At 50.9% G+C, this 57,671-nt stretch carries 54 protein-coding genes, 1 pseudogene and 1 riboswitch (2 of these 56 only partly in view); of the genes and pseudogenes, 4 read left to right on the top strand and 51 right to left on the bottom strand.

Annotated elements, in window-relative coordinates; translation table 11 throughout:
* From yaaA to LIZ87_RS03480, 23 genes and pseudogenes are all read right to left on the bottom strand, one after another.
* A protein-coding gene (yaaA, locus tag LIZ87_RS03590) for a peroxide stress protein YaaA (protein ID WP_178314258.1) crosses the window boundary here: on the bottom strand, positions 1–543 show its 5' portion. It extends 228 nt beyond the left edge of the window; 543 of the gene's 771 nt are visible here — the first part of the coding sequence; its start codon is at positions 541–543; the stop codon falls past the left edge of the window.
* Between the two features lie 8 nt (positions 544–551).
* A complete protein-coding gene (gene lepB / locus LIZ87_RS03585; protein WP_227145310.1) occupies positions 552–1,139 on the bottom strand; it encodes a signal peptidase I in 588 nt (195 codons plus the stop codon).
* Positions 1,140–1,170: 31 nt separating this feature from the next.
* The gene (locus LIZ87_RS03580) at positions 1,171–2,412 is read right to left on the bottom strand and encodes a glutamate-5-semialdehyde dehydrogenase (RefSeq protein ID WP_178313643.1); all 1,242 of its coding nucleotides are present in this window, start codon (positions 2,410–2,412) and stop codon (positions 1,171–1,173) included.
* Between the two features lie 13 nt (positions 2,413–2,425).
* On the bottom strand, positions 2,426–2,647 hold the full coding sequence (locus LIZ87_RS03575) for a DUF896 domain-containing protein (protein ID WP_178313645.1): 222 nt from the start codon (positions 2,645–2,647) through the stop codon (positions 2,426–2,428).
* A 43-nt stretch (positions 2,648–2,690) separates the two neighbouring features.
* On the bottom strand, positions 2,691–3,554 hold the full coding sequence (gene proB, locus LIZ87_RS03570; RefSeq protein ID WP_178313647.1) for a glutamate 5-kinase: 864 nt from the start codon (positions 3,552–3,554) through the stop codon (positions 2,691–2,693).
* 122 nt (positions 3,555–3,676) lie between these two features.
* The gene (locus LIZ87_RS03565) at positions 3,677–5,311 is read right to left on the bottom strand and encodes an NAD(P)/FAD-dependent oxidoreductase (RefSeq protein WP_178313649.1); all 1,635 of its coding nucleotides are present in this window, start codon (positions 5,309–5,311) and stop codon (positions 3,677–3,679) included.
* Positions 5,312–5,345: 34 nt separating this feature from the next.
* A pseudogene (locus tag LIZ87_RS03560) lies at positions 5,346–6,678 on the bottom strand (NAD(P)/FAD-dependent oxidoreductase); the annotation flags it as partial.
* A 165-nt stretch (positions 6,679–6,843) separates the two neighbouring features.
* Entirely contained in the window at positions 6,844–7,242 is a 399-nt protein-coding gene (locus LIZ87_RS03555; protein WP_227145306.1) for a hypothetical protein, read from the bottom strand.
* A 113-nt stretch (positions 7,243–7,355) separates the two neighbouring features.
* Entirely contained in the window at positions 7,356–9,056 is a 1,701-nt protein-coding gene (locus LIZ87_RS03550; RefSeq protein WP_264467871.1) for a putative polysaccharide biosynthesis protein, read from the bottom strand.
* A 6-nt stretch (positions 9,057–9,062) separates the two neighbouring features.
* Positions 9,063–10,256 carry a DUF3048 domain-containing protein gene (locus LIZ87_RS03545; RefSeq protein WP_227145304.1) on the bottom strand — a complete coding sequence of 398 codons (1,194 nt, stop codon included), beginning with the start codon at positions 10,254–10,256 and terminating at the stop codon, positions 9,063–9,065.
* Complete coding sequence (gene ybeY, locus LIZ87_RS03540) at positions 10,253–10,750, bottom strand: rRNA maturation RNase YbeY (protein ID WP_178317297.1); 498 nt, start codon at positions 10,748–10,750, stop codon at positions 10,253–10,255. The genes LIZ87_RS03545 and ybeY overlap by 4 nt, the downstream gene beginning before the upstream one ends.
* A gap of 16 nt (positions 10,751–10,766) precedes the next feature.
* Positions 10,767–11,813 (bottom strand): PhoH family protein, encoded by a 1,047-nt coding sequence (locus tag LIZ87_RS03535; RefSeq protein WP_178317296.1) that lies wholly within the window; start codon positions 11,811–11,813, stop codon positions 10,767–10,769.
* Positions 11,814–11,822: 9 nt separating this feature from the next.
* Positions 11,823–13,058, bottom strand: a complete 1,236-nt coding sequence (locus tag LIZ87_RS03530) for a sporulation protein YqfD (RefSeq protein ID WP_227145302.1) — start codon at positions 13,056–13,058, stop codon at positions 11,823–11,825.
* 61 nt (positions 13,059–13,119) lie between these two features.
* The gene (locus LIZ87_RS03525) at positions 13,120–13,389 is read right to left on the bottom strand and encodes a YabP/YqfC family sporulation protein (protein WP_178317298.1); all 270 of its coding nucleotides are present in this window, start codon (positions 13,387–13,389) and stop codon (positions 13,120–13,122) included.
* Positions 13,390–13,422: 33 nt separating this feature from the next.
* Entirely contained in the window at positions 13,423–14,253 is an 831-nt protein-coding gene (locus LIZ87_RS03520; RefSeq protein ID WP_227145300.1) for a carbon-nitrogen hydrolase family protein, read from the bottom strand.
* 145 nt (positions 14,254–14,398) lie between these two features.
* Positions 14,399–15,127, bottom strand: a complete 729-nt coding sequence (locus LIZ87_RS03515; RefSeq protein ID WP_227145298.1) for a YebC/PmpR family DNA-binding transcriptional regulator — start codon at positions 15,125–15,127, stop codon at positions 14,399–14,401.
* Positions 15,128–15,254: 127 nt separating this feature from the next.
* On the bottom strand, positions 15,255–16,637 hold the full coding sequence (locus LIZ87_RS03510; protein ID WP_227145296.1) for an MATE family efflux transporter: 1,383 nt from the start codon (positions 16,635–16,637) through the stop codon (positions 15,255–15,257).
* Complete coding sequence (locus tag LIZ87_RS03505; RefSeq protein ID WP_178314209.1) at positions 16,597–18,045, bottom strand: hemolysin family protein; 1,449 nt, start codon at positions 18,043–18,045, stop codon at positions 16,597–16,599. The genes LIZ87_RS03510 and LIZ87_RS03505 overlap by 41 nt, the downstream gene beginning before the upstream one ends.
* A gap of 350 nt (positions 18,046–18,395) precedes the next feature.
* Complete coding sequence (locus LIZ87_RS03500; protein ID WP_178315939.1) at positions 18,396–18,743, bottom strand: type II toxin-antitoxin system PemK/MazF family toxin; 348 nt, start codon at positions 18,741–18,743, stop codon at positions 18,396–18,398.
* Between the two features lie 133 nt (positions 18,744–18,876).
* Positions 18,877–20,067: an alanine racemase gene (gene alr, locus LIZ87_RS03495; protein WP_227145294.1), complete on the bottom strand. Its 1,191-nt coding sequence runs from the start codon at positions 20,065–20,067 to the stop codon at positions 18,877–18,879.
* Positions 20,068–20,159: 92 nt separating this feature from the next.
* A complete protein-coding gene (locus LIZ87_RS03490) occupies positions 20,160–21,755 on the bottom strand; it encodes an NAD(P)H-hydrate dehydratase (RefSeq protein ID WP_227145293.1) in 1,596 nt (531 codons plus the stop codon).
* Complete coding sequence (acpS, locus tag LIZ87_RS03485) at positions 21,752–22,132, bottom strand: holo-ACP synthase (RefSeq protein WP_178316807.1); 381 nt, start codon at positions 22,130–22,132, stop codon at positions 21,752–21,754. The genes LIZ87_RS03490 and acpS overlap by 4 nt, the downstream gene beginning before the upstream one ends.
* 21 nt (positions 22,133–22,153) lie before the next feature.
* Entirely contained in the window at positions 22,154–22,816 is a 663-nt protein-coding gene (locus tag LIZ87_RS03480) for a redox-sensing transcriptional repressor Rex (protein WP_178316806.1), read from the bottom strand.
* A gap of 174 nt (positions 22,817–22,990) precedes the next feature.
* Between LIZ87_RS03480 and LIZ87_RS03475 the strand changes: the two genes are divergently transcribed.
* The gene (locus tag LIZ87_RS03475) at positions 22,991–24,955 is read left to right on the top strand and encodes an ABC-F family ATP-binding cassette domain-containing protein (RefSeq protein ID WP_178316805.1); all 1,965 of its coding nucleotides are present in this window, start codon (positions 22,991–22,993) and stop codon (positions 24,953–24,955) included.
* Between the two features lie 121 nt (positions 24,956–25,076).
* On the top strand, positions 25,077–25,337 hold the full coding sequence (locus LIZ87_RS03470; RefSeq protein WP_227145291.1) for a hypothetical protein: 261 nt from the start codon (positions 25,077–25,079) through the stop codon (positions 25,335–25,337).
* 96 nt (positions 25,338–25,433) lie between these two features.
* Here LIZ87_RS03470 and LIZ87_RS03465 read toward each other — a convergent pair whose 3' ends face one another.
* From LIZ87_RS03465 to LIZ87_RS03420, 10 genes are all read right to left on the bottom strand, one after another.
* Positions 25,434–26,033: an NAD(P)H-dependent oxidoreductase gene (locus LIZ87_RS03465; protein WP_227145289.1), complete on the bottom strand. Its 600-nt coding sequence runs from the start codon at positions 26,031–26,033 to the stop codon at positions 25,434–25,436.
* A gap of 222 nt (positions 26,034–26,255) precedes the next feature.
* The gene (locus LIZ87_RS03460; protein WP_227145287.1) at positions 26,256–27,533 is read right to left on the bottom strand and encodes an adenylosuccinate synthase; all 1,278 of its coding nucleotides are present in this window, start codon (positions 27,531–27,533) and stop codon (positions 26,256–26,258) included.
* 276 nt (positions 27,534–27,809) lie between these two features.
* Entirely contained in the window at positions 27,810–29,186 is a 1,377-nt protein-coding gene (locus LIZ87_RS03455; protein WP_227145285.1) for an MATE family efflux transporter, read from the bottom strand.
* Positions 29,187–29,209: 23 nt separating this feature from the next.
* Positions 29,210–30,127 (bottom strand): LysR family transcriptional regulator, encoded by a 918-nt coding sequence (locus tag LIZ87_RS03450; RefSeq protein WP_227145283.1) that lies wholly within the window; start codon positions 30,125–30,127, stop codon positions 29,210–29,212.
* A gap of 133 nt (positions 30,128–30,260) precedes the next feature.
* Entirely contained in the window at positions 30,261–31,130 is an 870-nt protein-coding gene (locus tag LIZ87_RS03445) for a hypothetical protein (protein ID WP_227145281.1), read from the bottom strand.
* 48 nt (positions 31,131–31,178) lie between these two features.
* A complete protein-coding gene (locus LIZ87_RS03440) occupies positions 31,179–31,754 on the bottom strand; it encodes a hypothetical protein (protein WP_227145280.1) in 576 nt (191 codons plus the stop codon).
* Positions 31,755–31,789: 35 nt separating this feature from the next.
* Positions 31,790–32,587, bottom strand: a complete 798-nt coding sequence (locus tag LIZ87_RS03435) for a hypothetical protein (RefSeq protein WP_227145278.1) — start codon at positions 32,585–32,587, stop codon at positions 31,790–31,792.
* Positions 32,588–32,734: 147 nt separating this feature from the next.
* Complete coding sequence (locus LIZ87_RS03430; protein WP_227145276.1) at positions 32,735–33,298, bottom strand: hypothetical protein; 564 nt, start codon at positions 33,296–33,298, stop codon at positions 32,735–32,737.
* Between the two features lie 275 nt (positions 33,299–33,573).
* Positions 33,574–34,563: an N-acetylmuramoyl-L-alanine amidase family protein gene (locus tag LIZ87_RS03425; RefSeq protein WP_227145274.1), complete on the bottom strand. Its 990-nt coding sequence runs from the start codon at positions 34,561–34,563 to the stop codon at positions 33,574–33,576.
* Between the two features lie 536 nt (positions 34,564–35,099).
* Positions 35,100–36,578: a hypothetical protein gene (locus tag LIZ87_RS03420; protein WP_227145272.1), complete on the bottom strand. Its 1,479-nt coding sequence runs from the start codon at positions 36,576–36,578 to the stop codon at positions 35,100–35,102.
* A gap of 139 nt (positions 36,579–36,717) precedes the next feature.
* Between LIZ87_RS03420 and LIZ87_RS03415 the strand changes: the two genes are divergently transcribed.
* The gene (locus LIZ87_RS03415; RefSeq protein WP_227145270.1) at positions 36,718–36,942 is read left to right on the top strand and encodes a helix-turn-helix domain-containing protein; all 225 of its coding nucleotides are present in this window, start codon (positions 36,718–36,720) and stop codon (positions 36,940–36,942) included.
* Between the two features lie 114 nt (positions 36,943–37,056).
* Here LIZ87_RS03415 and purB read toward each other — a convergent pair whose 3' ends face one another.
* The 11 genes from purB to LIZ87_RS03355 all read right to left on the bottom strand — a co-directional run bounded on the left by purB (position 37,057) and on the right by LIZ87_RS03355 (position 48,232).
* The gene (gene purB / locus LIZ87_RS03410) at positions 37,057–38,493 is read right to left on the bottom strand and encodes an adenylosuccinate lyase (RefSeq protein ID WP_227145268.1); all 1,437 of its coding nucleotides are present in this window, start codon (positions 38,491–38,493) and stop codon (positions 37,057–37,059) included.
* A 131-nt stretch (positions 38,494–38,624) separates the two neighbouring features.
* Entirely contained in the window at positions 38,625–40,067 is a 1,443-nt protein-coding gene (purF, locus tag LIZ87_RS03405; protein ID WP_178316215.1) for an amidophosphoribosyltransferase, read from the bottom strand.
* A gap of 187 nt (positions 40,068–40,254) precedes the next feature.
* The gene (purC, locus tag LIZ87_RS03400; RefSeq protein ID WP_178316214.1) at positions 40,255–40,962 is read right to left on the bottom strand and encodes a phosphoribosylaminoimidazolesuccinocarboxamide synthase; all 708 of its coding nucleotides are present in this window, start codon (positions 40,960–40,962) and stop codon (positions 40,255–40,257) included.
* A gap of 157 nt (positions 40,963–41,119) precedes the next feature.
* Entirely contained in the window at positions 41,120–41,503 is a 384-nt protein-coding gene (locus LIZ87_RS03395) for a hypothetical protein (RefSeq protein WP_227145266.1), read from the bottom strand.
* A gap of 176 nt (positions 41,504–41,679) precedes the next feature.
* Positions 41,680–42,048, bottom strand: coding sequence for a hypothetical protein (locus tag LIZ87_RS03390; protein WP_227145264.1), 369 nt, complete (start codon positions 42,046–42,048; stop codon positions 41,680–41,682).
* Between the two features lie 76 nt (positions 42,049–42,124).
* Entirely contained in the window at positions 42,125–42,883 is a 759-nt protein-coding gene (dapB, locus tag LIZ87_RS03385; RefSeq protein ID WP_178315299.1) for a 4-hydroxy-tetrahydrodipicolinate reductase, read from the bottom strand.
* Positions 42,884–42,917: 34 nt separating this feature from the next.
* A complete protein-coding gene (gene dapA, locus LIZ87_RS03380) occupies positions 42,918–43,802 on the bottom strand; it encodes a 4-hydroxy-tetrahydrodipicolinate synthase (protein ID WP_178315301.1) in 885 nt (294 codons plus the stop codon).
* 156 nt (positions 43,803–43,958) lie between these two features.
* A riboswitch (Lysine riboswitch) is annotated at positions 43,959–44,136 on the bottom strand.
* A gap of 43 nt (positions 44,137–44,179) precedes the next feature.
* On the bottom strand, positions 44,180–44,674 hold the full coding sequence (locus LIZ87_RS03370) for a cob(I)yrinic acid a,c-diamide adenosyltransferase (protein ID WP_178315305.1): 495 nt from the start codon (positions 44,672–44,674) through the stop codon (positions 44,180–44,182).
* 126 nt (positions 44,675–44,800) lie between these two features.
* Entirely contained in the window at positions 44,801–45,427 is a 627-nt protein-coding gene (locus LIZ87_RS03365; protein ID WP_178315307.1) for a single-stranded DNA-binding protein, read from the bottom strand.
* Between the two features lie 211 nt (positions 45,428–45,638).
* The gene (gene typA / locus LIZ87_RS03360) at positions 45,639–47,468 is read right to left on the bottom strand and encodes a translational GTPase TypA (RefSeq protein WP_178315309.1); all 1,830 of its coding nucleotides are present in this window, start codon (positions 47,466–47,468) and stop codon (positions 45,639–45,641) included.
* A gap of 113 nt (positions 47,469–47,581) precedes the next feature.
* Entirely contained in the window at positions 47,582–48,232 is a 651-nt protein-coding gene (locus LIZ87_RS03355) for a YigZ family protein (protein WP_227145263.1), read from the bottom strand.
* Between the two features lie 189 nt (positions 48,233–48,421).
* Here LIZ87_RS03355 and LIZ87_RS03350 point away from each other — a divergent pair, with 189 nt between their 5' ends.
* The gene (locus LIZ87_RS03350; protein ID WP_227145261.1) at positions 48,422–51,103 is read left to right on the top strand and encodes a transglycosylase domain-containing protein; all 2,682 of its coding nucleotides are present in this window, start codon (positions 48,422–48,424) and stop codon (positions 51,101–51,103) included.
* Positions 51,104–51,232: 129 nt separating this feature from the next.
* On the opposite strand, the gene spoVAE is transcribed toward LIZ87_RS03350, so the two are convergent.
* The 7 genes from spoVAE to feoB all read right to left on the bottom strand — a co-directional run.
* Complete coding sequence (gene spoVAE, locus LIZ87_RS03345) at positions 51,233–51,586, bottom strand: stage V sporulation protein AE (protein WP_178313568.1); 354 nt, start codon at positions 51,584–51,586, stop codon at positions 51,233–51,235.
* A 26-nt stretch (positions 51,587–51,612) separates the two neighbouring features.
* The gene (locus LIZ87_RS03340; RefSeq protein ID WP_227145259.1) at positions 51,613–52,635 is read right to left on the bottom strand and encodes a stage V sporulation protein AD; all 1,023 of its coding nucleotides are present in this window, start codon (positions 52,633–52,635) and stop codon (positions 51,613–51,615) included.
* A gap of 252 nt (positions 52,636–52,887) precedes the next feature.
* Positions 52,888–54,978, bottom strand: a complete 2,091-nt coding sequence (locus LIZ87_RS03335; RefSeq protein ID WP_227145257.1) for a heavy metal translocating P-type ATPase — start codon at positions 54,976–54,978, stop codon at positions 52,888–52,890.
* Between the two features lie 74 nt (positions 54,979–55,052).
* Positions 55,053–55,358, bottom strand: coding sequence for a DUF6110 family protein (locus LIZ87_RS03330; protein WP_178314567.1), 306 nt, complete (start codon positions 55,356–55,358; stop codon positions 55,053–55,055).
* Positions 55,359–55,562: 204 nt separating this feature from the next.
* Entirely contained in the window at positions 55,563–55,946 is a 384-nt protein-coding gene (locus tag LIZ87_RS03325) for a heavy-metal-associated domain-containing protein (RefSeq protein ID WP_178314569.1), read from the bottom strand.
* Between the two features lie 20 nt (positions 55,947–55,966).
* Positions 55,967–56,257: a Fur family transcriptional regulator gene (locus LIZ87_RS03320; RefSeq protein ID WP_178314571.1), complete on the bottom strand. Its 291-nt coding sequence runs from the start codon at positions 56,255–56,257 to the stop codon at positions 55,967–55,969.
* A 235-nt stretch (positions 56,258–56,492) separates the two neighbouring features.
* Positions 56,493–57,671 carry the 3' end of a ferrous iron transport protein B gene (feoB, locus tag LIZ87_RS03315; RefSeq protein ID WP_178314573.1) on the bottom strand. Its footprint extends 1,290 nt past the window's final position, so the window shows 1,179 of its 2,469 coding nt (coding positions 1,291–2,469); its start codon lies off the right edge, out of view; the stop codon is at positions 56,493–56,495.

Here is a 57,671-nt window from a genome sequence, read left to right as displayed (position 1 = left end):
ATCCGGTGTCAGGTAGGGCTCCACTGCCTTGCTGTACTCCTTTGATGCCAGGTTGACGATGACAGGATCCTCCTCCTCTCCCTCCAGCAGCTTTTCAAATAGGGTGCTGCCCCAGAAGTCATAGAGGCCTTTGACGCCTCCCGGCAGTGCCACCTTTGCCTGCATTTCCAGACGGTAGGGCACAATGCCGTCTAAGGGCCTTAACACGCCGTAGAATCCGGAAAGGATCCGCAGATGCTTCTGGACATACTCCCACTCACTTTTTTCAAATACCCCCGGAGCCATATACTGGTACTGGATCCCCTCATAGGATAAGAGAGCCGGGGTAAGGCGCTTTTTCAAGTCCATGTATGCAAAGCGCTCAAAATTCAGCCTGGCAATGGCCTCATTGCAGGCCCAAAGCTCCTTCGCCTCCTCGAACGAAAGAGACCTTATGTATTCCTTTAATTCTTCTGCCTTTGAAAGGAAACAGGGAAGACCTGCTGTGTCCAGTTCGTCTTCCCTGATATTCATCTTCTTGGCAGGTGATATGATGATCTTCATATTTCCACCTATTTTATCATTTCTATCCGCGGAAAATAGCAGAACAATACCTTTGCTATGATCTTATCCTTTTCCACGAATTTGTTCTTCCAGAACCTGGCGTCCATGGAATTGTTGCGGTTGTCACCCATCATGAAATAGCACCCTTCCGGCACCGTGTAGGGACCGTAAGAGCCTTCCATGGGCTCCGGCAGATAGGGCTCATCCAGAGGGGTCTCTGAACCATCGATGTAGACCTTGCCATCCACCACATTCACCGTCTCGCCCGGCATACCGATGATGCGTTTTACGTAGTAGGTCTTTCCTGTCAGGTCGTCAGGAAAATGGAAGATGACAACATCCCCTCTCTCAGGATCACTGTTGATATAGGACAGCCTGGAGCCTATGACACGGCTCTTTGCCATGATGGTAGTCTCCATGGAGCCTGTCGGTACACGGCTGTTGGCAATGATAAAGTTGTTTAAAACCATGGCAATGGCAACTGCCGCCACGATGATCTGGATCCAGCTGATGATCTCCTTCTTCAGGCTGAAGGGCTCCTCCTCCTGGCTCTTTTTTTTGCGGCTTCTCTTTCTGCCCTCTTCTTCTACTGGCATTTATGTCTCCTCTTTTCTGCTTCTATTTCATTTACCGTATCTGGCCGTCTCCAAATATGATATATTTGGTGGTAGTCAGCTCTTTTAACCCCATAGGTCCTCTGGCGTGGAGCTTCTGGGTGCTGATACCGATCTCAGCGCCAAAGCCAAATTCCTCTCCGTCTGTAAAGCGGGTGGAGGCATTGACATACACAGCCGCAGCATCCACCTCGTTTAAAAATTGCTGGGCATGGAAATAATCAGAGGTGATAATGGCCTCGGAATGACCTGTATTATAGGTATTGATATGGCTGATCGCCTCATCCACAGAATCTACCAGCTTTAAGGACAGGATATAATCCAGGTACTCCTTCCCCCAATCCTCCTCTGTGGCCGGTCTAAAGGAGGGCTCGATGGCCCTGGCGGCCTCATCGCTCCTGATCTCCACCTGCTTTTCACTCAGGCGCTTCTTTAGGAGGGGCAGGAAGCTGTCTGCGATCTTTCTGTGAACAAGAAGGGACTCACAGGCATTGCACACGCCGATGCGCTGTGTCTTGGCATTAAAAATAATGTCTAAGGCCATGTGGAAATCCGCAGACTCATCCACGAAGATATGGCAGTTTCCGGTGCCTGTCTCGATCACAGGAACTGTGCTGTTCTCCACAACCGTTTTGATCAGCCCTGCGCCTCCTCTGGGGATCAAAACGTCCACGTACTGGTTCAGACGCATGAGCTCCTTTGTGGTCTCACGGCTGGTATCCTCGATCAGCTGCACCGCATTCTCCGGGAGCCCGGCACGCGAAAGTCCTGTGCGAAGCCACTGTACGATCGCTTTGTTGGATTCTATGGCATCGCTGCCGCCCTTTAGGATCACGGCATTTCCTGATTTAAAGCAAAGGCCGAAGGCATCTGCCGTCACATTTGGACGGGCCTCATAGATCATGCCGATAACACCTAAGGGTACCCGCTTCTGTCCGATCTGGAGCCCGTTAGGACGCAGCTTCATGGAAAGGACCTCTCCCACCGGGTCATCTAAGGATGCCACCTGGAGCAGGCCGTCCGCCATGGACTGGAGCCTGCCAGGAGTCAGCTTTAAGCGGTCTAAAAGGCCCTGGCTCATGCCCTCCAGGCGTGCCTTTTCATAATCAGCCTCATTGGCTGAAAGGATCTCCTCTTCGCCCTCCAAAAGGGCCCTGGCGGCCTCCTCAAGGCCAATGTTTTTCTCTCTGGAGCCCAGTGTTCCCAGAATACGGGATACCTGCTTTGCCTGGCTTCCTATTTCCTGTAATGTCATCCCTCTTCCTCCCCTAAACGTCCTTGACTCCGCCATATTTCTTTCCCAGATCCGTGACAGAACCGTCCTCTTCCTTTATAGATATCCGGTTCAGATTGCCCCGCAGGCTTCCCCGGATCGCTTCTATGTATTCCCTGCGGAGTCTGGCCTGCTCTTCTTTCTCTTCCTCTGTCAGTCCTACGGACTGGGATTTATGGTACAGCTCATTAATGCGGTCAATTCTTGATGTGTCCATCTCGGCCTTTCCTCTCTTCTGTGGCTGTGTTCCAGCACACGAACTAATATTCATTATTCAAATAGTGCATCAGATCAAAATCCAGATTGGCGTGAGCCAGGAACAGGGTTCCCTTTTCCTGCCCTGTCATAATGTCCAGAATGACCTCCATCTTATCTCCGTTGGCGATCACCATATCCGCCCCGCTGTCTGTGGCGATCCTGGCCGCTGCCAGCTTGGCAGACATGCCGCCCGTACCCACATCGCTGCTGGAGGTGTCCTTGCCCATGCGCAGAAATTCCGGGGTGATCTCCGGTACAAGACTGATAAAACGGGCATCCGGGTTGCTGCGCGGATCGTCTGAATACAAACCGTCGATGTCGGATAACAGGATCAGCAGGTCCGCACCGATCAGGGCGGCTACAATGGCCGAAAGCCTGTCATTGTCTCCGAAGCTGTCCACGTAGGGGATCTCCGATGTGGACACGGTATCATTTTCATTTACAATGGGTATGGTTCCCAGATTTAACAGCTCATCAAAGGTGTTCTGGGCATTGTATCTGGAGGAATCATTGACCATGGTATCCTTTGTGAGAAGGATCTGGGCTGCTGTCTGATTATATTCAGCAAAAAGCCTCTGATATACCATCATGAGCCTTGCCTGCCCCACGGCGGCAAAGGCCTGCTTTTGTGCCAGGGTATCCGGCTTCCTGTGGTGTCCCAGGGCCTGCCTTCCGGCGGCAATGGCGCCTGAGGATACCAAGACCACGTCCCGGCCTTCTCCTCTCAAGTCGCTGATCACACGTATCAGCTTTTCTATCTTCATAAGGTTCAGCTCGCCTGTCTCAGGATGGGTCAGGGAGGAGGAGCCTATCTTTATGACGATCCTCTTTTTATCCTTTAATGTACTGCGTACCTGGCACTCCATGTCATGCTCCTTGATGTTTATTCGCAACAGTACCTATTGCTTAAACTGCTGCGTTTGTCCACTACTCGCTTTATCTTACACCAATTTGCAGGCCTCGTCAATTTCAAAGTCCTTACATCTTTTTAAAATGCGTGACGTTCCTCCGAAGCAAAGGGCTGATACCTGCTTATCAGCTCCTCGGCAGCTTTGATGCCGTCCATGGCTGCGGAAGTAATACCGCCTGCATAGCCGGCTCCTTCTCCGCAGGGAAACAGACCCTTGATCTCACTTTCCATGTGGCTGTCCCTGGGGATGCGCACCGGCGAGGAGGTCCTGCTTTCTACTCCCGCAAAAACCGCATCCGGGCGGTCAAAGCCCTCTATGATAGAGCCAAAGCCCTCCATGGCCTCCAGCAGGGACTGGGACAAAGCTTCCGGCAGCACTCTGCGGAGGTTTGCAAAGGCATACTGGCCCCGAAAGGCCGGAGTCACGCCTCCAAAGGCTTCCGACACCCTGTTTTCCTTAAAATCACCGTAGAGCTGAACGGGAATGCGCCCATTTCCGGCTTGATAGGCCTTTTCCTCCAGATCACGCTGAAAGGCCACGCCTGCCAGGGGGCCTGTGCCATAGGATGCAAAATCCTCCGGCGTCACGGTAACGATCAGGGCGCTGTTGGCATTTTCCCCCGCCCGGTCGTGGTAGCTCATGCCGTTTACCGCCAGGCGGCCCGGCTCAGAGGAGGCATTTACCACATAGCCTCCGGGGCACATGCAGAAGGAATAGACGCCGCGGCCTGACGAGGTCTGCCTCGTGAGCTTGTAGCTGGCTGGCCCCAGCTCCTTTACCTCCTCTTTGCCGTACTGGCTCCTATTGATCAGGCTCTGGGGATGCTGGATACGCAGGCCTACTGCAAAGGGCTTTGGCTCCATAGGTATGCCTCTGGCCCAGAGCTGCCCAAAGGTATCTCTGGCACTGTGGCCAATGGCAAATACAGCGGCCTCTGTCCGGATGACCTCCCTGTCATTGACAGTAAGGGAGGTAAGCCTGCCCTCCTCTATGGTGACATCCGTCACCTGGCTTAAGAAGCGTACCTGGCCTCCCAGGCTTTCAATCTCACGGCGCATGGCCTTCACGATGCAGCTTAAGACATCGGTGCCAATGTGGGGCTTATTGACATAGCAGATGGATGGGTCAGCCCCAAATTCCGTGAAAATACGGAGCACCTCGTGGTTTCTGCCGGAGGCATCCTTTACCAGGGTATTCAGCTTTCCGTCGGAAAAGGTGCCTGCTCCTCCTTCGCCAAACTGGACATTGGAGGACGGACAGAGCTCCCCTTCCTTCCAGAACCTGTCCACCCGCGCAGTCCTGGCATCCACATCCTCCCCGCGCTCTAACAGCAGCGGGCGGTAGCCCTTTCTCGCCAGGATCAGGCCGCAGAAAAGTCCTGCCGGGCCCGTGCCTACGATCACCGGGGGATGGGACAGAACACCCGGACCCGGCTTTGGAAGCCGGTAGGGGACCTCCCTGTGGACAGAAATGTTCCTGTCCTTCAGCCTGCGCACCAGCTTTTCCTCTCTCTGGCCGCCTGACTCCCTTAACTCAATATCTACGACATAGCTGTAGAAAATATCCGGCTTTTTCCTGGCATCAATGGACTGCTTTCTGATGCGGACCTGTGACAATGCCTCCGGCTTTAAGCCGGCCTTTTTTGCCGCCTGGCTCTGCAGCTCCTCCATGGTGTGGCCCAGGGGCATTTTCAGCTGGTTGATACGTATCATCTATGGTTCCTCTTTTCTTTGGGGATACTCCGTTTTTTGTGTTCCTCTGTGCGGGAGGGCCGGGCTGCAAAGCTCCGGCTGGCCGATGCACCGGAGCCGTGGCTGACTCGTACAGCCTGACGCTCTCCCGGTCCGCTGCTGCCTGCGCCCGCGGCGCTCCGCCCTGCCAGCACTCCGCTGGACCAGGCAAACTGCAGGTTATAGCCGCCGCATATGCCGTCCACATCCAGGATCTCTCCTGCCAGATACAGATCCTTCCTGATCTTTGATTCCATGGTGGACGGGTCGACCTGTCTTGTGTCCACGCCTCCGCAGCACACCTGGGCATTGGCAAAGGGATTGACGGACATGACGATAGCCTCATACTCCTTTAACTGCCCAAGGAGCTTTGCGATCTGCTTTCCCGACAATTCCCCTGCTTTTTTCTCAGGGCTGATCCCGGCAAGCTTTAACAGCACTGCTCCCAGCTTTTTATTCAGCATTCCGGTAAAAAGCTCCTCCGCCGGCTTATATCCCACCACATCCGCTCTCTTCCGTAACAGGTAAAAAGCATCCTTTGCCTCCCATTCCGGCATAAAATCGATATAGGCCCTTACCTTCTTTCCCTCATCCAGCGCCCTTGCCGCAAACCGGCTCACCTGGAATACAGGAATCCCGGACAGCCCATAATCGGTCAGCTGCAGCTCCCCTCTGTCCTCCGCCGTCTTTTTCCCGTCTATTGTCAAACAGATGCGGGCATCGGTGCGGATACCTGCCAGCTGCTTATACATACTCCCCTGGCAGCGGAGCTGCACCAACGCCGGAAGAGGCTTGATAAGGGTATGGCCCAGGCTCTTTGCCAGCTCATAGCCGCTCCCGTCAGAGCCGGTGGCGGGCGCTGCCTTAGAACCTGCTGCCAGGATCAGAGCATCCGTGTCCACCCTTCCCTGATCTGTCAAAATAGCAAAGCCGCCATGATCGCCTTCCCTGATCTCCTTCACATGGCATGAAAGAAGCACCTCCACCCCCAGATGACTGGTCTCGCTGCGCAGCACGTCCAGCACCGAGGAGGCCTGGTCGGAATTGGGATAGATATATCCGTTTCTGTTCTTTGGCACAATACCTAAAATCCCAAAAAATTCCAGTGTTTCCTCCACCGGAAAGCCCTCTATGACCTTCATCGGAAAGCTTTTCTGGCTGCTCCTGAAGCAGTCAGACTCCATCCGCAGATTCGTCAGGTTGCAGCGGCCATTTCCCGTGGAAAGGATCTTCTTTCCTACTCTGTCCATATGCTCTATGATCGTAACCTGAGCCCCGGCCCTGGCCGCTTCAATGGCTGCCGCCAGGCCGGAAGCGCCGCCGCCTATGATCCCTACCCGTCTTTTCATCAATATAAGCCCCGCTTTTCTTTTTCTATTCTTCTCATGCTTTATCACAACACATTTTAAACGGTTTTACTCTTTATTTCAACTACTTCCTGTATCCGGCAAAAAATACAGGCAGAAACACTGCCTTTGCAGCATTCCTGCCTTTTTCATAATGATATTTCTCATTCAGCTGGTATAAGACTCCAGATAATGATACACATCCATCATAGATGGAAACCAGATCCCCTCTAAGAGCCTTTCCCGCTCTGATTCCGGGAAATCAGTCTCCGGGATGTGGGTATAGAGGCAGATGGTGCTGCGGTCGCTGCAGAATACCAGAAGGAAGCCCGCCTCTGACACCAGATAATACTCCTCCGCCGGGGAGCTGGTCTCCAGGACCGGCTTTATCTGCTCCTGGTTCATAGCAGTCTTTTCGTCCATGTCGTTGACGGTCTCTGTCTCGATCACCGTGTTTGGGACAGCCCTCTCCTGCCTCACGGAATATCTAGTAAGACCATAGCCTGCGATCAGGCAGACTACGGATGTAACAGCAAATAAAAGAAAGCAGTACATCACACGCTTCATAGAGCTTTACCTCCTTTTAGCGTTAGTATCTGCTTTCTCTCTCTGTTTTAATCACATTTTTTCAATTTTCCTGCAGCTGCGGCAAAAACCGGCAAACGCCGCTCTTTCCGCCATTACAAAAGACGGACCTTTTTCAATATCCTCACAAGCTTTGTCCCCATGGGCATTCCCTTGAGTTCCTTCTCGTTCACCGCCCCTGTCTTCACCAAAAGCACGCCGTACACCACAATGGCAGCCGCCACCGCAGGCAGCACCACCAGAGCCATGCCCAACCTGCCTCTCATAAGGGAGGAAGGAAGGATAAGCTCCACGCCCCTGTACACCCCGTAAGCCGCCGCTCCCATGAGCAGGGCACAGACCGTTGGCAGAAGAAAGGACTTTTTATACTCCTGGTCGTATCCTGCAACCACCTCGATGGTCCTTGCATTTAACAGGCACATCACCAGGGCAAATATGATGTTGGCAAATACCACACTGTATATCCCCATCTTAAGGACCTTAAGGAACAGCTCCAGGACAGCCACATGGATGACAAGGGCTGCCACTGCATGGCGGATGGGCGCGTCCATCCTGTTGAGCCCTTGGAGAATGGCATTGGTGACCGTAGACAGGGAGTAAAAGACCACAGCCAGAGAGCCCACCATGGAAAGGCGGATCAACAGGCTGTTGTCCTCGCTGATAAACAGAAGGTTACACACTGGCTCTGCCAGCACCGTGATCCCAACCGCTGCCGGAATGGCGATCAAAAGAGAAAACCGGATGGAGGTGGCGATACGCTCTAAAGTCTGCTCCCTGTTGCCGCTGGAGACTGCTCTCGTGAGGGATGGGATCAGCGAGGAGGAAAGGGAGTTTGACACAGCCACCGGTATATTGAACAGGAGCTGGTACTGCCCTAAAGCTCCCCAGAAAATAGCAATGGCAGCTGCGCTGTAGCCCAGCTTGTCCATCCCCTGGCCGAAGAGATAATTATCGATCACGTTGGAACAGTTGTAAATGCCGCTGCTCACCACGATGGGGACCACTGTGACCGTCAGGATGTAAAAGAGACGTCCATAGCTTTCCACCCGGCCGCGATCCTCTCTTCTGTCCCCTGAGGAGCCCACTGCACTCCTGCCCTTTGTGGCAGTCAGGATCATAAAGAAGATCAGAGCGGTCAATGCCCCTGCTCCCGTGCCGATGGTTCCTCCGGCAGCGCCCAGAGCATAGGAATAATCCTCTGCCCCCTGGGCTGCATTCATGGAAACTCCCACATTGAAAAGAAGTCCTGCTGCGACCACGCTCACCACTGCATTTACGATCTGCTCCAGTATCTGTGATACAGCCGTGGGCACCATGGTGCCTGTGCCCTGGAAATAGCCTCTTAAGACTCCCAGATAAGCCATGATCCAGATAGTGGGAGCCAGCGTCTTCAGAGCATACCGGGAAAAGGGCGTCTTTATCATCTCTGCAAATGCATCTGCCCCGAACCAGAGCACGGCCGCCGCTATGCCTCCTGCAATGGTCGCATAGATAAGCCCTGTCTTTAAAATGCGCCTGCAGTTTTTGTACTCCCCTCTCGCCAGGCGGGAGGAGATCATCTTTGATACTGCCACAGGCATGCTGTAAGAGGAAAGGATCAGAAGAATGTTGTAGACATTGTAGGCCGAAGTATAATAGCCGTTTCCCTGTTTGCCAATGATATCGTTTAGAGGCATCCGGTACAGCATGCCGATGATGCGCACCAGGATACCTGCCATTGCCAGAATACTGCCCTGTATCACGAAGTTGGCCGCCTTTTGCTGTCCGGTGTTCGATTTCTTTCTGCCCTGTTTCATTTCTCTTTACTGTGCTCCGTCTTTTCCCAAAATCTGGGATTTATCAAAATCCCTTGTAGATATAATGCATACCCAGGTCTGGCCCTGATTGAACACTACTTCCCTGTGGTCCAAATCATAATAATGGGTAACGCCAAATTCCCCGTCCTTTTCCCAGCTGATGGGAATCGCTTTTCCCCCGGTCATAAAGTAGCCGCACTCAGAGGTATGTACATTGATCGCCAGATATTCCGTGGTGGCATAATAGCCGGACTGGCAATACTGGAAGATCACATTTTTTGCCGTAATGGGGCCCTCGCTGCCCTCGTGGACGCCGCCGTACTGGTAACGGTGATAGAGTCCGTCTGACTCATCATACCGGAAGGTGGCCTGGTTCATGGCATAGCCCGGCTTTAAGACGGCTGCATCCATGACTCCCGGCCTGTCGTCTAAGGACACCTCCATGCCGTCCCTGGCAAAGAGGTAATGGCCCTTATAGGAGGGATCGTACTCCTGGGAATAGCCCAGAATCCCGATGGATTTCTGTAGGCGCTCCCCGCTTGTGTAGGCATTGTGCGGGGATTTCTTGTCCTTGCTCCTGTAGTAGGCCGTTCCTCCGATGGCATCCAGACCGTTGATGTTGTCCACATTGTCCAGATAGGGCTTTGCAAAGGTGCTCTGGCCGTAGTGAGCGTAGATGGCGTCAAATTCCCTGGCAAAATACGTATAGTAGGTCCGGCAGCTGCGCACGGAGCCGATCCTGTCCAGATCATCATAATCCTCCAGGATCGCCATATAGCGGTTCATGCCGCCCTCCACCGGAGCCTCGTAGACAACGCCGGCCCTGTTGATGCCGTATTGGGGCCTGGCCTCCTTGTCATTGCTCATCATGACAGCTACAGGCCGGCGATTTCCCTTTGATACGTCCACCATCTGGCCAGTCAGATAGCTGCGGATACGTCCGTCCTCTTCCTCCCGCTCTTCGGGCAGATAGTAGTCCGTATCCCCGATATCAGGCTCTTCCTGTTTCTCCTCATCTGAGTATATTGTAATATCCGCAGCAGGCGTAGGCGCTTCTGTGGCTGCCTCTGTCCCTTTGGTGGGAGCCGGGGCCACTGCTGCCTCTTTGGAGCAGCCTGTCAGAGACAGCGCTGCTGCCATGGAAAGAGCCGCTGCCCCCCAGAGTCCAAACCATTGCCGCCATCCTCGCCTGCTTCTCATCTCTTGTACCCCCTCATGTCAAGTATCTCTCTCTGACGCCTTTCCATTTCCAGGCGCTCCTCCTCCTCCATGTGGTCATAGCCGCACAGATGGAGCATGCTGTGAGCGGTCAGGAAGGCCAGCTCTCTTGTCTGGGAATGACCGTATTTTTCTGCCTGCTCCTCCACCTTGTCCACGGAGATCACAATGTCTCCCAACATCAGCTCCCCCGTCTCCGGATTAAAATAATCCTCCACAGCCTCCTCCACGTGGTCAAAGTCCGCAGGGCTTTCATAGTCCACCAGCGGGAAGGAGAGCACGTCTGTGGGTGCATCGATTCGGCGCTGCTCCCGGTTGATCTCCTGTATGGATGCATTATCTGTCAAAATGACGTTTACTTCTGCCTCGTAGGGGCATTTTTCATAATCCAGTGCCGCTGTCACAATGTCATTTATGATCTCCTCATAGGGAAGATCCAGCCTTTTTTCTGCCTCGTATTCCACTGTAATCGTCATACACAGTTCCTCTCTCTCAAAAACGTACCTTCGCCCTCCGAAGCTTCGGTGCCTTCCCAGCTCCCTTAAACTCCTTCTCCCTGGGAGCACCGCCCTTTTTCGGTCCTGCCTTCTTCTCATAATCGTCATAGGCCTGGACGATCTTCTGCACCAGGGGATGGCGCACCACGTCAGAGCTTGTCAGATAGCAGAAGCCGATATCATCGATCTTCTTCAGCACCTTTAGGGCCGTATCAAGGCCGGACACAGCGCCGGATGGCAGGTCCTTCTGGGTCTGGTCGCCGGTGATGATCACCTTTGAGCCAAAGCCGATCCTGGTAAGAAACATCTTCATCTGAGCCGGGGTGGTATTCTGGGCCTCATCCAGGATGATATAGGCGTTATCCAGGGTACGGCCTCTCATATAGGCAAGGGGAGCCACCTCGATAAGCCCCTTCTCTGAATTGTGCAGGTAGCTCTCCGCCCCCATGATCTGGTAAAGGGCATCGTAGAGAGGGCGGAGGTAAGGGTCGATCTTACTCTGGAGATCTCCCGGCAGAAAGCCCAGCTTTTCTCCCGCCTCAATGGCAGGGCGGGTCAGTATGATCCTTCCCACCTCGCCGTTTTTAAAGGCCTGGATCGCCATGGCCATGGCAAGGTAGGTCTTTCCTGTACCGGCCGGGCCGATACCGAACACGATCATTTTCTTCCGGATGGAATCCACATACTGCTTCTGCCCCAGGGTCTTTGGCTTTACCGGCTTTCCTGTGACAGTCCTGCAGATGATGTCCTTGTCGATCTCCAGTATCTGTCCGTCATTTTCCGTAAATGACAGGGACAGGGCGTAGTCCACATTCTGCTCCGTAATGGCATTGCCCCGCTTTGAAAGCTCGATCAGATTGCTGAATACGCTCTTTGCCTGGCCGATCGTCTTCTCCGGCCCGATGATCTTGATCTCTCCGTCCCTGGCGATCATGGTGACGTGGAGCGTGCGCTCTATTTTCTTTAAGTAAGCATCAAACTGTCCGCAGACATTCCGCTCATGCTCTGCCGGAATGTCGATCATTGTCTCAATTACACTCATTAGGCTATGTTACGTCTCCTCTGAATCTATAGTCATCCCCGGCTCCTCCTCCGTAATGGGCTGATGCTCCACAATGGATTCCTCTGTCACCAGGGTTCCGGATATCACGCTTCCGGCTGCACTTGTATCTATTCTATCATCATTTTCAAGAATGTGTACCCCTTTTTCCTCTAAATTTTCTGCGAATTGGGAATAGATGGATCCTGCCAATGCTTCCAGCTCTGATCTTGTGTAGTTCCTTTCATAGGATACCATCTCATGCCCCTCGATATTCCCCAGATAAAAGGGAAGATAAAAATTGGAAAACAGCTTGAGCTGCTTCTCCTCCATGGAATAATCCCATTCCAGCTTTGAGGCAGTGGGCATGAGAAGGGTAAAGGACCATTTTCCTGCTTTTATGTACCATCCCCTCCGCCTTTCCCCTGTGGGAATGCGCACCTGATGCACCAGAGGAAACCGTTTTTCGTACTGTGTCATTGTCCTGGCCCGGATGTCAGCATCTGCGGGGACATAGTAGGCACTCAGCTCCTCCCCGCTGTCACCGATAATGGGAATGCGCCCTTTTACCAGCACCTGGCCCGCCTCCACCTCGTCACCTGGCGCCACCTGGGCAATGCCCTGGCGCACTACCATGGAGGTGATAATACCTGATTTTGACGCCACAATGTCTCTGGGGGTATCATCCTTATCAGGGATCACAGAGAGGACCTCATTTTCTTTGATGTGGATCAGAAGCCTTGTTCCCGATACCCGTGCAGAGACCCAGGTAATCTCCGGAAAGCTCGTGCGGATGGCTGCCTCCAGATCCTCACAGTTGATCCTGGATTTTAACATCCCATAGTAGGTGTCCTGGGTTTCCAGCCATTTCACCAGTGTATCGTACGTGTACCGGTAATTTCCTTCAAACTGGATATCCCAGATAAATAACGTCATGATCCATAGGATCCCAAAGAATCCGCCTATTCCGGCTGCATAATACCAGCGCTTTCTGTGCCTGTACATAAAAAAAGGAAGGCCAAAGCGGCCTAGGATGCGCAGCCTCACCCTGGCCTTTCGCACCAAGGGCCTTACACGGCGGTAGGACTCAATTGTCATATAACATTCGTAATCCCCCTCAGGGCCGCAGACAAGCCCCCACAGCTCCAGACCGCGGGCATTGCAGAGATTTAAAAAACGCTCCGGGGAATAGCCCTGGAGCCGTATCTTCACGTATCCCTTCCAGTTATGTAAAAGCCATGTGATCAAAGAGGTTCCCTCCTTATGCCAGCTTCCTCGGCACTTCCGGCCAGCTCATCTGCACGGGCTGTCACGTTTCAAAGTCTACCGATGCAATTGTCCCTGTTATCTTCATTTCCTCCGCCGTGTAGTATTCGATGCACAGGCCGGAGCCATGGATCAGGATGCGGCAGTTTTGTGCCTGGAGCTTCACCAGGGTATCTGTGTACATCAGGATGCTCCTGTAGTTCTCAATGCACACCTCCCGCCGCCCTACAAAGCTCACAAGCACATCTCCCAGGATCACATCTCTGGGAAGCCCCAGTGCTGATACTGCTGCTGCCTTTGATACCCATGCCATATCCATACGCTCCTGCTACACTGGTTCCTTTTATTATATGCCGGATAGCCCGATATGATACAAATCCTTTCTTCTGTTTTTTATGAGGGGAAGCTGCTCCCTGACAGCCTTGATCGCATCCAGGTCGATCTCCTGCACCAGGATGCCCGGCTTCTCATCCAGCCTGCCAAGGATCCTCCCCCATGGATCTGTTACGATGGAATTTCCATAGGAGACATAGGGGCCGTTTACATCCCTGGCAGGAGCGCAGCCTGCCATGAACAGCTGGTTATCCACTGCCCTTCCTCTGAAATGAAGCTCCCAATGGGCCGGCCCCGTAGTCATATTGAAGGCCGCGGGGATTATGATAGCCTCCGCCCCCTGCAGCGCCATGATCCGGGACAGCTCCGGAAAGCGGATGTCAAAGCACAGGCAGACTCCCACCTTCCCAAAAGCCGTATCCACGACTGTCACATCATTTCCCGGAGAAAATACCCTGCTCTCAAAAAACTGCTGTCCCCCCGGCACATCGATATCAAACAGGTGCACCTTTCTGTGCCTTCCGATCTGCAGGCCCTCCGGGTCAAAAATGAAGCTGGTATTATAAATCTTTCCCCCCTCTTCCTCCGGCATGGAGCCTCCCACCAGATATACGCTGTTATCCGCAGCCATCTCCTTTAAAGCCTGCCAGATCTGTCCTCCTTTCGGCTCCTTCCTTCGCACAAATTCAGAATTTTGATACAGGCAGCAGAACATCTCCGGCAGCACCACCAGTTCTGCTCCCTGCTCTGCAGCTTTTTTTACCCCTTTTCTGGCTGTCTCAAGATTCCTTTCTACCCCCGGGACAACCTCCATCTGTACTAAGGCCAATCTCAATTTTCTCATCATAACCTCCTTACTCCCACCTGTTCCAAAGCAATTTCCAAAGCAATTTCCAAAGCAATTTCAAGCAACCTCCATCCAATAACAAAAAGCTCCTCTCTGACCAATCAATGACGTTCAAAAAGGAGCTTTTCACAATTAATTTATATTATTCATCCCAGTTGTGGTAGACAGCCTGGACGTCATCGTCCTCATCCAGCAGATCCAGGATCCTGGTCAGCTTCTTGATATCCTCCTCATCGGAAAGCTCTACCCAGGTCTGTGGGATCATGGTAACATCGGCCTGCAGCATGGGGATCTTCTGAGCTTCTAAGGCCTCACGGACAGCGGAAAAATCCTCCGGAGCAGTGATCACCTCAAAGCTGTCCTCCTCCTCAGAGAAGTCCTCTGCGCCTGCATCTAAGGCAACCATCATGAGCTCGTCAGCGTCCATCTCGCACTCTTCCTTGTCAATGATGATCTGGCCCTTCTTGTCAAACATGTAGGATACGCTTCCCGGTGTGCCTACATTGCCGCTTCCCTTTGTGAAGGCGCTCCTCACATTTGCTGCTGTACGGTTCTTGTTGTCTGTCAGAGTATCTACGATAATCGCTACGCCGCTGGGGCCGTACCCTTCGTATGTAAGGGTCTCATAGTTCACGGAGGCTGCGTCTCCTGCTGCCTTCTTGATGCCGCGGTCAATGGTATCGTTAGGCATGTTGTTTGCCTTTGCCTTTGCAATTACATCACGGAGCTTGCTGTTGTTGGCCGGATCCGGGCCGCCCTCCTTTACTGCAACTGCGATCTCACGTCCGATGACAGTAAATATCTTTCCCTTTGCAGCGTCATTTTTCTCCTTCTTATGCTTAATGTTGGCAAATTTTGAATGTCCTGACATTGGTAAAACATCCTTTCTTCTTTCTTTTTTCTTTTTTCTCACTCTATCCCCTGTACCTGCAGCTCCAGGAAGGGATACATATCTTTTTTATCTTAACACGATTTTTTTAGACTGACAAGTGGGGAAATCATGTGATCTCCACAGCCAGGTTCCGCAGCCACTTCTTCTGCCGGTAGCGGATATACCCCAGAACCGCCTTATAAACCTCCTCCAGCATTACCAGGGCATATACGGTGTAGATCGGAAGCTTCCACACAAGAGCCCCTAAAAATGCCAGCGGCACGCCAATAAACCACACGCCGCTCGTATCCAAAAACAGGCACATCTTCGTGTCCCCGCCGCTCCGAAGAACGCCTACCACATTGATGTAATTAAACATCTTGAAGGGCATATAGGCGGCAAACAGAAGGATGCACAGGTTCACATCATGGGCGACCTCAGGCGTGATGTTGTACAGGCCGATGATGGGTATGCGTATCCCTACCACCACTGCTGCCGAAGCCAGCATCACAAAAAATTCCAGGATAAAGAAATGGGTGGCATAGGTCTCCGCCCGCTTCAGCTTCCCTCCTCCCAGCTCATTGCCCAGGATGACTGCCGTGGCAGCGCTCAAGCCCTGGAACAGCACCACCACGATATCCTGGATCGTGGTGGCAATGGTGATAGCGGCCACCGCATTGTCCCCCATACGGCCGTAGGCCAGGGAATACATGGTGGTTCCCAGCCCCCACATGAACTCATTGGCGATCACAGGGGCAGAGGTATCAAAAAACTTCCTGATAAACTGCCCGCTCCAGCCAAAGAGACCGGAAAAGCCGCAGGCCAAAGGCAGCCGCTTCCCATATACATATGCCAGCACAAGGCAGATTTCCAATATCCTGGCCGTAAGGGTGGCCAGAGCTGCCCCGGCCACGCCCAGGGCGGGAGCTCCGAACTTTCCGAAGATGAGCACATAGTTCAGGCAGATATTTACAATGATCGCAATACAGCTTGTCACCACAGGGAACACCACACGGTTCACTGCCCGCAGCATTGCCACATACACATTGGTAAGGGCGATAAAGGGGTAGGTAAGGGCTGCAATGCGCAGATAGCCGGCCCCCAGGGAAATGCTGGCCTCACTTGTGGTAAATATGCGCATTACCATCTGGGGACGGACAATGGAAGGCACCACAAAAAACAAGGCCCCGCCCAGGGCTAACAAAATGGACAGGCCCAATACCTTCCTGATATTTTTCACATCGCTGTTTCCCCAGAACTGGGCTGCCAGCACGCCGCTTCCGCTGACAATGCCGAACACCAGCAGGGAAAACACAAAAAATACTTTATTTGCCAGTCCCACGGCTGCAATGGCCGTAGCCCCAAGGCTTCCGATCATCAGGGTGTCCACCAGGTTCACCACTGTGTTCAGCATACCCTGCAGGGCCACGGGACAGGCGATCATCAGGGCTTTCTTTAAAAAACGTCTGTCATGAAACATCTCCCTGGTGCTCTTTGCTAACTGCATCATTCTTCTCTTCCACCAATTCTTTCTTTTCCTCCGGCTGCTCCCTGGGGAGCTTCTGGACCAAAACGCTCTCGATCATTTTATTTCCGGCTTTCATGACCTTGAAGCGGTAACCGCCAAAGTCCACCTCCGGCTGCTCGTCCTCCTGGGGGATGCGGTCCAGGCGTGATACCAGATAACCATTCAGGGTATCATAGGCATCCAGGTCCTCCTGGTCAAATTCCATCTCCAGGGTATCCATCACATCGTCCAGAGGGGTAAGGCCGCTCATGACATAGGAGCCATCAGGTCCCGGAGTGATAAATTCCTCCTCCTCATCGTACTCATCCATGATATTTCCGACGATCTCCTCCAGAATGTCCTCCATTGTCAAAAGGCCTGCTGTCTGTCCATACTCATCCACTACGATCTCCATGTGGATCTTCTTTGACTGCATTTCCTTAAAAAGGGTGTCAATGTTCCTGGTCTCAGGTATAAAGTTTGCCTCACGCAAAAGTCCTGGGATATCCTTTATGAGCCAATCCTCCTTGTCCTCCTTTGAGGCGCAGGAAATGGCATCTCTCAAGTGGAGGATACCGATAATGTCATCAATATCTTCTCCGTAGACAGGATAGCGGGTGTTCACCCCTTCACTCAAAATAAAGTCCACTGCCTCCTTTAGGGGCATAGAGCCGTCCAGGGCCGTGATGTTGGTGCGGTGGGTCATGATATCGGAGGCATCCTTATCCCCCAGCTCAAAGATGTTGGTGATCATTTCTGTCTCATCCGCCTCTAACACGCCCTGCTCATGACCTTCATTTACCATGGACATGATATCTTCTTCTGTTACATTGTCATCCTCGTCGGAAAGCTCCGTCCCAAAGGCCTTCAGAATCAGCCCGGATATCAGGGTGATGACCTTTGTGAGGGGCAGGAAGACACCAGTGACAAGCAGCACTGCCGGGAGCATATGGTAGCCCCATTTTTCCGGATTCTTCTTTGCCAGCCGTTTGGGGATAACGATTCCAAAGCTGATGATCAGAAGAAGGAGCACCAGGGTGACGAATACGACCCCCAGAGTCTGCCCCCACCAGGGACCAGTCAGGAAGCCGTTCCCGGAAGCCTTGCCAATCGATTCTTCACCCGGCTTTAACACAGCCTTCAAAAACTGCCTTACCTGCACCGGAAGTATAACAGCGCCTGTGATCATGCCGATCAGATGAGTGGTGATCTGGATCGTATGTATAAACCTGCCTGGCCGGTTTACAAATTCAAGAAGGCGGGCCGCCTTTTTGTTGCCCTCCTCCGCCTCATCCTCCAGCTTTCCTTCATTTACATTCTGAATGGCAGAGCCAAAACCGTAGAAGGCCCCCTCCAGCAGAATGAAACCAATGAGAATCAAAATACTGACAGGCGAATAACCATCGTCCATAATAAAAAAAAGACTCCTTTCTTAACCTGAAACATGAAAAGCAGAGAAATGCCCTGCTAAACCTACATGCGTCCAGCGGGCGGACGCACTACCGCACCGCGAAAGTCTGGCGGACGCATTTGGCATACTTGAATACATGCCGCCTATACGGCGGCAGGACTTTCACAGTAATAAATGGCATAACTCTGCTTATCATAGCATTTTTCTTAGATTTCGTCAATGAGGCCCAATCCTTTCTCCCAGAATTTATCCCAGAAAAACCTCCTGAAGCCCCTCATTTTCCTTCTCCATCCTTTGTATGGCTGCGCAGCAAGCACGCAGACCTGTCTGACCTCATACGCTGCAGCTACTTATGTATGCAGCTCCAGGCTTATCATCAGCGCCTCGTCCACCTTCTGCTGCAGCTCCCCGTCAATATGGCATATTTTCTCCCTGAGCCTCTGCTTGTCAATGGTCCGCAGCTGCTCCAGCAGGATGACGGAATCCTTTACCATGGAATACCGCCTGGCACAGAGCTCCACATGGGTAGGAAGCTTTGCCTTGTTCATCCTGGAGGTAATGGCTGCGCAGATCACCGTGGGGCTGTGCTTATTTCCCACATCGTTCTGTATCACCAGCACAGGACGGACGCCTCCCTGCTCGGAACCCACCACCGGCCGCAAATCTGCATAATAAATATCTCCACGTCTGATAATCACACTGCTCACACTCCGTCATTTTTGTCACCTTTCCATCTAGTATTGACCTGTTTTCCCCCAGGTATACACAGGTGGACCCCTGCATGATTATCATATGACGGAGGACTTTCTTTGGAGCCTGCCAGAACTGCTGCTACATATAGCCAAAGCCCTCATATACATCGTGGAAATAATCCTTTGTGCCAACGATCTGCCCGCCTCTTACATAGACTCTGGGAACCCTCTTTCCCAGATTGCAGACCATCTCATAGTGGAAGCCGCCGCCTAAGGCTGCCAGCTCCTCCACTGTGATCTCATCGTCCCCGTCCCTGCCGATCAGGGTGACCTCGTCATCCTCACAGGCCTCCGGGATATCCGTGACATCCACCATAAACTGGTCCATGCACACACGTCCCAGGATCCGGGCCCGCTTTCCGCGGATCAGGACAGAGGCCTTGCCGGAAAGGCTGCGCAGATAGCCGTCCCCGTAACCCACAGGGATGGTAGCCACTCTCATGGGCTTCTCTGTCACATAGGTACCCCCATAGCTGATGGGACATCCCGGCTCCATATCCTTTATGTAGGTGATGACGCTCTTTAATGCCATAGCGGGACGGAGCTTTACGGCCTCCCTGTCCACCTCGTCGGAAGGATAGAGCCCGTAGATGGAAATGCCCGCACGCACCATATCAAGGCTGTTGGAGCCCAGGGACTCGATGATCCCTGCACTGTTGGAGCAGTGGCGGATGGGGATCGCCACTCCACGCTCCTCCAAGTAGCCCAGAAAGCGCAGGTATGCCTGATACTGGGCCTCATAGGCAGCCTTATCCGCCTCATCCGCCCTGGCGAAATGGGTGAACATTCCCTCAATGCGCAGTCCGGGAAGCCTGCTCATCCTCTCTGCCATATCAGCAGAAGCCTTGTCCGGCTTCATGCCGATGCGCCCCATGCCGGTATCCACTGCCAGATGGATGAAGGCTGTTTTCCCGTTCTTTACCGCAAGGTCGGAAAGTGCTTTCGCCTTCTCATATTGGAATATGGCCGGGCGGATGTCATAGCGCAGAAGCTCCCCGTACCTGGACTCGTGGGTGACACCCAGGATCAATATCATCTTCTTGATCCCGTGACGGCGCAGTATGATGGCTTCATCGATCGTAGCCACCGCATAGCCCTCTACATAAGGATCAATGGCCCTGGCAACAGGAACAGCGCCGTGGCCGTATCCGTCTGTCTTTACCACCCCGATCATGGCCGTGGAAGGCGGCAGATTCTCCTTCATCTCTTTCATATTTGACACAACCGCATCCAGATCAATGGCTGCATATACCCTGCTGTAGGGTCTCATGACAATGTCCTCCCTTTGTTTTCCATTTTCAATTACCCTCAGTGGTCGAGGGCACACACGCCTTGTCCACTGAGGGTATCGTAAGCCTATGACTACAGCACCTGCTCCACTGCATTGGCAAGCTCTGTGGCAAGAAGGCTGTGGCCTCCCGATACACTGGCTGCTTCTCCTGCCAGTCCATGGACATACACGCCCAGACATGCGGCATCCTCTACCTCCAGCCCCATAGCCATGAGTCCGGCGATGATGCCTGTAAGCACATCGCCGGAGCCTGCCTTTGCCATGGCGCTGCAGCCGCTTGTGTTAATATAGAGCTCCCCATCCTTTCCAGCCACCACAGAAGCAGCGTCCTTTAAAACGCAGGTGATCCCGTAGCGGGAGGCATAGCTTAAGGCCGCTCCGGGAAGATCCTCCTGGATCTCCTTTACAGACTGTCCTGTCAGACGTGCCATCTCTCCCAGATGGGGTGTGATAACAATATTTTCTGTATAGTATGCCGTCAGATACGGGTGAGCAGCTACCAGATTAAGCCCGTCCGCATCAAGGATGACCGGAACAAAGGCGCTTGTCAGGATATCCTCCACCAGATACTCTGCATAATCCTCTGTTCCAAGCCCCGGCCCCAGCACCACCACATCGGCCCAGTTCATCTGCTCCTCTATCATTTCCCGGAAGGCCTCGCGTCCCTCCAGGATTTGCTCCGGCCTGTACACAGCCAAAATAGCCTCCGGAAGAAGGGTCTTTAACGCCTGCCGGTTCTCCTCCACGGTCAGTATCTTCACAAGACCTGCCCCCGTCCTGTAGGCAGCCAGGGCGCTTAAGTAAGCGGCTCCGCACATATCCTTCGAGCCCGCTGCTATGAGGACACGGCCAAAGGTCCCTTTGTTGGAGTAGGCCCGCCTTCCGGGGATCCGTTCCAGATCTTTCTTTTCATAGGCAGCAGCCCAGCCCAGGGGAAGATTTCCCGGACGGTCTTCGGAAAGGTCTTCTGAAAAGGCGCTCAAAGGCTCTCCGCCTTCAGAAGGATTCCCCTGGCCGGGAGCGTCCTCCAATGCCGCCGGTGGAAAGCCCACGGGATCGATGATGACGCGGCCTGCATACTCCCGTCCCGGATAAAGGGCCGTTCCCAGTTTTTCCCATCCAAAGGTGACTGTCACATCGGCCCTCAGGGCAATCCCCATCACGGCCCCTGTATCGGAATGGATACCGGAGGGCACATCCACAGCAACCGTATAAGGCCTCTTAGGAAGTCTCTCCAGCATTTCCATGCACAGCCTGTACTCTCCCTCGATCATCCTGCTTAAGCCAACGCCAAAAAGGGCATCCACCAGTATATCACAGCTTCTGCCCTCCATCTCCTGCCAGACTGACACAGCCACGCCCAGCCTTTCTGCGATCGCAAGCTGGCTCTTAAATTCCTCTGTGCCCCGCGTCCGGTCTCCTGCCAGCACGACCCTGGCATCATACCCCTTCAGATGCAGCATTCTGGCAGCCGCCACGCCGTCCGCACCATTGTTGCCAATACCGCAGACAGCCCAGATCACACTGCCTTCCTCTGCCTCTTTTTCTGCCTCCAGCGCTGCCGCCAGGGCCGCCCTCTCCATAAGCACCATGGAAGGGATCCCTATGTCCTTTATGGTGTAGGCGTCAATCTCCTTCATCCGCCTTCCCGTTACAAGCTTTCTCATGGCATACCTCCTCTTTCGCCGCCCTCGCCCACGGCAAAGGCCATGGCATATTCGCCTGTGTTGGAAATGGACACCTCTATGCGCTCCATCCCCATCTCCTGAAACCTGACAAGGGCTCCCCCGTAGAGGCGCACATAGGGCTTTCCCAATTCATCCCGCAGCACCTCCACATCAATGGGCATAAAGGTTCGGAAACCTGTGCCAAGGACCTTTGCCACTGCTTCCTTTACAGCAAAAGAGCCGGCTAGCTTAGAGGCTGACCCCTTTGCCTGCCGGCTTTCCATCTCAGTAAATGTGCGCACCACAAAATAATCCTTTTCACAGGCTTTGCGGATGCGGTCTATTTCAACTAAATCAGTCCCTACTCCCAGTATCATGCGTTCTATGCTTCCTGCAACTTATTTTGACTGCTTGTTGTCCTGCTCCCATTGGTCCTGCATACTACATACACGGTATGAAAGGCGCATAAGGCTCTCTGACAGATGGACATTCTCCACCACCACATCGTCTGGTACCACCAGATCGGTGTGGGCAAAATTCCAGATCGCCTTCACACCTGCATGTACCAGGCGGTCTGCGATCTCAGGAGCTTTTGTCTTCGGTATAGTAAGTGCTGCGATCTGGATCTCATGCTCTCTGATAAAGGTTTCCAGATCATCCACAGAACGGATCTCAATACCACGTATCACAAGGCCAATGAGCTTTGGATTGATATCGAACATCCCCTTGATAACAAATCCTCTGCGCTCAAAATTCGTATAATTGGCAATGGCCTGCCCCAGATTACCTGCGCCTATGATGATCAGGTTGTGCTGCCGGTCAATACCCAGGATCTTCGCGATCTCGGAATAAAGATATTTCACATTGTAGCCATATCCCTGCTGTCCAAAGCCTCCGAAATTGTTTAAATCCTGACGTATCTGTGATGCTGTTACCTTCATCCGGGTGCTGAGCTCATTGGAGGAAATACGCTCAACGCCTTCCTCGATCAGTTCCCCAAGATATCGGTAATAGCGGGGCAGACGTGAAATCACTGCCCTGGATATCTCTTTGCGTTCCATTCTATTTCACCTTTCTTCTTGTAACTCTTCTAGCATTCTTCAATATTTCTATTATAAACATATGCCAAAACAATGTCAAACCAGTTTCAGTATGTTCTTGAAAAAATAATTTTCCTATATTATACTTGTCAATGCAGAAGAATTTTAGTGATTTTACATGTAAAGGAGTTTACCGTGATTTTATCGTGCAGCAATGTAAGCAAATCATTTGGGGAAAATGATATTTTAAAGCGTGTATCATTTCATATAGAGGAGCATGAAAAAGCCGCCATCGTGGGCATCAACGGCGCCGGAAAGACCACCCTGCTGAAGATCATCATCGGAGAAATGCCCTGTGACGAGGGAAATGTGGCCTGGACCAAGGGCGCTTCCATCGGCTATCTGGCCCAGCACCAGGATCTTATGGGGGCGGAAACCATCTACGATGCCCTTCTTGAAGTAAAGCGCCCCATTATCCAGATGGAGGAGCGCATCCGAAGCCTGGAGCATTTGATGAAATCAGCCTCAGGCCAGGAGCTGGAGGACATGCTCTCTGAATACAGCCGCTTAAACCACACCTTTGAGCTGGAAAACGGCTACGCCTACCAGAGCGAGATCACCGGAGTCTTAAAGGGATTGGGCTTTCTGGAGGAGGAATTTTCAAAGCCCATAAACGCCCTGTCAGGAGGCCAGAAGACCCGCGTTTCCTTAGGAAAACTGCTCCTCACAAAGCCGGATATCCTGCTCCTTGACGAGCCTACCAATCACCTGGATATGGAGTCCATTGCCTGGCTTGAAACCTACTTAAAAGGCTACAGCGGAAGCGTTATCATCGTTGCCCATGACCGCTATTTCCTGGACCGTGTGGTGACAAAGATCATCGAGCTGGACAATGGCAATGCCACTGTTTTTTCCGGCAATTACTCTGCCTACAGCGATAAAAAAGCAATGCTCCGTGATGCCCAGATCCGCGCCTATTTAAACCAGCAGCAGGAGATCAAACACCAGGAAGCCGTCATTGCAAAACTCAAATCCTTTAACCGGGAAAAGTCCATCCGCAGGGCGGAAAGCCGGGAAAAAATGCTGGAAAAGATCGACCGCCTGGAAAAGCCTGTGGAGGTCAACGACTCCATGGACATCCGCCTGGAGCCGGATACGGTCAGCGGAAACGATGTGCTCACTGTCCGCAGCTTAAGCAAGTCCTTTGGTTCCCAGACATTGTTCCAAAATGTAGACTTTGAGATCAAGCGCGGGGAGCGTGTTGCCATCATCGGCAACAACGGCACCGGAAAGACCACGCTTCTCAAGATCATCAACAGCCTGATCCCTGCCGATACCGGGGATATCCGCCTGGGAGCCAAGGTACATATCGGCTATTATGACCAGGAGCACCAGGTGCTTCACATGGAGAAGACCCTGTTTGATGAGATACAGGATACCTATCCCACCATGAACAATACTCAGATACGGAACACCTTAGCCTCCTTCCTGTTCACAGGAGACGATGTATTTAAGCAGATAGGGGACTTAAGCGGCGGTGAGCGCGGCCGTGTTTCCCTGGCAAAGCTCATGCTCTCAGATGCTAATTTCCTGCTTCTGGACGAGCCTACCAACCACCTGGATATCACCTCAAAGGAGATCCTGGAGAGCGCCCTGTGCCGCTACACGGGAACAGTGCTCTATGTGTCCCACGACCGCTATTTTATCAACAGGACAGCCACCAGGATACTGGATTTGACCAACCAGGCCTTTATCAACTATATTGGAAATTATGACTATTATCTGGAGAAAAAGGAAGATGTGGAGGCTGCCTTCGCGGCCCGGACAGCTGCCCAGAAGGCCTTTTCTCAAGGCTCCTCTTCTGCTTCACAGACTGCTCAGATCTCTTCTTCTGCCGCTCCCACTGCGGAGGGCAGCAAGCTGGATTGGAAGGCCCAGAAGGAGGAGCAGGCCCGCTTAAGGAAGCGTCAGAACGACCTTAAAAAGGTGGAGGACACCATCCACAGCCTGGAGACAAGAGACGGGGAGATCGATTCTCTGCTGTCCCAGGAGGAGGTCTATACTGATGTGGGACGGCTCATGGAGCTGAACAAGGAGAAGGAAGATATCGCAGCAAAGCTGGAGGAACTGTATGAGCTGTGGGAAGAGCTGGCTGAGTAGATGGAGTCGGCCCAGATAAGGCCGGCTGCTTCAGATACATCGGACTGCTGCTGTCTGCTCGGACACCCGGAGGGATGACGGAGCAGACAGCAGCGTCCCTGACTCATGAAAGGAGACTGATATGAAATTCCGCCGTATTTTTGCGTTTGCAGGGGCCATGGTCCTTGCAGGGCTTTTTATCACTGCCATTGTGCTTGCTGTCACGGGAGCACCTGCCAATCATCTGATGGCTGTGCTCTTCTCCATTGTCTTTATCACTGCCGTGCTCTATGCCATGGGGCTCATGATGAAGGCGCTGAAAAAGCCTTCGGAGGATGATTCCGAGAACGGCGGGAACAAAGCGGGCAAGCCCGCCTCAGCTCCCCGCCCTCCTCACTCATGAGGGGCTTGCACGTTTTGTGCGCCGCCGCGCGTGCTCTGTTTTTTTAGAGCACATTTTCCTTGACGCGGCGTGTGCATCCTTGCGGAGCTTTCCGGATCATCCCCAGTACCGAAGTCCGGCCTCTCTGGCCTCGAAAAGCGCCTGCTCCATAAGCTCTTTCGCCTTATCCGGGCGCGTGTCCATTCCCTCCGCATAGATACAGCGGAATGTGGGAATTCCGAACATTTTGCACAGTGCTTCCAGATACCTTGCCCCCTGTTCCATGGGACCGTCCCCGTAGAAATCTCCCCTGGTGGTGAAAAACAGCATATCCTTTGCCTTACACATGCCATATATGCCCCTCTCATCACAGCCAAAGGTGATCCCCTCCAGGGAAATGTTTTCAATATAGAGCTTCACGATCGCGGGCACACTCAGATCCCAAAATGGCGCCGCCACAAGGATACGGTCTGCCTGGGCAAACTGGTGTGCATAGGCAAAGCGCGGATGCTGCCGGTTGTTTTCCTCCAAAAGCCTCTGCCGCTCTTCAAAGAAACGGCCTCTTAAAGGCTGAAAATCCATTTCCGCCAGATCCAGCTGGGTATATTCATAGGGCGCAGGTGCATTCTTTTTCATCTCCTCCAGAAAAGCCTGGGCCAGCATCCATGTCCTGGATTCCTCTCCCCGGACACATCCATTGATCATCAAAATCTTCATGTTTTTCTCCTACCCGGTGCCTGAAAACACCTTTTTTATTTTCACATTTCGGTATTCCCATATATCTGAGTATTTTTGCACAGTGTCGAACTGCAATCTTTCTTTGCTTTTTGGCACGGCATTTGAATGTGCAGAAAAAGAAAGGGGCGCCGCATCCAGCAGCCCCTTTCCTTTTGCCAAAGCATACCGAAAACGCGCCAGTGACGCGTTTTCTGGTTAAGCTTACTTTCTCATAATGATATCTTCACGTCCAGGTCCATTGGAAACCATAGCGATCGGAGCCTCGATCTCCTTCTCCACGAACTCAATGTACTTGCGGCAGTTCTCAGGAAGATCCTCGTACTTCTTAATGCCCCTGATATTGCACTTCCAGCCGGGCAGCTTTGTAAGTACCGGCTTTGCCTTCTCCAGTCTTGCGGTAGTCGGGAAATCCCTTGTCACTTCGCCATCGATCTCATAGCCCACGCATACAGGGATCTCATCCAGATATCCCAGGACATCCAACACGGTAAATGCCACCTCCGTGGTACCCTGGATACGGCAGCCGTATCTGGTAGCTACTGCGTCAAACCAGCCCACACGTCTCGGACGGCCTGTGGTAGCGCCATACTCGCCGCCGTCTCCGCCGCGGTGTCTTAATTCCTCTGCTTCATCGCCAAAGATCTCGCTGACAAAAGCGCCTGCGCCAACTGCGCTGGAGTATGCCTTTACCACGGTGGTGATATCTTTGATCTCATACGGCGGGATGCCTGCACCGATAGCGCCGTAGGCAGCCAGGGTGGAGGAAGAGGTTACCATTGGGTAAATGCCGTGATCCGGATCCTTTAAGGAGCCCAGCTGTCCCTCCAGCAGGATCTTCTTGCCAGCCTTGATCGCGTCATAGAGGTAAGCGGAGGTATCACATACATAAGGAGCGATCATATCACGATACTCCTGAAGCTCTTTGATCAGCTCCTCCGGATCTAACAGAGGCTTGTGGTACAGATGCTCAAGGAGCACATTCTTCTTCTCGCATACCGTGTAAGCCTTCTCCCTGATGAGCGCATCGTCAAAGAGCTCGCTTACCTGGAAGCCGATCTTTGCATATTTATCAGAATAGAAGGGCGCAATACCCGATTTGGTAGAGCCGAAGGCCTTGCCTGCCAGACGCGCTTCCTCATAGGTGTCAAACAGTACATGATAAGGCATCAGGATCTGAGCCCTGTCGGAAACAAGGATGTGGGGCTTTGGAACGCCTCTGTCCACCAGGGACTGTATCTCTTTTATCAGATACGGAATGTTCAGTGCCACACCGTTGCCGATAATGCTGGTGGTGTGCTGATAAAATACACCTGACGGCAGAAGATGAAGGGCAAACTTGCCATAATCATTGATAATGGTGTGGCCCGCATTGCTTCCGCCCTGGAAACGGATGATAATGTCCGATTCCTTTGCAAGCATATCCGTGATCTTGCCCTTTCCTTCATCTCCCCAGTTAGCACCTACAATTGCTCTAACCATACGTTAAATCCTCCTTCGGGTATAACCCTGTTATGTTCATTTGCAAACCTTAACATCTTAACTTTACTACAACACCTGCCATAAGTAAAGAGATTATTTGTTATGTTCTCCATAATCTGTGCTTATGGTGTAACCCTTTGGACGGCTGCCGGGAGGGCGGCTGGAGCGACTTTGCAGGACATTAGAAGCACTTAGTCAGCTGGTTTTTCCGTTCAGAGCAGCATCAATGATTGTTTGAGCGCAGCGAGTTGCTTTGATGCTGTTCTGGCATGCTGTTTACAGTTTTATCTTTGTCCATACCCCGGATTTAAACCGCCAGGTAGTGAATAAGAAACGGCTCATCTGATCTGCCAGCACTCCCAGCCAGATTCCCATAAGCCCCAATCCCATCACAAAGCAGGCAATATAGCTCACCGCCGTTCTTATGATCGTCACGGAAATGGTGGAGGCCGTCATAGTAAACAGCACATCGCCGGCTCCCCGCAGGCAGCCCATATAGATGACCTGAGCCAGCTGGAAAATAGCAATGACAATGATCAGACGCATGATCATCACTCCCATATCCACGATGTGGGGCTCCTTAAAGTACAAGCAGTACAAGGCCCGCCCACCCAGAAGATAGGTCACGGACAGCACAATGGAGATCACATTGCCAATGCGCTGGCAAATGCTTCCATAAAGCTTTGCCAGCTCCGGCTTTCCCGCTCCCAGGCTCTGGCCGATCAAGGCCACCGCAGCCACCTGCATTCCGTCTCCAAAGGAAAAGGTCAGGCTCATCACATTCATTCCTACCTGGTGCGCCGCAAATGCATCCGTGCCCAGCTTTGCCGCCATCACAGCCGTGGACATGAACCCGGCACGCATCAGGATCTGCTCCAGAAACACGCCGGAGCTGACCTTCACAATGCTGCCCACCGGCTCCAGGGTCAGCTGTACCTTCTCCCTGATAACAAACGGGATATTCACATAGCTGTCCCTGCGGAACAAGGAGCCGATGCTCAAGGCACAGGCCACTACCGTACCGAAGACCGTAGCAATGGCCGCCCCCTTGATCCCCATAGCCGGGAATCCGAAATGACCGCCGATCAGCAGATAATTTCCGATAATATTTGTCACATTGGAAGTCACGTTCGTCACCATGGCGATCCTGGTCTTTCCCGCTCCCCTCTGGGCTGCGTTGATCACCAGAGAAAGAATATTAAAGATCATCCCGCCCATGATAATGCGGAAATAGAGGACTGCGCTGTCGTGGGTATCAGGCCCGGACCCGCACAGGTCTATGATCGGATCTGCCAGAGCCACGCAGGCAATGCTAACCGCCACACCTGCCAGGGCAGTGAACAGGAAGGCCAGCATCAGAGTCTGGTTTGCTCCTTTCCTGTCCTCCTCTCCTTTTCTCCTGGCCACGATGGCTGAAACAGACACATTGGTGGCAATAAAAAGCGCCAGGCCGATAAACTTCGGCTGGGTCGTAAGGCCCACCGCAGCCACCGCATAGGCACCGATACTGCTCACCATCATAGAATCGATCATACCTGCCAGGGCCACAAAAAAGGATTCCAGCACAGACGGCCAGGCCATCTGCAAAGCCGTCTTTATCCTTCCCCTGTTTCCATCCACATAGTTCCTGATGCATTCTGTTATATGCTTCATCTCTTGTATATACTCCTGTCTGCTTAATATCCTGTTATCCTGCCGTCATGTTCTCCCGTCCCTGTAATCATATCCAGCAGACTCCTGCCTGCCATGGAGATCAGGTTGGAGTCCCCTGTAACAATACAGATATGGCGCAGAGGCATTTCCTCCTGAAAGGTCAGCTCAAACACCTCTCCCCGCTCAATGGCCTCCTCTGCAAAGCCCTCCATCACGCAGCCGATCCCCATATTCCGTCTAGCAAACTGCACGATCATATCGCTGATGGCCAGCTCAAACTCCGGCTTCACCTCAATCCCCTTAGACGCCAGAAATTCATCCATAAAGCTTCTGGTGCTGGTATTTCTCTCCAAAAAGATACAGGGCAGCCCGCAGAGGGCGTCATAGGCCAGAACCTGCCCCTTTAAATGGGCGAAGCTGTTTCCTGCAATAAAGATATTCCGTATGGGCTTCACCGGGATCTGATTCATGCCGTCTTTGCAGGCCACCGGGGTGGTCACCACCCCAAAGTCGATCTTTCCCTCCTCTAAGCTTCTCACTGTCTCCGGCGTAGGCGCATTGGACACATTGACCTTGATGTTCGGATACCTGCGGTGAAACTCCTCCAGAAATGGCAGCAGGAAGAATTGCAGCGTCATATCGCTTGCCCCTATCCGCACCTCCCCCATATCCATATCCAGCATCCTCTCAAGCCTTCTTGCTCCCTCTAAAAGCTGCTCCACCCCAGGCTTCACATACCGGTACAAAAGCTCCCCTTCCCTGGTAAGCTGCACTCCTTTCGAGGTGCGCAGAAAAAGCTTTGCCCCCGCCTCCTTCTCCAGCATTCTTACGGCCTGGCTAACCGCCGGCTGGGTGATGCACAGCTCCTGGGCCGCCGCCGTCAGGCTTCCGCCCTCACACACATGATAAAACACCCGGTAATATTCCAGATTGACATTCATCTATAATCTCCTCTTATTGAGATACCACCATTTCCAAACTCTTCCTTATGAGACTATAACACAAACAGGGCGCCCGGTCAATGGGCGCCCTTTGCTCTGTGTTTCTTCTACCGCTATAGAAATTGCATTATCATTAATGGCTCGCAAAAATCCCCTCAATAACATCCACATGATTACCAGTTGTATTAACACGAAGGCAATCAAGACTAACCACATATCCGCCATCTGCCGGTTCTGTTTCAAGATATCTTTTCAGCCAGCTATAGCCATTGTCGCCCTCCCGCCAGGTTACTTCTTCCTGTATGCGGTTCGATATCTGCGTATTTTTATCTATCGTAAAGATCCCATACTCCCCATTTCCTTCTTCAAAGCTTTCCAGAATCCCGGCCTGGACAACGATATCCTTCTGCATCACATAGTAATTCGGGCCAAATACAATGCTTTCCTGCTGCAGGCTGCGAACAGAAGAATAGGAGGCAGGATTTTTCTGGTAATAACAGCCTGCCTGATAAAGCAGATTCAGAAATTCGTTTGTCTTAGGATTATCCGACACTGTTCCTTCTGGCCCAATACGGCGAATCATGGAATTCCCCTGAAAATAATACCGATATTCCCTGTTGTCTATCACCGCATAGATAAAATTAGGCCCATTTGTTCCTGAAACATACGATTTATCATAGTCCGGATTGTCATAATAAAATTCCAGCGAGTAGGTTTGATAACCATATGTCTTCATGACCGGATCCACCAGCGGATCGCCTGTAACAACCGCAGAGCGGAGCACAGCGGATCCGTCATCACGTGTTCGGAGCACCTGATTTCCCTCTGTCACATACGGCCCGCGATTCGTCTGGTTATACATTCCCCGAATCACTGTAATGAGCTCCTCCACATTCCGGCATTGCGCCTGGTCAACCAAATGTTCCCCTGCCATGGATGGGAATGGGAACACAAGACACATCACCAGCCCAATAATCGCAATGAATATTTTCTTACCACTCAATTCTCATCTCTCCAGTCCTTTTATTGAATACTACTTGCATACAGAGCACTACCACTTCCACTCTATTTCTCCTGTTCTCCTGTTAAATATTGCCGTTCCGGCGTATTTATTAGCGGAAATATCTCCCCCTTCTCTCATTCGTCTTTGAACCTCTTCCTCAGACATCTGCCATCTTACGATAAAGTAGTAATTGTCACCTTTTTTCGTAGTTTCATTAGAAAAAATCACATATCTATCCTTTGTTCCAGGATATTGATTGTAGTAGTATTCAATCACCAGATTCTCAGCCTCTTCCTCTGTATAGAAAGATTTTTTCTGCGTCTGCGCGGATCCCTGCGTCTGTACCTGCCCGTTTACAATCCAGGCGCCATCACTATTCACCACATAGCCATCTGGTGTGATATTGTTTATCAGACAATATCCATTGCTATTAAAATAATAGCACTCTGACACGCCGTCTCCATTGCCATCAATCCACATCCAGGCATTTGCCGGATAAGAGCCATTGTCATTTTGATACCACCAGCCGACATCATCTCTCTGCCAACTGCCTGCATAGACTGTAGCCCCCATCATAACTGACATTATCCCCGCCATTGTTAAAATTTTCATACTCTTTCTCATGCTTTTTTCTCCTGTCTCATTGCATTTTTATCCTGTCAATAGCTGAATGTTCTTTCAACAAATGCTGAATATGCTCCGCCCGGCACATACTCCAACTGGGCTGTAAATGGCTTTGAAGATATCACCTGATTGGTTCCTGTTTCTCGTTCGCCCACTTTTCCTGTAATTCTTAATCGTTTTGCATCAATTTCATCTATCGTAAGAATTTGGGCATAGGGATACGATGCTCCAAAATCGCCCCTCTGAAAACGGATGCTACCATCCCCTTGGTCTTCCATCTCCCATCGTTCCCATGAATATTCATCAGAAGTATATGCCGATTCACCTACTAGATTTTTTAATATATTTTGAAGGCTTCCCTTTGGAATTTGGTAATTGTCTCCATCTGTTGTGTACGGTGTACCAAGGGAACTCTCTGACAACAGAACTTTAATGAAAACTCCAATATCATACTCAGCGCCGCTAGAACTATCTGCATAATATTCTGCAGTAAAAATTTGTTCCCATAGTTTTCTTTCATTCGATGTAAACTTTTCTTTTGCTGTTTGTGTTGTTGTTTTTGTCTGAATAATGCCATTTTCAATCCACGCGCCATTTGCATCCACATAATATCCATCTGGTGTGATGGTATCTGCCAACATGTATCCATTTGTATCAAAATAATACCAGGTTCCGTCAATCTGGCTCCATCCCGAAGACAAATATGACCCGTTCTCTTGCTGATACCACCAGCCGCTGCCGTCATGCTTCCATTCTCCCGCAAAGGCAGACATCGTAGCTGCCAAAGAAATTGCTCCTGCCAAAGCAGGAATGAACATATGCTTTTTTCTCATTTCTCGTCCCTCCTAAATTCGTATTAACACAAAAACAACATTTCTTTTAATATGGATCGCGAAAATATCTTCCGTGTGTATTTTCGCTGTAGCATTCCGCATTTTCGGGTACAGCAGCAGTACCCGCCTCTTCCTGCTATGGCTTTCTTATTGCAAATATGATCTGACATTCATATGATATTCCCTGGTAAAAAGCTCCTCTAAGGGATCCTCAGGTCCCCAATACGGCCCTTCCTCATAACAATCTCCCGTATTTAAATCCACTGTAAATTTCCCTCTAAAGCCTGTAGGCCATATCTGCCACATTATTAATATATTATCCGCAATTTCATCAGCAGGACTCCAATATCCAACTTTATCTGTATGCGATTTTACAATTTCAGCAGCAATTTCTTTTGTCAATGGTATCTGGGAGGTTATTTTTTGAGTCTGTACCGTTCCAAAAACATGCCATGCGCCATTTCCGTCCACCGTATACCCATCCGGCGTTATTCCGTTCATAAGGCAATAGCCCTGATTATCAAAATAATAGCATTCCGCAATTCCGTCATTGTTTCCATCAATCCACTGCCAGCAATCCTTAGGATATGAGCCGTTATCATTCTGATACCACCACCCAGAGGTATCCTGCTGCCATCCGCCTGCATAAGCAGTAATCCCCATGAATACCGATGCCATTCCTGCCGCTACTAATAATTTAAATTTTTTCATATACCCTTTCTCCTTCTTTTTATCATATAAATGAACCGCTATCATTCTTTTGAATAACTATATTCATCAAGCATAAGCTTGTTACCAGAAATTTTATATTCGTAGGAGAACCTTCCAAATATAAATAATTTGTAGATGTAAACTATCTCCTTTTACATGCCAATTTCCGTGCCGGGCATTTTGCATTATAGTAAATTCAATAATTAGGCATCTCGGTATCAATGACTGATGCACCCACCTGTTTTGGCTCAATTTACTTTTTTTCAATCTTTATCCTACTGCGGTTTCGCCTGTCCGGTTACTGCCTGCATCTTACTCTTATCGCTGCTAGAACTCGCCTGCTTATTATCCCGATATTCTCTGACAGCCCGGCTGCTGCCGGAACGGGGAACGGAACTCTGTTCCTGTCCCGTTGATTGTTCTGACGCAGCTCCGTCCTGATCAAACCGGTAAGCTGTTCCGTCAATGGTCTGAATCGTATTGCGATATCTTGCTCCGCTGCTGCTCAGATAATACCGTTTGCCCTCAAAGGTTTCCCAGCCGTTGACTTTCATATCGCCTTCCGGGTCATTAAAATAATACCATTCGCTATCCAGATACTGCCACCCCAGATCCATATGACCATCCGCAGCCGCATGGTACAGCTTCCCTTTATGGGTAATCCAGTTGCTGGTTACCAGCCACTCGTCTGCGTTAAAATAGTATTTCTGATTTCTCCCTAAATCCACGAATTGCGATGTGGCATAAGAATTATCTGAAAATATATACTTCTTGCCATTTCCAATCTGGTTCCATCCCTGCACAATTGTAATTTCAGACGCCGCACCGTCTTCATCAAAATACCAGTTTTTTCCATCTATGTATTCGTTTCTGTTCCGAATGCACGCGCCGTCATTGGATAAAAAGTATCGTTTTCCTTCAAAGGTTTCCCAGCCGTTCGTCTTCATATCTCCCGCCGGGTCATTGAAGTAATACCATTCACTATCCAGATACTGCCAGCCCAGATCCATATGACCATCCGCAGCCGCATGATACCATTTTCCATCTGCTTTGAGCCAGTCGCTCGTAACCATCTTCCCATTCTTATCAAAATAATACTTTTGATCCCGCCCCAGATCCACAAACTGTTTCTTCGCATACTGCCCGCTAGGAAGTCCATATCGGTAATAGCCCTGAGAACTGTCCCAGCCTTCCTTTACTTTGAAAAACACTGTCCCAATGGGCTCTCCATACATACTGGAGTATAAATTAATAAATGAGTCCAAATCTACAGAGACAGCCTGCCCTTCATTTGTCTGATAGCCAAATTGCTTTGAACTATAGCTTTCTGAAAAAAATACTTTGTTGTCTTTTATGGCATATATAAAAACAGCATGTCCTGCTCCTGGATTGTCATAGGACATTCTATATTGATACGGAAATGAAACTACCAGATAATATAATTCTCCGTTTACATTATATTTTTGGTATAGCGCTCTTAACGAATCCCTGCCCAGACTTGCAATCATTTGGTATCCCGTATCGGAGTATGGTCTCTGGCTGGCCGCCCCATACCATTGATTCGCGTATTCTGCCGAAGGGCCACCCAATCCCAGTGCTGTCATCTGCTGGTATACATATGCGCTGCACAGCCCATCAAAACTCATATTATTATTATTTGCTTTTACCGTCGCATATAGCTGGTTCGTCTGATTCAACAGTTCTGCTTCTGAAGCTGCATAACTGTTAAACTGCATATAAAAAATACTCACTGCAATACATAATATTGTTCTACAGATCTTTCTCACAATATTCCTCCATTTCAGTCCACAACAAATGATTTGCAAATCAGCTTATGTTCCTTTCCTTTTGCTTTTGCAGTAACAATATAGAAATAGGTTCCTTTCTCTAATTGCTCAAAAATAAGCGCATCATTGACGGGTCCATGAATATCGTAGGTTTTAGCATTAGGATAAACTTCTTTGCGCATGACAACATCCGCACCGCTTTGCTTTTTACATATCCTTCCGTCCACTTCATCAATCACATAATTGCAGCTGATCACCCCATACAGGCCGAAATTGCAGCCATAGCTCACGCGGCGTGGAATTGTTTCATTGGAAAGCTCAAACCGGACGGCTTCGGCAACATTTGCTGTGAAATCTTCATGTATCATTGTTCCAATTGTTTCATCGGCATCCTCTACCACTACCATTAATGACCAGGTTCCCTTTCCGTAATTTTTGATCTCTGCCGCATTGATGGCCAGGCTTCTCAGATCAAATTCCTTGGCATTAGGATTAAAGGTCTTTTTATATGCGGTCTTCGTATTTTTTTTAATGGTAATTTCGATCCGCTCAATTTTATAATTTGAAGTAATAACGCCATCTAATGGAAAATCTTCTCCAATAGTATAGCTCACTATCTTTGTATGCCCATCAATTGACAGGGTAGATCTCTCCCCGTTTTCTCTTGCAACACCGCTGCTGTCCAGCCGATATTCCTTTCCATCTGCAGTAATCGTTGTATTTCTCATGAGCATACCACCAGAGCCCACGTAGTACCAATTACTTCCAGATTTTATCAACCGGTTTCTTACCATTTCTCCATTCTCATAATAGTACCACTCTCTGCCTTCCTTTTCCCATCCGTCTTTCCCCTGCTGGGATGCAGCCGCCGTGCTGTCTATATTAGTATTAGACACCTGATTATTTGCACCAGAACTGCTGGTTCCCGAACTTTCGCTGGTGTTGCCGGTTTCCTGATTACTGCTCCCTGAACTATGATTTGAGCTGCTGCTTGAGTCACTGCCCTGATAGAAAGTTTCATCATCATCACTGGCATACTGATCCTCTTCGTCATCCTCTTCGTAGCCCGGAATCCATTTTCCATCGGAACCTACCCAATAACCATCGATCCAGCGATTAACTGCCATTTTACCGGATGATAAAAGATAATAATCTCCTATCCACTGATCTCGCACAACCGATCCATCTCCGGCAAAGTAATACCAGCTGCTTCCGATTTTATACCATTCCGTCACCATGGCCCCGCTTGAAGCACAATAATATGTATTGTCGATCCAGCCTGTCCTCATATATCCGCTACCATCAAAACAATACCATGCCCCATCGATCCACTGCCAGGAGGCCGCCGGATAGGTTCCGTCTCCATTGTCATACCACCAGCCTGTGTTATCCTGTGCCCATGCCCCGGCATAGACATTTTCCGTAGCCTTCCCGCTTATGGAAAGGGTCAGGCCTAAGATACATAATATGGTCTTTACATTCCTTTTTTTCATTTGAACTATTTCTCCTCCTGAATATCGCCTTTACATGAGTATATATCTACTCATATGATACCACTCATTCTAATTTATGGCAATAATTATTACGATAGATATATACTCATTATTTTTCATTTTAGAGAGGATCCACGGCATGAAAGACATTGAATACGGATATATACGCCTTAAATTAAAAGATGTTATGGAAGAGCAGGAAATCAGCATTAACCGTTTGGCCTGCCGGGCAGAGATGCAGCGCACACAGCTGAAGGCCTATATAAACGAAAACATGCAGCGTGTTGATCTGGCTGTTATGGCCCGCCTTTGTTATGTTCTTGAATGTGAGCTTCCTGATTTGATAGAATATATACATCCCTGACTTTTATGGCAGCAAAAAATCCAGATATCGCGCACATCATCTGCACTTGATATCTGGATTTTTATTCATTCTATAAAATCAACTATACATTCCTAAAGGATCCTGTACACAGATCTAGACATTGATCTCCGCCCTCATCCCCAGAACATCCTTATTCTCCTCCAGCACCGGCTTTATCACTTCCTCTAAGAACTCCTCCACCTGTTTCGGTGCGCGGCCTACATACTTGATGGGATCCATGGCCTTTTTAAGCTCCTCTAAGGACAGGCCGAAGGCGCTATCTGCTGCAATGAGCTCTAACAGGTTGTTGTCCAGTCCCTTTTCCTTTACGTTCTTTCCTGCCTCCATGGACAGCTGGCGGATGCGCTCATGGAGCTCCTGGCGGTCGCCGCCTGCCTTTACGGCATCCATCATGATATTCTCCGTTGCCATGAAGGGAAGCTCTGCCATCAGGTGCTTCTCGATCACCTTCGGATATACCACAAGGCCGTCCACGACATTTAAGTACAGGTCCAGGATACCGTCCACTGCCAGGAATCCCTCTGGTACGGACAGACGCTTGTTGGCAGAGTCATCCAAGGTGCGCTCGAACCACTGGGTGGAAGCCACCAGCATGGGGTTCATCATGTCGCTCATCACATAGTTTGCCAGGGAGGCAATGCGCTCGCTGCGCATGGGGTTGCGCTTGTATGCCATGGCGGAGGAGCCGATCTGATTCTTCTCAAAGGGTTCTTCCACTTCCTTTAAATGCTGAAGAAGGCGGATATCGTTGGAGAACTTGTGGGCGCTCTGGGCAATGCCTGCCAGGACGCTGATCACACGGCTGTCCACCTTTCTGGAATAGGTCTGTCCTGATACGGGATAGCAGCCGGAGAAGCCCATCTTCTCTGCGATCCGCTGATCCAGCCTGCGGCAGCGCTCATGGTCGCCGTCAAACAGCTCTAAGAAGCTTGCCTGTGTTCCCGTGGTTCCCTTTGAGCCCAGGAGACGCATGGAATCAATGAGATAATCCAGCTCATCTAAGTCCAGCTTAAGCTCCATCATCCAAAGGGTTACCCTCTTGCCCACTGTGGTAGGCTGGGCTGGCTGGAAATGAGTGAAGGCAAGTGTGGGAAGATCCTTGTATTTCTCTGCAAATTGGGAGAGCTCTGCCAGTACATTGAGCAGCTTCCTGCGAACCAGCTTCAGGCCCTCTGTCATGATGATAATGTCAGTGTTGTCGCCAACGTAGCAGGAGGTAGCTCCCAGATGGATGATGCCCTTTGCCTTTGGGCACTGTACGCCGTAGGCATACACATGGCTCATAACGTCATGGCGCACTTCCTTCTCCCGCGCTTTAGCCACATCGTAGTTGATGTCCTCGCTGTGAGCCTTCAGCTCCTCGATCTGCTCCTCTGTAATAGGAAGGCCCAGCTCTCTCTCTGTCTCAGCCAGGGCGATCCACAGGCGCCTCCAGGTCTTGAACTTCATATCCGGTGAAAAAATATACTGCATCTCCTTGCTGGCGTAGCGCTCAGAAAGAGGGCTTACATATCTGTCATGATCACTCATGTCATAACCTCCGTATCTCTCATATTTTTCGTATTTGTCACATTCATATTACCATAAATGGCTGCTGTCAGCAACTGCTACGTTTCCGCATGATGTGCCGAGGCCTGCCGAGAGGAGGGCTGGATGCTCCCTTATTTCTCGTAGCTTCCCCTGATATCCTCCGTAGGCGGCTCAATGGGATAATCGCCGTTAAAACAGGCAGTGCAGATAGGCTTTCCTCCTGCCATCTCATACAGCCTCTCCAATTTTAAATAGGAAAGAGAGTCCGCGCCGATCAGCTCCCGGATCTCATCCACCGTGCGCCCGTGGGCGATCAGCTGGTCCTCGGAAGGGATATCTGTTCCGAAATAGCAGGGATGCAAAAATGGAGGAGCGCTGATGCACACATGCACCTCCTTTGCCCCTGCGTCCCGCAGCATATTTACGATCAGGGCGCTGGTGGTGCCTCTGACAATGGAGTCATCGATCATGATCACGCGCTTTCCTGCCACTGCCTCCTTGAGCACATTCAGCTTGATCCGCACAGCAGATTCGCGGCTGCTCTGCTTTGGCTTGATGAAGGTACGCCCCACATAGGAATTCTTCACAAAGGCCGTGCCATAGGGAATGCCGGACTCCATGGAGTAGCCTAAGGCAGCTGCATTTCCGGATTCCGGGACTCCCACCACCAGATCCGCCTCAATGGGTGAGTCAATGGCAAGGAAGCGCCCTGCCTGTATACGTGAATGATAGACTCCCACACCGTCAAACACACTGTCAGGCCTTGCAAAATAGATGTACTCAAAAATGCACCTGGCCTCCTTTTTCGGATCCGCAAGACACATGTCGCGGTTGGAGGTGATGCCCTTCTTCGTGATGGTAACGATCTCTCCCGGCTCCACATCCCGGACAAACTCTGCTCCAATGGTCTCCAGAGCGCAGGTCTCCGATGCCAGAATGTAGGCATTGTCCCGCTTTCCGATACAGAGAGGCTTAAAGCCAAAGGGATCTCTTGCGCCGATCATCTTCCTTGGACTCATGATCACCAGGGAATAGGCACCTTTTAGCTTCTTCATAGCCTCCGCCACTGCCTGTTCTACCGTAGGCGTCTTGATCCTGGCCCTGGCAATGTGGTAGGCGATGACCTCGGAGTCAATGGTGGTCTGGAAAATAGCCCCGGTATACTCCAGCTCATGACGCAGCTCAGGAGCATTTACCAGATTGCCGTTATGAGCCAGAGCCAAGGTTCCCTTTACGTAGTTGAGCACCAATGGCTGTGCATTTTCCCTGGTGCTGCTTCCGGCAGTGGAATACCGCACATGGCCTACCCCGATGTTGCCATGAAGTTGCTCCAACATCTCCGGTGTAAACACCTCATTGCAGAGGCCCATTCCCTTGTGGGCACTCACCTTCCCCTTTGGGCCTTCTGTGTCGCTTACCGCAATGCCGCAGCTCTCCTGCCCCCTGTGCTGAAGGGCAAAAAGTCCGTAATAAATGGTAGACGCCACATCATTCCCATCAAAATCATAGATTCCGAAAACTCCACATTCTTCATGTAACTTATCCGCCCCAACACATAAGTCCATCTGATTCATTCGGTTTTCCTTTCTTTCTATGAAAGTTCCGCCGCCGGATAGGCGGCACTAAATTCTGGTATGCCAAGTGCGCCCGCCAGACTTTTATGGCGCGGCGGCTCCTTCGCCAGCCGGGCGCACAGAGGTTTTTTATGAACGGTCCTAACCAGCGAACGCCTGGGTATATGCCCAGGCGTTACTACCTTCCTTACTGGATTCCCAGTCTGCGGAATACCTCCTCATATGCATCCTCCACATTGCCCAGATCCCTTCTGAATCTGTCCTTATCCAGCTTCTCGTGGGTATCCTTGTCCCAGAGACGGCAGGTATCAGGAGAAATCTCATCTGCAAGGATGATCTTTCCATGGTAACGTCCAAACTCGATCTTGAAATCGATCAGATCGATGTTCAGGCTGTCAAAATACTCCTGGAGAACTTCATTTACCTTGAATGCATAGTTGGTGATGTCGTCAATCTCCTCCTTGGTAGCAAGTCCCAGAGCCAGGGCATAGTAACCATTGATGAATGGATCGCCCAGATCATCGTTCTTGTAGCTGAATTCCAGTGTCGGGCATTTGAACTTGATGCCTTCCTCCATGCCCATCTTCTTTGCAAAGCTGCCTGCGGAATAATTGCGGATGATAACCTCTAAGGGCACGATCTCCACCTTCTTCACAGCAGTCTCCCTGTCATTTAATTCTTCTACCAGGTGGGTAGGCACACCCTTCTCTTCCAGCTTTTTGAAAATAAAGTTGGTCATGCGGTTGTTGATGGCGCCCTTTCCAACGATGGTTCCCTTCTTCAGGCCGTTAAATGCTGTGGCATCATCCTTGTAGGATACGATTAATACATCCGGATCTTCCGTTGCATAAACCTTCTTTGCCTTTCCTTCATAGAGCATTTCTTTCTTTTCCATGAGTATTCCACCTGTCCTTTTCTTTTCTTAAAATTAATCGTGATTTATAAGCTATCTCAATAAAAGAATGCCTTTTCAGTAGGAATTATAATACATAATGTCTATGAATACAAGAAGGGCAGTCATTAAAATTCCTAATGAATCTTTTCATGGAACACTAATTACTGGATCTAGGCAAAGTTTCCGTCCGGACGCCTTCCTCCAGCCTGAAGAGAATAAATAGCCCTTCATCCAGCAGAAGACCCAGGCCTTCTTTCCTGACAGACCCTCTTTCTTCCTGCTGCGGCCCCTCATGCCAGGCCTCTCTTTGCTCCTCAATATGGTATATATGAAATGCTGACGCAGCTGCCTCTGCCGCTCTGGAACCCAGTCCTAATGGAACGGCAAGCGTCCAAAGAAGGGCCGCCCATGCTGCCAGAACAAGAGCCGCCTTAAGGACCCTATAAGCCCGCTCTTTCCTCCTGCTGCCCGCCTTCTTCCATGCGCGGACAGCCCGGATGCGCTGCCTTCGCAGCAGGCGCTTCTGTCTGTATCTCCTCATATTCCCCCTTCCCGGTACTCCTATCTGCATTATACTGAAAAATGCCGGGCTCTTCAAGGGATTACCGCTTGAGCTTTTGCATTTTGCATTTTGTGCCGTGGATGTGAGTATACACATGCAGCAAAAAACAGGCCTCCTCCGCCATCACCGGCAGAGAACAGCCTGTTTTTGTACCCTTACTTTTCAGTGGATGTATCTGTTGTATTTGTCCTGTCTGCTGCTCCGCTTTCACCTGTCATATCGCGAAGCCCATCTCCCACGTCATCTACGCCGTCCTCCACGTCATCCATCAGCCCGTCGATCACGCCTTCCCTTGTTTCTCCGGTTCCAGCGCCTCCTGCCTCACCGGCTCCATTGGATTCTGTGGTGGAGTTGTTCATGGCTCCATCCGTAGAGCCGCTCGTAGGTCCGCCTCCTGTTCCGCCGGTGGTCTGTGTCGTACCGCTGGCAGAAGGGTTGTTGGAATTATTGCTGCCGCAGGCTGACAGTGATATCACCATCATAAGAAGCAGCAGGGCTAAGATAACTGGTCTGCTTTTTTTCATAATGACATTCTCCTTTCGCTTTCTATCCTTATTATGTGCGGATGGAGAATATATTATGGTGGGATATTTTTCCAATTTACAGCTGGATCACATCAGCCATCGTATAAAGGCCCGGGCCCTTTCCGGCAAGGAACTTTGCTGCCTCCAGCGCTCCCTTTCCAAAGATCGCTTTGGAATAAGCTGTATGGCTGAAGGTGACGACCTCGTCCCTTCCTGCGAAGATCACATCATGGTCTCCCACAATGGAGCCTCCTCTGACTGCTGAAATGCCGATCTCCTTTGGATCTCTCTTTTCCCTGCGGGTGCTCCTGTCATAAATATAATGGTACTCCCCGCCCATGGCTCCGTTGATGGAGTCTGCTAATGCCAGGGCAGTGCCGCTGGGGGCATCCTTCTTCTGGTTGTGATGCTTTTCCACGATCTCAATATCAAAGCCTGACTGAGCCAGTACCTTTGCACCCTCCTGCACAAGGCGCAGAAGCAGGTTTACGCCTAAGGACATGTTGGCAGAGCGGAGGACCGCCGTCTTACTGCTCACTTCCTCCACCTTCTTTATCTGGTCCTCAGAGAGGCCTGTGGTGCAAAGGACTACCGGCATATGGGCAGCCGCGCAGTAATCCAACAGCCCGTCCACTGCCTTTGCAGAGGCAAAATCCACCACTGCATCTGCCTGCACATTGCAGTCTGCAAGAGAAGCAAACACAGGATAGCCATTGTCCTTTGTGTTGTTGATATCAATACCAGCCACGATCTCCAGATCTTCCATATCCTTTGCCAGGGAGGTGATCACCTGTCCCATGGCACCATTGCAGCCGTGCATGATGACCTTTACCATTTGTATAACCTTCCTTTCTCTTCTGAGGCCCGTTTTACAGGATGCCGTATGCAGTCATAGCTGCCTTCAGCTTCTCCTGGTTCTGTGGCTCCATCTCCGTGAGAGGCATGCGTAAGGGGCCGACTCCCTTGCCCTGCAGGTTCATTGCAGCCTTTACAGGGATCGGATTTACCTCCCGGAACAGCTCTGCGATCAGCGGGATCGCCTCCAGCTGAAGCCTTGCGCTTGTCTTCACATCTCCTGCAAAATAGGATGCACAGATATCATGGGCCTGCTTCGGAGCTACGTTAGAGAGGACAGAGATCACGCCCTTTCCTCCTAAGGAAAGAAGGGGTACGATCTGGTCATCATTGCCGGAATACAGGTCAACCTTTCCATCTGCCAGATTCATAAGGGTCGCGATGGCAGAGAAATTGCCGCTGGCTTCCTTTACGCCTACGATATTCTCCACGTTCCTGCAAAGGGCTGCAATGGTATCCGGCTGAATGTTCACACCTGTCCTGCCTGGGATATTGTAGAGAAGCATCGGGATCTTCACGGAATTGGCAACCGCTGTGAAATGAGCCATCAGGCCCTTCTGGGTAGCCTTGTTATAGTAAGGGGAAACAACAAGGAGTCCATCTGCTCCCAGGCGCTCTGCCTCCTCAGATAGGTAGATGGCTGTCTCCGTGCAGTTGGAGCCTGTGCCTGCGATCACAGGAATACGCTTTTTTGTCACCTCGCAGACATACCTGATCACATCCAGATGCTCTTCATGGGTCATAGTGGAGGCTTCTCCTGTGGTTCCGCAGGCAATGATCGCGTCTGTGCCTCCTGCGATCTGCTCCTCTACAACCTCCTCCAGCTTGTCATAGTTCACCTCGCCATTGTCCTTAAAAGGTGTAATCAATGCCACGCCTGCTCCTTCAAAAATTGCCATAATCTTATTCTCTCCTTTTTTTATCATTCAATCATGGTTTGTACTGGAAAACGAAAATGTAACATGGAATCCTGCCACGCAGGTTTCCCATGTAACAAAAAAGGGCTGCGGTAAATGTCAGCCCTTCTTACGCATCATTCCTATGACGAATACACGTTCTTCAGTAGCTCTCCATCCACCAGGATGACAGTCACATGATTCTTCACCATGCACCCAGAAGGGACTACTGCCAGGAAATATCCCCCCTTCGGCGTCGTTCCCTTTCCCCGGCCATCTACTGTGCCTGCCACATACGGTCCGGATACTGATGATTGACGCAACCTCTACTCTATGATTGTTGGTTTTATATTAGCATTCTTAGCTTTCAATGTCAACAGTTATTCAAATCTTGTCTCCAGCCTTGTCACTTCATCCACAGAGCCGTTCAAAGCCTCCGGGTATACCGTGCCGGTCATGATCAGCTGTATCTGTGCCTGCCTTGCCTGGCTGATCACGGTGCAAAGCTCCTCCAGGGTGATGATTCCCTCATCCAGAATTCCCAGAATCTCATCCAGTATCAGGATATCGCACTCTCCCGTCACAAGGACCTTTTTGGAAAAATTCAGGCCGTTGCGGATATTGATCCTGGCCTCCTCCTTCTCCGTCTCAGAGAGCTTATCAAAGAATGTATGGGACTTCTCAAAGCGGAAGATCTTAAATTCCGGCTCCAGCCTTTTGATAATGTCCATATTCCTCATTTCCAGAGAGCCCTTTAAAAACTGCACCATGATGACAGACTTGCCCTCTGTCAGCGCAGTGATTCCTCTGCCGATCGCACTGGAGGTCTTGCCCTTACCCGGACCGCAGATAACCTGTATCAAGCATTCTTTCATCTTTATGCACCTCTTGCCTGCTTTCATAGACTTCGCTCATAATAGCACAGTTTAAAAGAGAATGCAAATATTTCTTATGATTTTTGAAAGAATTTTGAAAGATTTGGTAATTTTGCTGACGTCTGATCACTCGTCACATTCCAGCTTGCTGATGGAAACCTCGTAGGCAATGCGCTTCTCACACTCCGTATCACTAATCTTCTTCGTGTACTCCCTGCTCTGGACGCGGCCCCAGACACGCACCCTGGCGCCCACTTCAAAGCCGGAGGCATATCTAGCATTTCTTCCCCAGCTGATGCAGGGTATGTAATCGGATTTGCCGTAGGGACGGTTGACTGCCAGAAGGATATCAGCGATCTCTCTCCCTAAGGGCGTCTTCCGGTAAATGGGAAGCTTACAGATATAGCCGTCCAGGAAGATCTGGTTCGTCTTTGTATAATCCGTAAACTCCTCCATGAAATGGATCTCACGCACAAAAATGGACAGCATAAGGCGGTTCTTCACCCCTTCGTGGCGGTTGTAGGAGCGGAACTGCCCAATAGCCTCAATGGTGCAGCCGGAATAATCGCTGTGGACATCCAGAAGGCGCTCCGATACCATTAGCGGGATGATATCCGCCTGCTCGCTTAACCTGTTCACTGCCACATCCACCATGTAGAAGCCCTCTCCGAAGACCTCGTGGCTGAAGGTAAAGCCTGACACAATTTTTCCTATTACGCTTACACGGTTGTTTTCAATCATTTTTTCTGACATAGTACATCTCCTCTTTGCTTCTTAAATTATTTTCTCATTCTGCCGTTTCCATTTTTTCCATCATACTTCACTGCTTTTGTACGGCACATAAATAGTGTATGAGGAGATAACAGGAAATAGAACAAAAAAAAGACGAATCCTGCCAGAAGTGTTCGACAGGATTCGTCACAAATTTACTTATGATGCTGCCCTCAGGCGGCATGTACGTTTCTTATTTTTTGAAAGAAGCTCTCTTGCGGAGAAGGGGATCAAGGATCTTCTTGCGGATGCGCAGGCTCTCAGGCGTTACCTCCAAAAGCTCATCGGTATCGATGAAATTCAGACACTGCTCCAGACTCATGATCTTGGGAGGCGTAAGCTTTAAGGCCTCATCTGCACTGGAGGAACGGGTATTGGTCAGCTTCTTTGTCTTGCAGACATTGATCTCAATGTCCTCCGCCTTAGGGCTCTGTCCCACGACCATACCGGAATATACCTTTACTCCAGGTCCGATAAACAGCGTTCCTCTCTCCTGGGCATTGAACAGGCCATACGTAATGGCTTCGCCTGCCTCGAAAGCAATCAATGAGCCTGTCTGACGGTAGGAAAGGTCGCCCTTGTATTCTGCATAGCCGTCAAAAATGGTATTTAAGATACCGTTGCCCTTTGTATCTGTAAGAAAATCACCCCTGTAGCCGATAAGGCCTCTGGATGGTATGGAGAATTCCAGTCTGGAATAGCCTCCTGCTGCCTGGCTCATGCCCTGAAGGGCGCCCTTGCGGCTGGTAAGCTTCTGGATCACCACGCCGGTGTACTCCTCCGGCACATCCACATAGGCCAGCTCCATTGGCTCCAGCTTGCGGTTGCGCTCATCGTACTTATAGAGCACCTCTGCCTTGCTGACCGCAAACTCATAACCCTCACGGCGCATGTTCTCAATGAGAACGGAAAGATGGAGTTCGCCGCGGCCTGACACCTTGAAGCAGTCCGCAGAATCTGTTTCCTCCACACGAAGGCTTACATCTGTGTTCAGCTCCCGAAACAGCCTGTCTCTGATATGGCGGGAGGTGATGTATTTTCCTTCCTGCCCTGCTAAGGGGCTGTCATTTACCATGAAGTACATGGCAATGGTGGGCTCGGAGATCTTCTGGAAAGGAATTGCCTCAGGATGCTCCGGGGAGCAGATGGTATCGCCGATATGGATATCTGTGATGCCGGAGATCGCCACAATGGATCCGATGGACGCTTCCTGCACCTCCACTCGCTTTAATCCGTCAAACTCGTATAATTTGCCGATCTTGATCTTTTTGAACTTATCAGGATCGTGGTGGTTTACCAGAACGCACTCCTGATTGACTCTCAGACCGCCGTTGTCTACCTTGCCGATGCCGATACGGCCAACGAATTCATTGTAATCAATGGTGCTGATCAGTACCTGGGTATCTGCATCCGGGTCGCCCTCAGGAGCAGGGATCGAATTGATGATCGTCTCAAAGAGAGGACTCATATCCACTTCCGGGTCATCCAGCTGGCATTTTGCAAAGCCGGCCCTTGCAGAAGCAAACACAAAAGGACAGTCAAGCTGTTTATCGGATGCATCCAGATCCATCATAAGCTCTAATGTCTCATCAATGACCTCCTCCGGTCTTGCCTCAGGACGGTCGATCTTGTTGATGCAGACGATCACAGACAGATCCAGCTCCAGGGCCTTCTGCAGAACGAATTTTGTCTGGGGCATAGGACCCTCATAGGCATCTACCACAAGGATAACGCCGTTTACCATCTTAAGCACGCGCTCGACCTCGCCGCCGAAATCCGCATGTCCTGGGGTATCGATGATATTAATCTTTGTATCTTTATAAAAAACAGCCGTATTTTTAGACAGGATCGTAATACCGCGCTCACGCTCAATGTCATTGGAGTCCATGACACGCTCCTGGACCTCCTGGTTTGCCCGAAAGACCCCGCTCTGCCTTAACAGCTGGTCCACCAGGGTCGTCTTACCATGGTCTACATGGGCAATGATCGCGATATTCCTAATATCTTCTCTCTTCATCTTCATAATGCTTACTCTTCCTTATTATATAAGAACCTCTTTTATATTTTGTCTACAGCCGTATAGTATAGCATTGCCGCCTGTAGATTGCAAGGGATTTTTACATGAGTTTCTGCTTTTTAAAACACGATCAGCTCTCCCCCGGCTCTGCCGTAATACACCTCATCTCCCCGCCGGATAACAGCCCTGCCGTTTGTGCCCTCTGTCAGTCTGGCAGTAAAGCGCCCCTCCTCGGCAAAGGGCACCAGGAATTGGAATACGACCTTATCCGTATACTGGGTATCCAGGGTGTCAATGCCCGCCTGGGCGGCTGTATACTGAATCTTCCCCACGCCGTTGTAATCCGTTGTCACTTCGAAAAGATATGCCAGCTTTTTCTCTACCACCACACAGTCCCGAAGCCCCTCCTTTAAGGCCCCGGAATAGGCCCGCACAAGGCCTCCCGTACCCAGAAGAGTGCCTCCGAAATACCTTGTAACCACAGCGCATACATTGTGCAGCTCCTCTCCGGCCAGCACGTCCATCATGGGCTTTCCCGCTGTCTGGGAGGGCTCTCCGTCGTCGCTGCACCTGGCTGTCTGTCCCCTGTCTCCGATAATATAGACATAGCAGTGGTGCCTGGCATCCCAATAGCGCTTCCTCACCTCCTCCACAAAGGCAAGGGCCTCCTCCTCTGACTCAACCGGCCGGATATCAGCGATGAAACGCGATTTTTTCTCCACGATCTCTCCTGTTCCGCCCTTATACACAATTTTGTAGCTTTCTACCACTTTATCCGCTCCTTTGCCGGCTTTTTGGAAGAAAAATCCCCACAAAGCCGTTATTTTCCGCTTTTTTTATCATAATATAGTTGTTTCTTAATATCAAGGGCATATTTAAACCTTTTCATTTTAATAAAACTGGTGTATAATTTACAGAAGGTCAATTTCAGAAAGACGAAAATTCGAAAAGGAGATTTTATGAACTACGGACAACACGAGGTTGAGCGCAGGCTCAAGTCTCTTCATTCTAAATCAGGCAAATACGCCCAACGGCTTGTCTTAAATGTCTTTAAGGCGTTGTTTGTGCTGTTCCTTTTTCTGGCAGTCACAGGAGGAGCAGTTGGCTTTGGTATGTTGAAGGGAATCATTGACAACGCCCCTTCCGTGGATATCATGAATATACAGCCTGACCGTTTTGCCACTACTGTCTATGATTCCGAGGGCAACCTGACAGATACCCTGGTTATGAGCGGCTCCAACCGCGAGTCCGCTGAGTACGATGAGCTTCCCAAGGATCTGATCAATGCATTTGTGGCAATTGAGGATTCCCGTTTCTGGTCCCACAACGGAATTGATATCCGTTCCATTGCCAGAGCTGTCAAGGGCGTTTTAAGCGATGACTATGCAGGCGGCGGAAGCACCCTGACACAGCAGCTCATCAAGAACAATCTCTTTGCAGGCGGCATGGAGTCCAGCTTCGGAGCAAAGCTGGAGCGTAAGTTCCAGGAGCAGTACCTGGCTGTCCAGCTAGAGAAGAATTCCGGCATGAGCAAGGAAGATACAAAGAAAATGATCCTTACCAACTATCTGAATACCATTAACCTGGGGAACAACACCCTGGGTGTCAAAGTAGCTGCCCGCAGATACTTCAACAAAGACGTATCGGATCTGACCTTATCTGAGTGTGCGGTTCTGGCTACCATCACCCCAGCACCAACACGGTATAATCCCATTTCCGGACGGGAGAAAAATGAGGAGCGGCGCAAGATCGTGCTCCAGGCCATGGTGGACCAGGGATATATCACAAAGGATCAGCAGGAGGAGGCTCTGGCAGATAATGTCTACGACCGCATCCAAAATGTAAATACAGCTGCCAAGGAGACCACCAACACGCCATACAGCTATTTTACCGACGAGCTGATCGAGCAGGTCATAGAAGCCCTGATGGAGAAAATGGATTACACGGAGAGCCAGGCCAGCAATCTTTTGTATTCCGGCGGCCTTCAGATCTTCACCACCCAGGATCCCCGGATCCAGGCTATCGTGGATGAGGAGGTCAACAATCCGGACAACTATACTGCTGCCAAATATTCCGTGGAATACCGCCTCTCTGTTACCCACAGTGACGGGACCACCGAGCATTTCTCAGAGGAAGGCTTAAAGGCTTACCGCAAGAACATTTTAAGGGACTCTTCCTTTGAGGGGCTGTATACCACCCCTGATTCTGTACAGGCCGATATCGACCAGTACAAGTCCTGGCTCTTAAGGGAGGGCGATGAGATCATCGGAGAGCGCCAGACACTGACCCTCCAGCCTCAGACCTCCTTTGTCATCATGGACCAGCACACGGGAGAAGTGAAGGCCATCTGCGGAGGCCGCGGGGAAAAGACAGCCAACCGTACCTTAAACCGCGCCAGCAACGTACTGCGCCAGCCCGGCTCCGCCTTCAAGGTGATCACTGCCTTTGCTCCTGCCATGGATACCTGCGGGGCAACCCTGGGAACCGTTTACTATGATGCTCCCTACACCATCGGCACAAAGACCTTCCGGAACTGGTGGGGAGAAAGCCGCGGCTTTGTGGGCTATTCCAATATTCGGTCCGGCATTATCTACTCCATGAACATTGTGGCTGTACGCTGTCTCATGGAAACAGTGACACCGCAGCTTGCCATTGAATACGCAGAAAATATGGGGATTACCTCCCTGACAAAGAATGACCTCAATCCGGCTCTGGCCCTGGGAGGCATCTACCGCGGCGTCTCCAACCTGGAGCTTACCGGTGCCTATGCCTCCATTGCCAACGGCGGCCTCTACACAAAGCCCCGGTTCTTTACCAGGATCCTTGACCACAACGGCAAGGTACTCATTGACAATGAGCCTGAAACAAAGCAGGTACTGAAGGATTCCACTGCCTTTCTGCTGACAGATGCCATGTCAGAGTCCATGAAGGGCAACCGCCTCTTTGCAAGGCCGGGTGTATCCATCTCCTCCACCAGCACCAGGGCGGCCCTCACAGGAATGTCCGCTGCCGGTAAGAGCGGTACCACTACTGCCAACAATGATATCTGGTTTGTGGGCTTTACTCCTTACTATACTGCCGGTATCTGGGCCGGCTGTGACAATAACCAGAAGCTGACGAACAACGGCGGCACCTCCTTCCACAAGGATATCTGGAGGAACATTATGAACCGGGTGCATGAGGGCTTATCGGATCCCGGCTTCACGGTTCCTGACAGCATTGAAACAGCCCAGATCTGCCGCAAATCCGGCAAGCTTGCCGTATCCGGCGTCTGCAGCGCAGATCCCAGAGGAAATGCTGTTTATACCGAATATTTTGCAAAGGGCACCGTACCCACAGAGGTGTGCGACAAGCATGTGAGCGTCACGGTATGTGCGGAATCCGGAGCAAGAGCCACGGAGTTCTGTCCTGTAAAGACAACACGCCCCTGTATGATCCTGCCTGACGGCGAGTATTCTGTCACCGATGATTCCCTGTTCGCTATCCCAGGTGAATGCCCGCTCCACTCCAGCACATCCACCATTATCCAGCCTTCTGACGGCAGCGAAGGTCCGGGAGGAATGATCGTTCCCATCGGCCCCGGCTATGAGCCACAGACTACGGTTGATCCCAACAGTATAAGCGGGCCTGGGGCACAATAACCGTAACAGTTCAAAAAAAACACACCTTGCGATCCTTCCTTCGGGCGGCTTGCCGGAGGGATATCCAGGGTGTGTTTTTTATGCAGCGATGGCAGCCGGCTTGACTGCATCCTATAAAACGCTTTATGGCTACTTCATTTTTGGCTTAAATACAAGGGATGCCAGGTATCCGAACACCAATGCCCCGCAGATGCCTGCTGCTCCCGCCGTGAATCCGCCCTTGAAGATTCCTAAAAGGCCGCTCTCCTTCACAGCCATCTTTACGCCCTTCCACAGGGTATTTCCAAAGCCCAGCAGCGGGACTGAGGCCCCTGCTCCTGCCCAGGAGAGAAAGGGCTCATAAATCCCCAGGGCTCCCAGGATCGAACCGCTTACTACAAGAAGCACCATAATGCGGCCCGGCATCATCTTCGTCTTCTCCATCAATATCTGCGCCAGGGCACAGATCACTCCGCCTACAAGAAATGCCTTTACAAATTCCATCGTTCTGCTCCTTTCTGCTCTCTTTGTCAGGCTTCTATATGCTCCAGGATCACTCCATGAGCAATAGAGGGGATACTCTGTCCCTCATTAAAGCTTACGGTTGACAAAAGAGCTCCTGTTGGCACAAAGAGGACTCTCTTCCAGGTTCCATCCTGGATCTTTGGGAGAATGTAGGAGCACAGTGTGACTGCAGCACAGCCGCAGCCGCTTCCTCCTGCGTGGGTATCCTGCTTTTCCTTGTCAAAGATCTCCATACCGCAGTCCATATGAAGCTCCCTCAGGTCTCTTCCCTTCTCTCTCATAAAATCCAGAAGAACCGTTCTTCCGATCTCTCCCAGATCTCCTGTGATGATCTTATCATACCAGCTCTCACTGACCCCAAAATCCTCCAGATTCTGCTCAATGGTGTGAAAGGCAGCAGGCGCCATGGCTGCTCCCATATTCATGGAGTCCTTTGCCCCCAGATCCACCATTCTCCCCGTAGTGATACCGCGGATCCTTGCAAGGCCCTCCTTCCTGGTTCCTGACATCACCACGGCGCCGCAGCCGGTCACTGTCCAGCTGGCTGACATAGGCCTCTGGTTTCCATAAGCCAAAGGAAAGCGGAACTGCTTTTCCGCAGTTGCAAAATGGCTGGATGCCATGGACAGTACCGTATCCGCATATCCTGCTCCCACTGCCATCGCTCCCAGTCCCATGGCTTCTCCCATGGTGGAGCAGGCGCCGAAGAGTCCGAAAAAGGGCACCTCCAGGTCTACTGTGCCAAAGGAAGTAGCGATCAGCTGCCCCAGCAGGTCTCCGGCAAACATATACCGAAGATCTCCCTTTTGGATACCGGCCTTCGCTATGGCCAGCTCCGCTGTCTCCTTCTGCATGGCGCTCTCCGCCTGCTCCCAGTTATCCTTTCCCAGCATATCATCCTGCTCCACCTTATCAAAGAGCTGGCCCAAAGGACCTTCTCCCTCCTTTTTTCCTGCCACGGACCCTGCGCTGATAATAACAGGCGGATGCTCAAACTCAATACTGGCCTTGCCTTTCATCTGTCCCATGCTGTCTTCCCATTCTCCTTCCTTCTAGAGCATATTTTGTAACAGTTCAGACGGCGCGTATTTCCACATCGGATGGACAACCCATTGCTCCTTGTCCTGCCTGACCGGGCAAGAAGATCCCTCCGTCTGAACGATTATCATATTTCTAATATGATACAGTATGTGTTATTTGAAGGAAAAATACTCCCTGTCCAATGGAAAAAGCCTGCCCGGGCTTTTTAAGACTCAGACAGGCTTTTTCTTATTCTCTTCTTATTCAATCGCTCTGCCGTCCAGCAGATTTGTCATGCTCTTAAGGCTTACTGCCAGAGTAGAGGTATTATGTAACAGCGCTGATGTAGCTGGCGCGATCACCCCGCCTACGCCCAAAAGGATCAGGCCCAGGTTAAAGCTGATGACAAAGCGGTAGTTTCCATGTATTCTCTTCATAAGTCCGTTGCTGATCGCTTTTAATGTCACCAGCTGGTACAGGTCATCCTGGGAGATCGTAATGTCTGCGATCTCACGGGCGATCTCTGCTCCCTCGCTGATAGCAACTCCTGCGTCTGCGGCAGAGAGCGCCGGGGAATCATTGATGCCGTCTCCGATCATGATCACTGTATGGCCCTTTTTCTTTTCCCGCTCCACAAAGCTGGCCTTGTCCTCAGGCAGGACCTCTGAGAAATAGGTATCTACCCCCACCTTTTTCGCAATAGCTCTTGCAGTGCGCTCGCTGTCTCCTGTCATCATAACGATATTGGAAATGCCAAGAGCGCGCAGGGAGGAGATGACATCCCTTGCCTCCTCCCTCAGGGGATCTTCAATGAGTATCACAGCAGCCAGCCTTCCGCCGATCGCCATATACAAATGGGAATAATAGGTGGGAAGCTGTTCAAACTTCTCCTCACAGCCCTCAGGGATCACGCAGGATTCATCCTCAAACACAAAGTGATGGCTTCCGATCACGACCCGCTCACCATCCACATAGGTGGCAATGCCGTGAGCCACAATATAGTCTACCTTTGAGTGCATTTCCTCATGGACAAGCCCTCTCTGTACTGCCTCCCGCACCACGGCATTTGCCATGGAATGCGGGAAATGCTCCTCCAGGCAGGCCGCGATCCGGAGGAGCTCCTCCTTACTCATGTCATTGAAAATGGCAACGTCGGCCACTACTGGCTCTGCCTTTGTAAGGGTTCCCGTCTTGTCAAAGACAATGGTATCTGCCTGGGCCACGGCCTCCAGGAATTTTCCTCCCTTTACGGTGATGTGATAGCAGTTTGCCTCTCTCATAGCCGACAGCACGGACAAGGGCATGGCAAGCTTTAAGGCGCAGGAAAAGTCCACCATAAGGATGGAGATCGCCTTTGTCACATTTCTCGTGAGAGCCCAGGTAAGAAGTGTTCCGCCTAAGCTCCAGGGCACCAGTGCATCTGCCAGGCTGGCTGCCTTTCCCTCCACGGAGGATTTCAGCTTTTCCGACTCCTCGATCATGGTGACGATGCGCTCAAACCTGGTGGAGCCTGCTGCCTTTTTCACGCAGATGGTGATCTCGCCCTCTTCCACTGCAGTGCCTGCGTAGACATAGGAGCCTGTCTCCTTTTTCACAGGAAGGGACTCCCCTGTCATGGAGGCCTGGTTTACCATGGCTTCACCAGTGGACACAATACCGTCTAAGGGGATCACATTGCCCACATGGACGGTTACCAGATCCCCTTCCTTTACGGAGGATACGGGCACAAGGACCTCTGTGTCCTCTATCTTCTGCCATACCTTTTCCACATGAAGGGACATGCTCCTGGCCAGGTCTCCCACTGACTTTTTGTGGGTCCACTCCTCTAAAAGCTCTCCGATCCCCAGCAGGAACATCACAGAACCAGCTGTGTCAAAATCCATTCTGGCAATGGACACTGTGATGGCAGTGGCATCCAGCACCTCCACCTCCAGACGCCTTCTGAAAAGGCAGCGCAGCCCCTTCACAATGTACCGGATCGCCTGAAGGCTGGCATATACTGCTCTGACTGCGGGAGGGAGAAAGGTTCTGGTGGCTGCCCTTAAGACCACCTTTCCGATGAGTTTTTCCTTATATTCCTGATTGAGAGCTCTGCCGGAATTAGCAGGTACGGCGATTTCTTCCTCCTGCTTTTGAAAGGAAAAATGCTGGATCCCGCAGATGATCTCCCGGCGTTCTCCCTCATACAGGACCACTGCATCCGCTGTGCGCTCATATACCTTTGCACTTTTTACTCCCGGAAGCTTCAACAGGTAATATTCCAACAGGTCGGCCTGGGCTATGCTCATGGAACCATGAAACAGATGCACCCTGAGCCGCCCTGTCATTTCATGCTTAATTGTAAATTTCATCTTCAACGCTCCTATAGTGGATACTTCGCAAAAAGAAGCCCAGGGAAATCCTCCCCAGGCTTTTTTGTATCCGCTTACTCCTGTGCTGCCGGCTCCTCAGAGAAGCTCTCTGCCTTCTCTTCTGCCTTTGCACACTCATCCTCAAATACCTCTTTGCTGCGCTTTTCGTTGATTTCCTTTGCCTCTGCCAGGATGTCCTCTGCATTTTCCTGGATATTCGTAGCAGTTGTCATCACGCAGTCTTTTGCCCTGAGTCCTGCTGCCACGCAGTTGATATAAAACTTCTTTGCGTCCTCACTTCCCAGAATCTTCACTCCTGCGGTACCAAAAAGCACTCCACCTGCAAACAGGCCTATTTTCTTTAATTTGAACAGATCCATTTTTTTCTCCTCCTGTTATTTATGCTTGTATCCCGTGTAAATGGTCATTGCTAAACAAAAAATCATGGCCCACGCCCAGAACCTGTGCTGCTTCATCTTCTGTCACTGTCCTTTCATAACGTTCTATACGGTTTACATGTAGTTGTATCTGAATACTCTTGTATCCTAGCAAATCGCCCCCAGGTTAGTCAAAGATTACAGCTCTTATTGAGAAAAGTTATCAGGTTGCTTTATCTTATAGACACGATACCCAGCTGCCTTTACAGCCTCCTTCAGGACTTCATCCGGCAGCTGTTCCTTCATGCGGACCCTCGCTTCCTCTGTCCCCAGATCCACACTGGCCCAGACGCCCTCCAGGCTGTTTAAGGCATTTTCCACATGGGAAACGCAGTTTCCGCAGGACATACCGTCCACATACAGGATGCTCTCATATGGATAATGAGATGCATCCTTGTCTTTTACTTTTATCTTCTTTACAGAAGGGCCTGAGGATGTGCCGCAGCAGCCTGAGGTCAAACGCTTTCTGTAACCTCTGACAGCACACACGCCGATAATGATCAGTATAAGGCATATGATCGCTGTTGCCATATGAATCCCTTCTTTCTTGCTTATATATGAGTTTTCGGTTGTTTTCCGTCAGCAGGCAGAACTCCATCCTCCTCCGGAGGATAAAAATGCTGGTAGCCCCGAGAGAGAAATCCCATTTCCTCCAACATTCCCAGCATACGGTATACCGTAGCCAGTCCAATAGAAGAATCACGTTTTGACGCTGTATAATATATTTCCTTACAGCTATTCCAATTTCCTTCCAGAATCACATCCAGAAGTATCTTCCTTTGCTGTGTGATCCGCTTCCCATTCCGCTGAAGCTCACGGATGATCTGTTCCTTCTGGCACATGAAAATGCTGCCCTCCTTTTTCTCCATTCTGCACATTACTATGAAAATCCTGCCGCCGCAAGGCGGCACGAAATTCAGGTATGCCAAATGCACCCGCCAGGTTTTCATGGTACGGTGGCGCGCCGCCCGCCAGGCGCATGCAGGTTTACTGTCGTTCCAAAGGACCTACATAACTGGAAACCGCAGGCCGGCCTCTCATAAAGGGCAATGGCCTGCGGCTGAAAGCCAACTTATCTTATGCTGTCTTCCTCACTGCAACACCATTTACGGATTTTGCAGGACGCAGCAGGAGGTATAAGAATCCGGCAAGCACTGCTACTGCAGCGATGGTACCGATCCCGAATGCTCCTGTTGTAAACAGCATACCAAACTGATAGATGCACAGGGAAGCTGCGTATGCAAGAACGGTCTGATATCCGATCGCAAACCAGGTCCACTTACCATTGTTCATCTCTCTCTTGATGGCACCGATAGCAGCAAAGCATGGAGCGCACAGCAGGTTAAATACCATGTAAGAGTAAGCTGCTACAGCGGAGTAATCTGCTGCCATGTTTGCCCAGATCTCCACGCCATCCTCTGCGACTTCTTCCAATCCGTAGAGGATACCAAAGGTACCAACCACGTTCTCCTTTGCAACCAGTCCGGTAATTGCTGCAACTGCTGCCTTTGCATTGCCCCAGCCAAGAGGAATGAAGAGCCAGGAGATCGCATTGCCGATGGTTCCAAGGAAGCTGTCTGCGAAATCTTCTACTGCGCAGTAGCTTCCGCCCTCAAAGCCATAGGTTGAGGTATACCAGATCACGATGGTGGACAGAAGGATCACTGTACCAGCCTTCTTAATGAAGGACCAGCCTCTCTCCCACATGCTTCTCAGCACGTTGGATACGGTAGGCATATGGTAAGCAGGAAGCTCCATTACAAAAGGAGCGGGATCACCTGCAAACATCTTTGTCTTCTTTAACAGGATACCGGAGCAGATGATCGCTGCGATACCTACGAAGTATGCGCTGGGTGCTACCCAGGAAGCCCCTCCGAAGATTGCGCCTGCAAACAGTGCAATGATCGGCAGCTTTGCGCCGCAGGGGATAAAGGTAGTAGTCATGATGGTCATCTTGCGGTCTCTGTCATTTTCAATGGTACGGGAAGCCATGATACCCGGAACACCGCAGCCTGTACCGATGAGCATTGGGATAAAGGACTTACCGGAAAGACCAAACTTGCGGAAAATCCTGTCCATGATGAATGCAACACGGGCCATATAACCGCAGGACTCCAAAAATGCCAGGAAGATAAAGAGCACTAACATCTGAGGAACAAAGCCCAGAACAGCTCCGACACCTGCTACAATACCGTCTAAGATCAGAGCAGACAGCCAGTCAGCACAGCCAACTGCATCCAGAGCGCTCTCGATGAT

The sequence above is a fragment of the Lacrimispora sp. 210928-DFI.3.58 genome (genome assembly GCF_020554865.1).
Lineage (GTDB): Bacteria > Bacillota > Clostridia > Lachnospirales > Lachnospiraceae > Enterocloster.
This window is presented reverse-complemented; position numbering and strand designations above follow the sequence as displayed.

Bases quoted from the DNA above. Each gene is read 5' to 3' on its own strand.
- lepB (WP_227145310.1), bottom strand. From the start codon at position 1,139: ATGCCAGTAGAAGAAGAGGGCAGAAAGAGAAGCCGCAAAAAAAAGAGC.
- LIZ87_RS03580 (WP_178313643.1), bottom strand. From the start codon at position 2,412: ATGACATTACAGGAAATAGGAAGCCAGGCAAAGCAGGTATCCCGTATT.
- LIZ87_RS03575 (WP_178313645.1), bottom strand. From the start codon at position 2,647: ATGGACACATCAAGAATTGACCGCATTAATGAGCTGTACCATAAATCC.
- proB (WP_178313647.1), bottom strand. From the start codon at position 3,554: ATGGAGTGCCAGGTACGCAGTACATTAAAGGATAAAAAGAGGATCGTC.
- LIZ87_RS03565 (WP_178313649.1), bottom strand. From the start codon at position 5,311: ATGATACGTATCAACCAGCTGAAAATGCCCCTGGGCCACACCATGGAG.
- LIZ87_RS03555 (WP_227145306.1), bottom strand. From the start codon at position 7,242: ATGAAGCGTGTGATGTACTGCTTTCTTTTATTTGCTGTTACATCCGTA.
- LIZ87_RS03550 (WP_264467871.1), bottom strand. From the start codon at position 9,056: ATGAAACAGGGCAGAAAGAAATCGAACACCGGACAGCAAAAGGCGGCC.
- LIZ87_RS03545 (WP_227145304.1), bottom strand. From the start codon at position 10,256: ATGAGAAGCAGGCGAGGATGGCGGCAATGGTTTGGACTCTGGGGGGCA.
- ybeY (WP_178317297.1), bottom strand. From the start codon at position 10,750: ATGACGATTACAGTGGAATACGAGGCAGAAAAAAGGCTGGATCTTCCC.
- LIZ87_RS03535 (WP_178317296.1), bottom strand. From the start codon at position 11,813: ATGAGTGTAATTGAGACAATGATCGACATTCCGGCAGAGCATGAGCGG.
- LIZ87_RS03525 (WP_178317298.1), bottom strand. From the start codon at position 13,389: ATGGCATGGGTATCAAAGGCAGCAGCAGTATCAGCACTGGGGCTTCCC.
- LIZ87_RS03520 (WP_227145300.1), bottom strand. From the start codon at position 14,253: ATGAGAAAATTGAGATTGGCCTTAGTACAGATGGAGGTTGTCCCGGGG.
- LIZ87_RS03515 (WP_227145298.1), bottom strand. From the start codon at position 15,127: ATGTCAGGACATTCAAAATTTGCCAACATTAAGCATAAGAAGGAGAAA.
- LIZ87_RS03510 (WP_227145296.1), bottom strand. From the start codon at position 16,637: ATGATGCAGTTAGCAAAGAGCACCAGGGAGATGTTTCATGACAGACGT.
- LIZ87_RS03505 (WP_178314209.1), bottom strand. From the start codon at position 18,045: ATGGACGATGGTTATTCGCCTGTCAGTATTTTGATTCTCATTGGTTTC.
- alr (WP_227145294.1), bottom strand. From the start codon at position 20,067: ATGAGACCCTACAGCAGGGTATATGCAGCCATTGATCTGGATGCGGTT.
- LIZ87_RS03490 (WP_227145293.1), bottom strand. From the start codon at position 21,755: ATGAGAAAGCTTGTAACGGGAAGGCGGATGAAGGAGATTGACGCCTAC.
- acpS (WP_178316807.1), bottom strand. From the start codon at position 22,132: ATGATACTGGGAGTAGGGACTGATTTAGTTGAAATAGACCGCATCCGC.
- LIZ87_RS03480 (WP_178316806.1), bottom strand. From the start codon at position 22,816: ATGGAACGCAAAGAGATATCCAGGGCAGTGATTTCACGTCTGCCCCGC.
- LIZ87_RS03470 (WP_227145291.1), top strand. From the start codon at position 25,077: ATGAAATTCCGCCGTATTTTTGCGTTTGCAGGGGCCATGGTCCTTGCA.
- LIZ87_RS03465 (WP_227145289.1), bottom strand. From the start codon at position 26,033: ATGAAGATTTTGATGATCAATGGATGTGTCCGGGGAGAGGAATCCAGG.
- LIZ87_RS03460 (WP_227145287.1), bottom strand. From the start codon at position 27,533: ATGGTTAGAGCAATTGTAGGTGCTAACTGGGGAGATGAAGGAAAGGGC.
- LIZ87_RS03455 (WP_227145285.1), bottom strand. From the start codon at position 29,186: ATGAAGCATATAACAGAATGCATCAGGAACTATGTGGATGGAAACAGG.
- LIZ87_RS03450 (WP_227145283.1), bottom strand. From the start codon at position 30,127: ATGAATGTCAATCTGGAATATTACCGGGTGTTTTATCATGTGTGTGAG.
- LIZ87_RS03440 (WP_227145280.1), bottom strand. From the start codon at position 31,754: ATGAGAAAGAGTATGAAAATTTTAACAATGGCGGGGATAATGTCAGTT.
- LIZ87_RS03435 (WP_227145278.1), bottom strand. From the start codon at position 32,587: ATGAGAAAAAAGCATATGTTCATTCCTGCTTTGGCAGGAGCAATTTCT.
- LIZ87_RS03430 (WP_227145276.1), bottom strand. From the start codon at position 33,298: ATGAAAAAATTTAAATTATTAGTAGCGGCAGGAATGGCATCGGTATTC.
- LIZ87_RS03420 (WP_227145272.1), bottom strand. From the start codon at position 36,578: ATGAAAAAAAGGAATGTAAAGACCATATTATGTATCTTAGGCCTGACC.
- LIZ87_RS03415 (WP_227145270.1), top strand. From the start codon at position 36,718: ATGAAAGACATTGAATACGGATATATACGCCTTAAATTAAAAGATGTT.
- purB (WP_227145268.1), bottom strand. From the start codon at position 38,493: ATGAGTGATCATGACAGATATGTAAGCCCTCTTTCTGAGCGCTACGCC.
- purF (WP_178316215.1), bottom strand. From the start codon at position 40,067: ATGAATCAGATGGACTTATGTGTTGGGGCGGATAAGTTACATGAAGAA.
- purC (WP_178316214.1), bottom strand. From the start codon at position 40,962: ATGGAAAAGAAAGAAATGCTCTATGAAGGAAAGGCAAAGAAGGTTTAT.
- LIZ87_RS03395 (WP_227145266.1), bottom strand. From the start codon at position 41,503: ATGAGGAGATACAGACAGAAGCGCCTGCTGCGAAGGCAGCGCATCCGG.
- LIZ87_RS03390 (WP_227145264.1), bottom strand. From the start codon at position 42,048: ATGAAAAAAAGCAGACCAGTTATCTTAGCCCTGCTGCTTCTTATGATG.
- dapB (WP_178315299.1), bottom strand. From the start codon at position 42,883: ATGGTAAAGGTCATCATGCACGGCTGCAATGGTGCCATGGGACAGGTG.
- dapA (WP_178315301.1), bottom strand. From the start codon at position 43,802: ATGGCAATTTTTGAAGGAGCAGGCGTGGCATTGATTACACCTTTTAAG.
- LIZ87_RS03370 (WP_178315305.1), bottom strand. From the start codon at position 44,674: ATGAAAGAATGCTTGATACAGGTTATCTGCGGTCCGGGTAAGGGCAAG.
- LIZ87_RS03365 (WP_178315307.1), bottom strand. From the start codon at position 45,427: ATGTCAGAAAAAATGATTGAAAACAACCGTGTAAGCGTAATAGGAAAA.
- typA (WP_178315309.1), bottom strand. From the start codon at position 47,468: ATGAAGATGAAGAGAGAAGATATTAGGAATATCGCGATCATTGCCCAT.
- LIZ87_RS03350 (WP_227145261.1), top strand. From the start codon at position 48,422: ATGAACTACGGACAACACGAGGTTGAGCGCAGGCTCAAGTCTCTTCAT.
- spoVAE (WP_178313568.1), bottom strand. From the start codon at position 51,586: ATGGAATTTGTAAAGGCATTTCTTGTAGGCGGAGTGATCTGTGCCCTG.
- LIZ87_RS03340 (WP_227145259.1), bottom strand. From the start codon at position 52,635: ATGGGACAGATGAAAGGCAAGGCCAGTATTGAGTTTGAGCATCCGCCT.
- LIZ87_RS03335 (WP_227145257.1), bottom strand. From the start codon at position 54,978: ATGAAATTTACAATTAAGCATGAAATGACAGGGCGGCTCAGGGTGCAT.
- LIZ87_RS03330 (WP_178314567.1), bottom strand. From the start codon at position 55,358: ATGGATCTGTTCAAATTAAAGAAAATAGGCCTGTTTGCAGGTGGAGTG.
- LIZ87_RS03325 (WP_178314569.1), bottom strand. From the start codon at position 55,946: ATGGCAACAGCGATCATATGCCTTATACTGATCATTATCGGCGTGTGT.
- LIZ87_RS03320 (WP_178314571.1), bottom strand. From the start codon at position 56,257: ATGTGCCAGAAGGAACAGATCATCCGTGAGCTTCAGCGGAATGGGAAG.